Source organism: Paraburkholderia sp. RL17-347-BIC-D, assembly GCF_046027915.1.
Lineage (GTDB): Bacteria > Pseudomonadota > Gammaproteobacteria > Burkholderiales > Burkholderiaceae > Paraburkholderia.
The window spans coordinates 1-57,671 of record NZ_JARESS010000043.1; the positions used below are offsets into that span (position 1 = coordinate 1).

Annotated in this window: 49 protein-coding genes and 1 tRNA gene; 34 read left to right on the plus strand and 16 right to left on the minus strand. The window is 62.9% G+C overall.

Features of this window, described 5'->3' with window-relative positions; all coding sequences use genetic code 11:
* Positions 1 to 179 precede the first annotated feature (179 nt).
* Entirely contained in the window at positions 180 to 1,376 is a 1,197-nt protein-coding gene (locus tag P0D96_RS36425; protein WP_408180879.1) for a M20 aminoacylase family protein, read from the minus strand.
* 187 nt (positions 1,377 to 1,563) lie between these two features.
* On the opposite strand from P0D96_RS36425, the gene P0D96_RS36430 reads away from it, so the two are divergent.
* The gene (locus P0D96_RS36430; protein WP_408318519.1) at positions 1,564 to 3,642 is read left to right on the plus strand and encodes a molybdopterin-containing oxidoreductase family protein; all 2,079 of its coding nucleotides are present in this window, start codon (positions 1,564 to 1,566) and stop codon (positions 3,640 to 3,642) included.
* Positions 3,643 to 3,788: 146 nt separating this feature from the next.
* A complete protein-coding gene (locus tag P0D96_RS36435) occupies positions 3,789 to 5,462 on the plus strand; it encodes a long-chain fatty acid--CoA ligase (RefSeq protein WP_408318520.1) in 1,674 nt (557 codons plus the stop codon).
* A gap of 182 nt (positions 5,463 to 5,644) precedes the next feature.
* Here the strand turns inward: P0D96_RS36435 and P0D96_RS36440 are convergent, their stop codons facing one another.
* Positions 5,645 to 6,814 (minus strand): porin, encoded by a 1,170-nt coding sequence (locus P0D96_RS36440; RefSeq protein ID WP_132372906.1) that lies wholly within the window; start codon positions 6,812 to 6,814, stop codon positions 5,645 to 5,647.
* A gap of 303 nt (positions 6,815 to 7,117) precedes the next feature.
* Here P0D96_RS36440 and coq7 point away from each other — a divergent pair, with 303 nt between their 5' ends.
* The 18 genes from coq7 to lpxC all read left to right on the plus strand — a co-directional run bounded on the left by coq7 (position 7,118) and on the right by lpxC (position 27,525).
* Entirely contained in the window at positions 7,118 to 7,756 is a 639-nt protein-coding gene (gene coq7 / locus P0D96_RS36445; protein ID WP_132372908.1) for a 2-polyprenyl-3-methyl-6-methoxy-1,4-benzoquinone monooxygenase, read from the plus strand.
* Positions 7,757 to 8,165: 409 nt separating this feature from the next.
* On the plus strand, positions 8,166 to 8,594 hold the full coding sequence (gene mraZ, locus P0D96_RS36450; protein ID WP_012434430.1) for a division/cell wall cluster transcriptional repressor MraZ: 429 nt from the start codon (positions 8,166 to 8,168) through the stop codon (positions 8,592 to 8,594).
* A gap of 15 nt (positions 8,595 to 8,609) precedes the next feature.
* Positions 8,610 to 9,563: a 16S rRNA (cytosine(1402)-N(4))-methyltransferase RsmH gene (gene rsmH / locus P0D96_RS36455; RefSeq protein ID WP_408318522.1), complete on the plus strand. Its 954-nt coding sequence runs from the start codon at positions 8,610 to 8,612 to the stop codon at positions 9,561 to 9,563.
* A complete protein-coding gene (gene ftsL, locus P0D96_RS36460; protein ID WP_132372912.1) occupies positions 9,560 to 9,910 on the plus strand; it encodes a cell division protein FtsL in 351 nt (116 codons plus the stop codon). The genes rsmH and ftsL overlap by 4 nt, the downstream gene beginning before the upstream one ends.
* Positions 9,907 to 11,772: a peptidoglycan D,D-transpeptidase FtsI family protein gene (locus P0D96_RS36465; protein WP_408180845.1), complete on the plus strand. Its 1,866-nt coding sequence runs from the start codon at positions 9,907 to 9,909 to the stop codon at positions 11,770 to 11,772. The genes ftsL and P0D96_RS36465 overlap by 4 nt, the downstream gene beginning before the upstream one ends.
* Positions 11,769 to 13,316: a UDP-N-acetylmuramoyl-L-alanyl-D-glutamate--2,6-diaminopimelate ligase gene (locus P0D96_RS36470; RefSeq protein WP_408180846.1), complete on the plus strand. Its 1,548-nt coding sequence runs from the start codon at positions 11,769 to 11,771 to the stop codon at positions 13,314 to 13,316. Before P0D96_RS36465 ends, P0D96_RS36470 begins: the two co-directional genes overlap by 4 nt.
* Positions 13,313 to 14,725 carry a UDP-N-acetylmuramoyl-tripeptide--D-alanyl-D-alanine ligase gene (locus P0D96_RS36475; RefSeq protein WP_408290428.1) on the plus strand — a complete coding sequence of 471 codons (1,413 nt, stop codon included), beginning with the start codon at positions 13,313 to 13,315 and terminating at the stop codon, positions 14,723 to 14,725. Before P0D96_RS36470 ends, P0D96_RS36475 begins: the two co-directional genes overlap by 4 nt.
* Positions 14,726 to 14,742: 17 nt before the next feature.
* Complete coding sequence (mraY, locus tag P0D96_RS36480; RefSeq protein WP_106285161.1) at positions 14,743 to 15,912, plus strand: phospho-N-acetylmuramoyl-pentapeptide-transferase; 1,170 nt, start codon at positions 14,743 to 14,745, stop codon at positions 15,910 to 15,912.
* Between the two features lie 23 nt (positions 15,913 to 15,935).
* Positions 15,936 to 17,450: a UDP-N-acetylmuramoyl-L-alanine--D-glutamate ligase gene (gene murD, locus P0D96_RS36485; RefSeq protein ID WP_408318525.1), complete on the plus strand. Its 1,515-nt coding sequence runs from the start codon at positions 15,936 to 15,938 to the stop codon at positions 17,448 to 17,450.
* A complete protein-coding gene (ftsW, locus tag P0D96_RS36490; protein WP_132372922.1) occupies positions 17,447 to 18,721 on the plus strand; it encodes a putative lipid II flippase FtsW in 1,275 nt (424 codons plus the stop codon). The genes murD and ftsW overlap by 4 nt, the downstream gene beginning before the upstream one ends.
* Positions 18,718 to 19,836: an undecaprenyldiphospho-muramoylpentapeptide beta-N-acetylglucosaminyltransferase gene (gene murG, locus P0D96_RS36495; protein WP_408318527.1), complete on the plus strand. Its 1,119-nt coding sequence runs from the start codon at positions 18,718 to 18,720 to the stop codon at positions 19,834 to 19,836. The genes ftsW and murG overlap by 4 nt, the downstream gene beginning before the upstream one ends.
* On the plus strand, positions 19,833 to 21,236 hold the full coding sequence (gene murC, locus P0D96_RS36500; protein WP_408318529.1) for a UDP-N-acetylmuramate--L-alanine ligase: 1,404 nt from the start codon (positions 19,833 to 19,835) through the stop codon (positions 21,234 to 21,236). Before murG ends, murC begins: the two co-directional genes overlap by 4 nt.
* Positions 21,237 to 21,241: 5 nt before the next feature.
* Positions 21,242 to 22,183 (plus strand): D-alanine--D-alanine ligase, encoded by a 942-nt coding sequence (locus P0D96_RS36505; protein WP_408180850.1) that lies wholly within the window; start codon positions 21,242 to 21,244, stop codon positions 22,181 to 22,183.
* A gap of 24 nt (positions 22,184 to 22,207) precedes the next feature.
* On the plus strand, positions 22,208 to 22,960 hold the full coding sequence (locus P0D96_RS36510) for a cell division protein FtsQ/DivIB (protein WP_132372930.1): 753 nt from the start codon (positions 22,208 to 22,210) through the stop codon (positions 22,958 to 22,960).
* A 27-nt stretch (positions 22,961 to 22,987) separates the two neighbouring features.
* Entirely contained in the window at positions 22,988 to 24,220 is a 1,233-nt protein-coding gene (ftsA, locus tag P0D96_RS36515; RefSeq protein ID WP_007180311.1) for a cell division protein FtsA, read from the plus strand.
* A gap of 132 nt (positions 24,221 to 24,352) precedes the next feature.
* A complete protein-coding gene (ftsZ, locus tag P0D96_RS36520; RefSeq protein WP_132372932.1) occupies positions 24,353 to 25,549 on the plus strand; it encodes a cell division protein FtsZ in 1,197 nt (398 codons plus the stop codon).
* A gap of 266 nt (positions 25,550 to 25,815) precedes the next feature.
* Positions 25,816 to 26,319, plus strand: coding sequence for a peroxiredoxin (locus tag P0D96_RS36525; protein WP_012434415.1), 504 nt, complete (start codon positions 25,816 to 25,818; stop codon positions 26,317 to 26,319).
* 288 nt (positions 26,320 to 26,607) lie between these two features.
* Positions 26,608 to 27,525, plus strand: coding sequence for a UDP-3-O-acyl-N-acetylglucosamine deacetylase (lpxC, locus tag P0D96_RS36530; RefSeq protein WP_132372934.1), 918 nt, complete (start codon positions 26,608 to 26,610; stop codon positions 27,523 to 27,525).
* A 71-nt stretch (positions 27,526 to 27,596) separates the two neighbouring features.
* Here the strand turns inward: lpxC and P0D96_RS36535 are convergent, their stop codons facing one another.
* Entirely contained in the window at positions 27,597 to 28,082 is a 486-nt protein-coding gene (locus tag P0D96_RS36535) for a DciA family protein (RefSeq protein ID WP_132372936.1), read from the minus strand.
* A 290-nt stretch (positions 28,083 to 28,372) separates the two neighbouring features.
* Between P0D96_RS36535 and secA the strand changes: the two genes are divergently transcribed.
* From secA to P0D96_RS36555, 4 genes are all read left to right on the plus strand, one after another.
* A complete protein-coding gene (secA, locus tag P0D96_RS36540) occupies positions 28,373 to 31,183 on the plus strand; it encodes a preprotein translocase subunit SecA (protein WP_408318532.1) in 2,811 nt (936 codons plus the stop codon).
* 151 nt (positions 31,184 to 31,334) lie between these two features.
* Positions 31,335 to 32,576: a bifunctional glutamate N-acetyltransferase/amino-acid acetyltransferase ArgJ gene (gene argJ / locus P0D96_RS36545; RefSeq protein ID WP_408180853.1), complete on the plus strand. Its 1,242-nt coding sequence runs from the start codon at positions 31,335 to 31,337 to the stop codon at positions 32,574 to 32,576.
* 54 nt (positions 32,577 to 32,630) lie between these two features.
* Positions 32,631 to 33,500, plus strand: a complete 870-nt coding sequence (locus P0D96_RS36550; protein ID WP_408180854.1) for an ATP-binding protein — start codon at positions 32,631 to 32,633, stop codon at positions 33,498 to 33,500.
* An 8-nt stretch (positions 33,501 to 33,508) separates the two neighbouring features.
* Positions 33,509 to 33,931 (plus strand): NUDIX domain-containing protein, encoded by a 423-nt coding sequence (locus P0D96_RS36555; protein WP_132372946.1) that lies wholly within the window; start codon positions 33,509 to 33,511, stop codon positions 33,929 to 33,931.
* A gap of 75 nt (positions 33,932 to 34,006) precedes the next feature.
* Here P0D96_RS36555 and P0D96_RS36560 read toward each other — a convergent pair whose 3' ends face one another.
* The 9 genes from P0D96_RS36560 to P0D96_RS36600 all read right to left on the minus strand — a co-directional run bounded on the left by P0D96_RS36560 (position 34,007) and on the right by P0D96_RS36600 (position 42,186).
* Positions 34,007 to 34,204, minus strand: a complete 198-nt coding sequence (locus P0D96_RS36560; RefSeq protein ID WP_408180855.1) for a DNA gyrase inhibitor YacG — start codon at positions 34,202 to 34,204, stop codon at positions 34,007 to 34,009.
* 123 nt (positions 34,205 to 34,327) lie between these two features.
* Positions 34,328 to 35,083, minus strand: coding sequence for a cell division protein ZapD (gene zapD, locus P0D96_RS36565; RefSeq protein WP_106285174.1), 756 nt, complete (start codon positions 35,081 to 35,083; stop codon positions 34,328 to 34,330).
* A 194-nt stretch (positions 35,084 to 35,277) separates the two neighbouring features.
* Positions 35,278 to 35,886: a dephospho-CoA kinase gene (coaE, locus tag P0D96_RS36570; RefSeq protein WP_408290448.1), complete on the minus strand. Its 609-nt coding sequence runs from the start codon at positions 35,884 to 35,886 to the stop codon at positions 35,278 to 35,280.
* A 3-nt stretch (positions 35,887 to 35,889) separates the two neighbouring features.
* Complete coding sequence (locus P0D96_RS36575) at positions 35,890 to 36,831, minus strand: prepilin peptidase (RefSeq protein WP_408318534.1); 942 nt, start codon at positions 36,829 to 36,831, stop codon at positions 35,890 to 35,892.
* 27 nt (positions 36,832 to 36,858) lie between these two features.
* Complete coding sequence (locus P0D96_RS36580; RefSeq protein WP_408318536.1) at positions 36,859 to 38,088, minus strand: type II secretion system F family protein; 1,230 nt, start codon at positions 38,086 to 38,088, stop codon at positions 36,859 to 36,861.
* On the minus strand, positions 38,085 to 39,380 hold the full coding sequence (locus P0D96_RS36585; protein ID WP_408290454.1) for a GspE/PulE family protein: 1,296 nt from the start codon (positions 39,378 to 39,380) through the stop codon (positions 38,085 to 38,087). The genes P0D96_RS36580 and P0D96_RS36585 overlap by 4 nt, the downstream gene beginning before the upstream one ends.
* 174 nt (positions 39,381 to 39,554) lie before the next feature.
* The gene (locus P0D96_RS36590) at positions 39,555 to 40,853 is read right to left on the minus strand and encodes an HlyC/CorC family transporter (protein WP_408180860.1); all 1,299 of its coding nucleotides are present in this window, start codon (positions 40,851 to 40,853) and stop codon (positions 39,555 to 39,557) included.
* Between the two features lie 215 nt (positions 40,854 to 41,068).
* Positions 41,069 to 41,145, minus strand: a tRNA-Pro gene (locus P0D96_RS36595).
* Between the two features lie 48 nt (positions 41,146 to 41,193).
* On the minus strand, positions 41,194 to 42,186 hold the full coding sequence (locus tag P0D96_RS36600; RefSeq protein WP_132372958.1) for a polyprenyl synthetase family protein: 993 nt from the start codon (positions 42,184 to 42,186) through the stop codon (positions 41,194 to 41,196).
* 239 nt (positions 42,187 to 42,425) lie between these two features.
* Here P0D96_RS36600 and rplU point away from each other — a divergent pair, with 239 nt between their 5' ends.
* The 4 genes from rplU (at position 42,426) to proB (ending at position 45,568) form a co-directional block, all read left to right on the plus strand.
* A complete protein-coding gene (gene rplU / locus P0D96_RS36605; protein ID WP_007180329.1) occupies positions 42,426 to 42,737 on the plus strand; it encodes a 50S ribosomal protein L21 in 312 nt (103 codons plus the stop codon).
* Positions 42,738 to 42,762: 25 nt separating this feature from the next.
* Entirely contained in the window at positions 42,763 to 43,026 is a 264-nt protein-coding gene (gene rpmA, locus P0D96_RS36610) for a 50S ribosomal protein L27 (RefSeq protein ID WP_007180330.1), read from the plus strand.
* 233 nt (positions 43,027 to 43,259) lie between these two features.
* The gene (gene cgtA / locus P0D96_RS36615; RefSeq protein ID WP_408318538.1) at positions 43,260 to 44,381 is read left to right on the plus strand and encodes an Obg family GTPase CgtA; all 1,122 of its coding nucleotides are present in this window, start codon (positions 43,260 to 43,262) and stop codon (positions 44,379 to 44,381) included.
* Positions 44,382 to 44,449: 68 nt separating this feature from the next.
* Positions 44,450 to 45,568 (plus strand): glutamate 5-kinase, encoded by a 1,119-nt coding sequence (proB, locus tag P0D96_RS36620; protein WP_132372964.1) that lies wholly within the window; start codon positions 44,450 to 44,452, stop codon positions 45,566 to 45,568.
* 131 nt (positions 45,569 to 45,699) lie between these two features.
* Here proB and P0D96_RS36625 read toward each other — a convergent pair whose 3' ends face one another.
* Together P0D96_RS36625 and P0D96_RS36630 are read right to left on the minus strand one after the other, a co-directional pair.
* Complete coding sequence (locus P0D96_RS36625; RefSeq protein WP_408180862.1) at positions 45,700 to 46,257, minus strand: CNP1-like family protein; 558 nt, start codon at positions 46,255 to 46,257, stop codon at positions 45,700 to 45,702.
* A gap of 77 nt (positions 46,258 to 46,334) precedes the next feature.
* Entirely contained in the window at positions 46,335 to 47,075 is a 741-nt protein-coding gene (locus tag P0D96_RS36630; RefSeq protein WP_132372968.1) for an RNA pyrophosphohydrolase, read from the minus strand.
* Between the two features lie 314 nt (positions 47,076 to 47,389).
* On the opposite strand from P0D96_RS36630, the gene P0D96_RS36635 reads away from it, so the two are divergent.
* Together P0D96_RS36635 and P0D96_RS36640 are read left to right on the plus strand one after the other, a co-directional pair.
* Positions 47,390 to 49,126, plus strand: a complete 1,737-nt coding sequence (locus P0D96_RS36635; RefSeq protein WP_408318541.1) for a proline--tRNA ligase — start codon at positions 47,390 to 47,392, stop codon at positions 49,124 to 49,126.
* Between the two features lie 12 nt (positions 49,127 to 49,138).
* Positions 49,139 to 49,738, plus strand: a complete 600-nt coding sequence (locus P0D96_RS36640; RefSeq protein WP_132372972.1) for a MarC family protein — start codon at positions 49,139 to 49,141, stop codon at positions 49,736 to 49,738.
* Between the two features lie 111 nt (positions 49,739 to 49,849).
* On the opposite strand, the gene P0D96_RS36645 is transcribed toward P0D96_RS36640, so the two are convergent.
* On the minus strand, positions 49,850 to 50,401 hold the full coding sequence (locus P0D96_RS36645) for a hypoxanthine-guanine phosphoribosyltransferase (RefSeq protein ID WP_007180337.1): 552 nt from the start codon (positions 50,399 to 50,401) through the stop codon (positions 49,850 to 49,852).
* A gap of 141 nt (positions 50,402 to 50,542) precedes the next feature.
* A complete protein-coding gene (gene ffh, locus P0D96_RS36650) occupies positions 50,543 to 51,910 on the minus strand; it encodes a signal recognition particle protein (protein ID WP_132372974.1) in 1,368 nt (455 codons plus the stop codon).
* A gap of 81 nt (positions 51,911 to 51,991) precedes the next feature.
* Here ffh and P0D96_RS36655 point away from each other — a divergent pair, with 81 nt between their 5' ends.
* The 4 genes from P0D96_RS36655 to P0D96_RS36670 all read left to right on the plus strand — a co-directional run bounded on the left by P0D96_RS36655 (position 51,992) and on the right by P0D96_RS36670 (position 57,377).
* Positions 51,992 to 52,921 carry a cytochrome C assembly family protein gene (locus P0D96_RS36655; protein WP_132372976.1) on the plus strand — a complete coding sequence of 310 codons (930 nt, stop codon included), beginning with the start codon at positions 51,992 to 51,994 and terminating at the stop codon, positions 52,919 to 52,921.
* 9 nt (positions 52,922 to 52,930) lie between these two features.
* A complete protein-coding gene (locus P0D96_RS36660; RefSeq protein WP_408318543.1) occupies positions 52,931 to 53,245 on the plus strand; it encodes a PP0621 family protein in 315 nt (104 codons plus the stop codon).
* A complete protein-coding gene (gene ampD, locus P0D96_RS36665; protein ID WP_408180866.1) occupies positions 53,242 to 53,838 on the plus strand; it encodes a 1,6-anhydro-N-acetylmuramyl-L-alanine amidase AmpD in 597 nt (198 codons plus the stop codon). The genes P0D96_RS36660 and ampD overlap by 4 nt, the downstream gene beginning before the upstream one ends.
* Before the next feature lie 542 nt (positions 53,839 to 54,380).
* On the plus strand, positions 54,381 to 57,377 hold the full coding sequence (locus tag P0D96_RS36670; protein WP_408318546.1) for a ribonucleoside-diphosphate reductase subunit alpha: 2,997 nt from the start codon (positions 54,381 to 54,383) through the stop codon (positions 57,375 to 57,377).
* Positions 57,378 to 57,671 lie beyond the last annotated feature (294 nt).

A 57,671-nucleotide genomic window follows, 5' to 3' on the forward strand; every position in this document is an offset into this window, starting at 1 on the left:
GGCGACGGAAAAACGCCCGAAGAACGAACGGGAAAACCGCCCTCAATCCCCCATCCGCAGCGCGTCCGCGTTCGCGCTCGAGCGAGCGTGCAAGCGCCAAGAAACGTCACTCATCCCTAACGCGACGAAACAACAGGGGCGATGAACCAATCACCGCCGCCAGCCTCCTCGGACGAACTCTATTTGTCTTGCGCGAGAAACCGCTGAGCCAGCCGTACCCAGTACGTCGAGCCGATCGGCAGCAACTCGTCGTTGAAGTCATAGCTCGCGTTATGCAGCATGCACGGACCTGCGCCATGGCCTGAATCACGGTGCCCGCCGTCGCCATTACCCAAAAACGCGTAGCAGCCCGGTTTGGCAAGCAACATGAAAGAGAAGTCCTCTGCACCCATCGTCGGTTCAACCGCATCGTCGACATTTTCCGGACCGACGATTTCCTTCATCACTGTCGCCGCAAAGCGCGCCTCTTCGCTGCTGTTGATCGTCGGCGGGTAGTTTCGGTGGAATTGAATATCGACCGAGCAATCGTAGGCTTCGGCCGTGCTCTCCGCGATTTTGCGCATGCGCGCTTCGATCAGATCAAGCGTATCGGTTGTAAACGTCCGCACCGTGCCGGCGATCCACGCGTTGTTCGGAACGACATTGACTGCGTCGCCGGCGTGAATCTGGGTGATCGACAACACTGCTGTGTCGAGCGGCTTCTTGTTCCGCGTGATGATGCTCTGCAGTCCGTTCGCAATCTGCACTGCAGTGAAGACGGGATCGCGGCCGTTGTGCGGTAGCGCAGCGTGCGAACCTACGCCCTTGATTTCAATGTGAAATTCGTTGCTCGACGCCATGATTGGCCCTTCAGTCACGCCGAACTGCCCCGCCGGCATGCCCGGCCAGTTATGGATGCCGAATACTGCATCGACCGGAAATTTCACGAACAAGCCGTCGTCGATCATGGCCTGCGCACCAGCGCCCCCTTCTTCGGCGGGCTGGAAAATGAACACGATCGTGCCATCAAATTCGCCGTGTTTGACCAGGTGCCGCGCGGCACCGAGAAGCATCGCCGTATGTCCGTCATGGCCGCACGCGTGCATCTTGCCGTCGTTTTTCGACCGATGGTCGAAGCTGTTCATCTCCTGTATCGGCAGCGCATCCATGTCGGCCCGCAGGCCAATCGAGCGTGAACCATTGCCGCGTTTCAATACGCCGACGACGCCGGTTTTGCCCAACCCTCGATGAGTTTCGATACCCCAGGACTCGAGGGTTCGTGCCACCAGATCGGCCGTCGCCGTTTCTTCGTAACGCAGTTCTGGGTGGGCGTGGATGGTTCGTCGAAGGGTCTGAATTTCGCCGTGAGCGGCTTGAATTTCGGGGATCAGTTTCATGATGTAGTGGTGACGCGTCTGTGCTTTGGCTTGCGTGGAATCGCTCGGGGCCCCATTGGCCCGGGCACGGTAATAACCGATTCTACGCCGAAGGCCTTTTTGGCGGCACCACGCAGGCCAAGCAGCAATTGCCGTAATAGAATCCCGCATTGCTCCACCGCTCACCGCCCCATTGAACGGATCGCCGATGAATGCTCCGACTGAACTCGCCCGCGCCGTATGCCCGCATGACTGCCCCGACACCTGCGCGATGCATGTGACGGTCGAGGCCGGGCGCGCGATCAAGGTCGTCGCTGATCCCGAGCATCCCCCGACGCAAGGCGCGCTGTGCACGAAGGTCAGCCGCTATGCGGAGCGTGTGCATCATCCACAAAGATTGACGACTCCGATGAAGCGCGTCGGCCGTAAAGGCGAGGGCCGTTTTGAGCCGATCAGCTGGGACGAGGCGTTCCAGTTCGCTGCCCGCCGGCTTTCGGAGATTGCGCGCCGCGCGCCGGAAGCGATCGTCCCCTACAGCTATGCCGGCACGATGGGTTTGATTCAGGGCGACAGCATTGCGCAGCGATTTTTTCACAAGCTCGGCGCATCGCAACTGGACCGTACGATCTGCGCGGCCGCGGGCGCCGCCGGGTTGAAGTACACCTATGGCGCGAACATTGGCATGCTCACCGAGTTTTTCGACGAGAGCGAAGTCATCCTCATCTGGGGCTCCAATCCCATCGCGTCGAACCTGCATTTCTGGACGCGTGCCCAACACGCCAAACGCCGCGGCGCACGGCTGATCGCGATCGATCCGTACCGCTCGCTGACCGCCGAAAAATGCCATCAGCATATTGCCCTGAAACCCGGCACCGACGGTGCCTTGGCGCTCGGCATGATGAATGTGTTGATCACGGAAAATCTGCTCGATCACGCATACATCGAGGCCCACACACTAGGTTTTGAAAAGCTGAAGGCCCGCGCGCTCAGCTATCCGCCGTCGCGTGTCGCCGAAATTTGCGGCGTTGATGAGCACGTTATCGTCGATCTTGCGCGACTTTACGGTGGCACGAAAAAGGCTGCGATCCGCATGAACTACGGCCTGCAACGGGTGCGTGGCGGCGGCAATGCCGTGCGTGCCATCGCTTGCCTGCCGTCGTTGACGGGTGCATGGCGCGAGAGAGCGGGTGGCGTGCTGCTGTCTTCGGGCAGTTGGGCCCCGGTCGACTCGCATGCGTTGCAGCGTCCGGACCTGATGCCCGGGTGGCCGTCGAAAGTAAGCCGTGTCATCAATATGAATGCGATCGGCGACGCGTTGCTGCACCAGGGCGACGCCACGTTCGGCCCTAAAGTCGAAGCGATCGTCGTTTATAACTCGAATCCCGTGGCTGTCGCGCCGGATTCCGAGCGAGTCGCCGCGGGTTTCGCGCGTGAAGATCTGTTCACCATCGTGCTAGAGCATTTCCAGACCGACACCGCCGACTACGCCGATCTGCTCCTGCCTGCGACGACCCAACTGGAACACCTCGACGTCCACAAGTCGTACGGTCATACGCACCTGATGGTCAACCTGCCGGCAATCGCACCCGTCGGCGACGCACTCCCGAACACAGAGATTTTTCGCGGATTTGCGCGCCATATGGGACTCGACGAACCGGCGCTGTTCGAGAGCGACGAGACCGTCGCGCAGGCCGCGTTCCGCTGGGAAGACAAGACGCTCGAAGGTGTGGACTGGCAGACGTTGAAGCAAAGTGGCTGGGCCCAGCTGAATCTGCCCGACGCGCCTTTCGCCGAAGGCGGTTTCCGAACGCCGTCCGGCAAATGCGAGTTCTACAGCGAGCGCCTCGCGCAGCAGGAACTCGACCCGCTCCCGGACTATCTGCCGCCTTACGAATCCGCCGACGGCGCACCGGAACTCGCCGCCCGCTACCCGCTTGCCATGATCTCGCCGCCGGCCCGCAACTTCCTGAACAGCACCTTCGTGAACATCGAAAGTCTGCGTTCGACGGAAGGGGAGCCGCATCTCGACATGCATCCGGCCGACGCACAAGTACGCGACATCGTCGACGGCGATCAGGTGCGCATCTTCAACGATCGCGGTTCGATGCAGGCACGCGTACGCGTCACCGATAAAGCACGCGAAGGGCTCGTCGTCGGCCTGTCGATCTGGTGGAAGAAGCTCGCGCCCGACGGCCGCAACGCCAATCAGCTCACCAGCCAGGCGCTCACCGACCTGGGCGGATCGGCAACTTTCTACGACTGCCTGGTCGAAGTCGAGCGCGTCTGAAACCCGCTCAAGCATCCCGCAACGCTCGTTTTTCACGGGTTCGAGGCTGCAGTCTAACCAAGCCGCTTTTCGCGAATAGCAACGGGGTGCCCATGCTACGATGCGTTTTTAGCACGACCATTCGAAAATAAAGGAGGAGACGCTGCATGGACAAAATCTGGCTGAAATCTTATCCGCCCGGCGTTCCCGCAGAGATCGACCCAAGCCGCTATTCGTCGGTGGGACAACTGCTCGAAGAAGCCTTCCGCGACCATCGCGCCAAACCGGCATTCGTCTGCATGGGCAAGGAGATCAGCTACGGCGAGCTCGACGCGCTTTCGCGCAAGCTCGCTGCGTGGTTTCAGTCCAAGGGCCTTGTCCGCGGCGCGCGCATCGCGATCATGATGCCGAACGTGCTGCAGTATCCGGTGGCGATTGCAGCCATTTTGCGCGCGGGCTATGTGGTAGTGAACGTGAACCCGCTTTACACCCCACGCGAGCTCGAGCATCAGCTCAAGGACAGCGGCGCGGAAGCGATCATTCTGCTCGAGAACTTTGCGGTCACGCTGCAGGCGATCGTACGCAACACCTCGATCAAGCATGTCGTCGTGGCCGCAATGGGCGACCTGATGGGGATCAAGGGCACGCTGGTGAATTTCGTCGTACGCAAGGTGAAGAAGATGGTGCCGGCCTGGAGTCTGCCGGGGCACGTCAAATTCAACACCGCGATCGCGGAAGGCGCGCGCCAGAATTTCAAGCCGGTCCAGCAAGGACCTGAAGACGTCGCTTTTTTGCAGTACACCGGTGGAACGACGGGCGTGGCCAAGGGCGCGACGCTGCTGCATCGGAACCTGATCGCCAATGTGCTGCAGTCGGAGATTTGGCTCGATCCGGTTCGCGCAAATCGCACGGATCTCGATCAGTTCGTCACCGTCGTCGCGTTGCCGCTGTATCACGTGTTCGCGCTGACCGTGTGCGGACTGCTGACAATCCGTACCGGCGGCCTCGGCGTGCTCATTCCGAATCCGCGTGACATTCCCGGCATGATCAAAGCGCTGGAAGGCTATCCGATCACGACGATTCCCGCCGTCAACACGCTGTACAACGCGTTGTTGAATAGCCCGGATTTCCACAAGCTCGATTTTTCGAAGCTGATCGCCGCGAACGGCGGTGGCATGGCGGTGCAGGAAGCCGTCGCCAAGCGCTGGTACGAGCAGACGCATACGCCGATCATCGAAGGATACGGGCTGTCGGAAACGTCGCCGTGCGTGACCTGTAATCCGGTCACCGTCACCGAATACAGCGGGACGATCGGCTTGCCGTTGCCGTCGACAGAAATCTCGATTCGTGACGACGAAGGCAACGAAGTGCCGCTCGGCCAGCCGGGCGAAATTTGCATCCGCGGCCCGCAGGTGATGGCGGGCTACTGGAACCGTCCCGACGAAACCGCGAAAGTGATGACGCCGGACGGCTTCTTCAAATCAGGCGATGTCGGCTTCATGAACGACGGCGGTTTCGTCAAGATCGTCGACCGTAAGAAGGACATGATTCTGGTGTCCGGTTTCAACGTCTATCCGAATGAAATCGAAGACGTGGTCGCCAAGCTGCCGGGCGTGTTCGAAGTCGCGGCGGTGGGCGTGCCGGACCAGCATTCGGGCGAAGCCGTAAAGCTGTTCGTCGTGAAGAAGGACCAGGCGCTCACCGATGCCGACATCTTCGCGTACTGCAAGCAGCAGCTGACCGGGTACAAGCGGCCGAAAATCGTCGAATTCCGCACTGAACTGCCGAAGAGCAACGTCGGCAAGATTCTGCGCCGCGAGTTGCGCGACGGGCGGGCATAGGCGGATCACACGCTGATCACGCACGAAGCCGTCACGAAGTAGCGAGTAAGCGAAAAAGGCCCAGCAGACGAAAGTCTGCCGGGCCTTTTCTTTTCGGCCACCGCGAAAACCCGCCGACAGCGCGCGCCATAAAAAAAGGCGCCCGAAGGCGCCTTTGAGGCAAACTGCTTTTTTACGACTTATTAGAACTTGTGGCGGATGCCGACGCGAGCCGTGAACTGGTTCTGGTTCGACGAACCGGTCAGGCCGTTGATGCCTGCCGTTGCGTCGACCACAGCGCCACCAGCGGTGACCGTGTCGCCCAGAGCGTGTTGGTACACACCCGTCACGTACACGTCGGTACGCTTGGACAGGAAGTAGTCCACGCCAATCGCGCCTTGGTGGTACTGAGCGCGCGAATTGCCGTTGATTTCTGCGCCGCGCGTGTAGTCATACGCTGCGCCGACCAGCAACGCCGGGGTCAACTGATACTTGAAGTTGACTTCCGCGTTGTTGAACGTAGCCGACTGGCCCTTGAACGGCGATGCGAACGAAGCGCCGAGGTTGCCGAAGCGGATGTTCGAGTACGTCAGGCCAACCGTTGCTGCGCCGAACGTGTATGCGCCGCCTGCACCGATCACCTGGTACGTGTTAGCCGACGAGAAGCCAGCGTAGACCGGCGACGTCACAGCAGCAGCCGGTGCTGCAGCCGTGCCGCCGTTGTTGAACAGGCCACCCGAAGCTGCCGGGCTGCGTGCGTTCAAGTAACCAACGCCCAAGACGAGGGGACCGTTGTTGTAGCCAGCGCCCAACGACCAGATCTGGTTCGACGTGACGTTGCCGGCGATGCCGCCGAAGCTGTACGTGCCGCCGAACGTCAGGCCGCCGTAGTTTGCGCTCGTGTACTTGACCGTGTTGTTGGTGCGGTACGCGTTGTTGAAGTTGTCGATGTCGCCCGGGTGAGCAGCGATGTAGCCGCCCCACTGGTCGCCTGCTTCCAGCGGACCGACGTAGTCGACGACGGAGTCGTACTGACGACCCAGCGTGACCGTACCGAACTGGCTCGACAGGCCGACGTAAGCTTGACGACCGAACATCAGGCCGCCTTGACCCAGCTTGCCGTTGTTCACGTCAAAGCCGTTTTCCAACACGAAGATTGCCTTCAGACCGCCGCCCAGATCTTCCGTGCCGCGCAGGCCGAAACGCGAACCTTGCAGAACGCCGCTGGACAGGTTGTACAGGTGCTTGCCACCCGAGTTGGTGTTGATGTTGAAGCCTTCGTCAATGATACCGTACAGGGTCACGCTGCTCTGAGCATGTGCGACGCCTGCGAATGCGCCCAGTGCTGCGAGAGCGAGAAGCGACTTTTTCATCGAATGATCTCCAAGGATTACGAATCTTTTGTACAAGGCGGAATATTTATCTAGCGTTGAGGCCTTGCTTGTCCAACTTCGCGAGAAGTTGCACGTAATGTAACAAAAGGCATACATGGCACAAAGAAAAAGGAGCGGGGCGGGAACGCTCCTGTTTCGTTTACGCAACATGGTCTAGAATCGGAGATTGGCCGCTCGAGTCATGCGGTTTGAAGGTTTCCGTGAAGCCGGATTTGCGCCGCAAAGCCTTGTTGAGCGGCCTTGGCGGATCGGTGAGGCGGCTGTCGAATGAGGGAGTGCTGAATGTTTCTGGACGAGTTGATTAGCGAGTTTGATCGGGGTTTACGCTCAATGACCGGCGTGTCGCGGATGAGTCGTCCGTTGCCGGTTCCGCAAGAATCTACGGTGACGGAACCGGCGCCCGAACTCTCACCGGCGGAGCGTGCGCACGCGGCTGGATTGATGCGCGTGAACCACGTCGGCGAGGTCTGCGCCCAGGCGCTCTATCAGGCTCAGAAACTCGCAACCAAATCGCCTTCCTTGCGGGCTGTGTTCAATCGCGCCGCGATCGAGGAAGAAGATCATCTCGCGTGGACTTCCAAACGTCTCGAAGCGCTCGACTCGCGTCCCAGTCTGTTGAATCCGCTCTGGTACACCGGCGCGCTCGCAATCGGCCTCGCGGCAGGGCGTATGGGCGACCGCGTCAGCCTCGGCTTTATGGCCGAAACCGAGCGCCAGGTGGAGCAGCATCTCGACAGTCATCTGGACGAGTTGCCGGCCGCCGACCACGAGTCGCGTGCGATCGTCGAACAGATGCGCGTGGACGAAGCAGAGCATGGCAAGGCGGCGATGGAGGCCGGCGGCCTCGAACTGCCGTTTCCCGCGCGCGCATTGATGCGCGCCGTGTCGAAAGTCATGACGCGCACCGCCTATTACATATAAGTTAAAGCCCGCCGTTCACGCACCTCTCGAAAGTGGGACGGCGCCTCGCGCGCCGTCCGCCCGAAGTACCCGGAAACGCCATCCCATACCTGCCGATCCCGCTTAACGATCTCTTTCATTCCGCGCCTTTCCCCCGCACTTTTCACGTAACACCTTCACAAGTTGCACTAGCTCATTCATTTATAACGGTTTTCCGTTTTATGCCTGACGTGAAGGAGTCGCGCTAAGTCCTTGTTCTAACAAACAAAATTCGCCGGAAAAGCACGCATCTCCCTTGACCCCTGTTTAGCGTTCCTCTAAAGTGGGAGACAGTGTGAGAAAGTGTATTTTTGTGTGATCTCACAAACGGTTTCGGGTAGATTTTCACGGATCGGGTAGCCGGCGCAAAAGCGCCGCAGGGGAGAGCGAAGTGTTCCAAGGGGCGTCGGCGCTGACGCTCGATGCGAAAGGGCGGATGTCTATTCCCTCTCGATATCGGGATGCGCTGCAGACACAGGCAGAGGGCCGGGTGACGATCACCAAGCACCCGGACGGCTGCCTGTTGCTCTTTCCGCGCCCCGAGTGGGAGATCTTTCGCGACAAGGTCGACAAGCTGCCTATGAACGCGACCTGGTGGAAGCGCATTTTTCTCGGCAACGCAATGGACGTTGAAATGGACGGTGCAGGGCGCGTGCTCGTGTCGCCGGAATTGCGCACGGCTGGTGGGCTGGAAAAAGAAGTGACCTTGCTCGGCATGGGTCGTCACTTCGAGTTGTGGGATGCACAAACATACGCCGCGAAGGAACAGGCGGCAATGGCCGAGGGCATGCCCGACGCGTTAAAAGATTTCACGTTCTGATCGCGGTTTACATATATGGCACCTGCGATGGGAAACGAATTGCAGCATCGCACGGTGCTGTTGGAAGAAGCGGTTCAAGCGCTGGTCACACGCGCGGACGGCGTGTATGTGGACGGCACGTTCGGGCGCGGCGGTCATAGCCGCCTGGTGCTGGAGAAGCTGGGTGAAGGCGGGCGTCTGATCGCTTTCGACAAAGATCCGCTCGCCATCGCCACGGCGCAGCAGATTGCCGATCCGCGCTTTGGCATCGTGCACGAGAGTTTTGCTTCACTGCGCACCGCGATTGCGGAGCGCGGCGTAGGACGGGTGTCGGGTGTTTTGCTGGATCTGGGCGTGTCGTCGCCGCAAGTCGACGATCCGGAGCGGGGCTTCAGCTTCCGCGCCGACGGCCCGCTCGACATGCGGATGGACCCGACGCGCGGCGAATCCGCGGCTGACTGGCTGGCGCGGGCCACGGTGCAGGAATTGACGGAGGTGATACGAGATTATGGGGAAGAACGGTTTGCTTTTCAGATTGCAAAGGCGCTTGTTGCTCGCCGGGCAGAGTCCGACCGTCTTGGGCCTCTCGTCAGCACGGGCGAGCTTGCCAAAATCGTGGCTAACGTCGTCAAAACCCGTGAGAAGGGCAAGGATCCGGCAACCCGCACCTTTCAAGCTATACGGATTCACATCAATCAAGAGCTTGCGGAGCTGCAAGTCGTTTTAGAAGCAGCGTTGTCGCTGTTGGAGCAAGGGGGGCGGCTGGTGGTCATCAGCTTTCATTCGCTCGAGGACCGGATCGTCAAGCGATTCATGCAGGCGCACGCGAGTACGCCTGCGGTGGATCGCCGTCTGCCGATTCGCGCCGTCGATCTGCCGAGCCCTCCGCTCAAAATCATCGGCCGCGTGTTCGCGAGCGACGCTGAAGTCGCCGCGAACCCGCGCGCCCGTTCTGCCGTGATGCGTGTGGCGGAGCGGATCGCACCATGAACCGCCTCAATATCTTCCTGCTGATCATCGTGATGGGCTGCGCCTTGTCTGTCGTCAACGCTACCAATCAGCAGCGTCAGATCTTCATCCAGTTGCAGCGCGCTCAATCGCAGGAGCGTCAGCTGCAGCAGGATTATTCGCAACTTCAATATCAGCAGAGTGCGCTGTCGAAAACGTCGCGCATCGAGAATATCGCCACTGATTCCCTGAAGATGCAATCGGTCACCACCGGCCGCACCCAGTACCTCACGCTCGATCCGGGCGCGGTGAAGGCCGAAGACGCACCGATTCCGACTTCCGGCCCGGCATCGGCGCCGGCGGCGACCCGTCGCGGAGGCGTGCGATGAAAAAATCGTCGGCTCGCAAGAGCGTAGCTTTCTCGGCCAATCCGATCCTGTCGGTGCGCCTGCCGATGTGGCGTTCGAAACTCGTCGTGTTCCTGCTGTTCATGGCGTTCGTCGCGCTCACCGCGCGCGCGTTCTGGATCCAGGGCCCGGGCAACGCGTTCTATCAGAAGCAGGGTGAAATCCGCTATCAGCGCCGGCTCGAACTGCCGGCCACGCGCGGCAAGATTCTCGACCGCAATGGTCTCGTGCTCGCCACGAGTCTGCCGGTGCGCGCGATCTGGGCGATTCCCGAATCGGTGCCGGACGACCTCGGCGCGGACAAGCTGACGTCGCTCGGCAAGCTGCTCGGCATGACCAACAAGGAACTGCGCGCCAAGCTCTCGGAAGACAAGAACTTCGTCTACGTGAAGCGCCAGGTGCCGGTGGACGTTGCCGCGAAAGTCACCGCGCTGGACATCCCCGGCATTTACGCGCGCGACGAGTACAAGCGCTTCTATCCGGAAGGCGAGATCACGGCTCACCTGATCGGCTTCACCAATGTGGAAGACGAAGGCCAGGAAGGCGTCGAACTCGGCGACCAGAAGCTGCTCGCCGGCATGTCGGGCAGCCGCCGCGTGATCAAGGACCGCATGGGCCACATCATCGAGGACGTGGACGAGCAGGTCGTGCCACACAACGGCCAGGACGTGGATCTCTCGATCGACAGCAAGATTCAGTACATCGCCTATACGAACCTGAAGGCGGCAGTCGAGAAATTCAAGGCGAAGGCCGGCGCGGCGATGGTAATCGACGTGCGCACCGGTGAAGTGCTGGCGCTCGTCAATTACCCGACGTACAACCCGAACGACCGTTCACACCTGACCGGCGACCAGTTGCGCAACCGCATCCTGACCGACACGTTCGAGCCCGGCTCGATCATGAAGCCGTTCACGGTCTCGCTCGCGCTCGATCTGCACCGCGTCACGCCGACTACACTGGTTGATACAGGCGGCGGCCGTTTCGTGCTTGACGGTGCGCCGATTACCGACGACAGCGCGTTCGGCGTGCTGACGGTGGGCGGCGTGATCCAGAAGTCGAGCAACATCGGCGCGACGAAGATCGCCATGCAGCTCAAGCCCGAAGAGATGTGGAACATGTACACCAGCATCGGTCTCGGCCAGGCGCCGAAGGTCGGTTTCCCGGGCGCGGCGGCGGGCCGTCTGCGTCCGTGGAAGAGCTGGCGCCGCATCGAACAGGCGACCATGTCGTATGGCTATGGCCTGTCGGTGTCGCTGTTCCAGTTGGGCCGCGCTTACACCGCGATCGCGCATGACGGCGAGATCATGCCGGTGTCGATTTTCCGCACGCCTGGCGATCAGCCGGCCACCGGTCCGCAGATCTTCGCGCCGACCACCGCTCGCCAGGTGCGCGCCATGCTCGAAACCGTCACGGCGCCGGGCGGCACGTCGCCGGATGCGGCAGTGCCCGGCTATCGCGTCGGCGGCAAGAGCGGTACGGCATACAAGCACGGCGCACACGGCTACGACCACTCCAAATATCGCGCTTCGTTCGTCGGCATGGCGCCGATGCCGAACCCGCGCATCGTCGTGGCCGTCTCAGTCGATGAACCGACGGCGGGCAGCCACTTCGGCGGTCAGGTGTCGGGCCCGGTGTTTTCGAGCATCGTCGGCGATACGTTGCGCTCGTTGAATGTGCCGCCGGACATGCCGGTCAAGCAAATGGTGGTGTCCGACGATTCGGCCCCGGCCGCGCCGACCGCGCCGGCTACGCCTGCCACGGTCAAGAAGCTTTCCACCAGCGCCGGCGCGAAGAAGATGACGATTTCCGCGAACGCGAAAAGCCACCCGGGAGTCGTGCGATGAGCATGTTGCGGCAGAAGCATCCCGCGCAGCGGCAGATCGCCGACGCCCTCGCCTGGTTGCACGCGCGCGTGCAACCAGGCGCGCATCTGCACGCCGACACGCGCTCGCTCGCGGCCGGCGACGCGTTTTTCGCCTATGCGGTGGACGGCGCTGACAACCGCCCGTTCATTGACGGCGCGATCGAACGCGGCGCCGCCGCCGTGCTGGTTCAGCCTGAAGGCTTCAGCGGCGCGATCGATCCGTCGAACACGCTGGCCGTGCCGGCGTTGAACGAGCTCGCGGGTTCGATCGCGAGCGGCTGGTACAACGATCCGAGCGACGGCATGCTGACGGTCGGCATCACCGGCACGAACGGCAAGACCTCGTGCAGCCAGTGGATCTCGGCGGCGCTGACGGCGCTCGGCACGCGCTGCGCGATCATCGGCACGCTCGGCACCGGTTTGCCGGGCCACCTCGTGCACACCGGCTTCACCACGCCCGACGCACCGCAACTGCAACGCAGTCTCGCGCACTTGCGCGACGCGGGCGCGCAGGCGGTGGCGATGGAAGTGTCGTCGCACGCGCTGCATCAGGGGCGCGTGAACGGCACGGCGTTCGACATCGCCGTGTTCACGAATCTCACGCAGGACCATCTCGACTATCACCACACGTTCGAAGCCTACGAAGCCGCCAAGGCGCGTCTCTTCGCCTGGCCGGAACTACGCGCGGCCGTGATCAACCGCGACGATGCGGCGGGCCGTCGTTTGCTCGCCAGCACGCAAGGCCATGCACGCACGATCGCTTATGGGCTAGACGACACGCTGCAAGACGCGCCGCAAGCCGACGCGTTGCTGCTCGCCTCGAATGTGCGCGCAACGGCAACGGGCACCGCTTTCCATTTGAGCACTTCCGACTGGGGCGATGGCGACGTCGAAGTGCAAACGCTCGGCGCCTTCAACGTGAGCAATCTGCTCGGCGTGCTGGGCGCATTGCTCGCCGCCGACGTGCCGTTCGACGCCGCACTGGCCGAACTGGCGAAGCTTGAGTCGGTGAACGGCCGCATGCAGCGTCTGGGCGGCCGCTTGCAGAACGACGAGCCGCTCGTCGTGATCGATTACGCGCACACGCCGGACGCACTGGAAAAGACACTCGAAGCGCTGCGCCCGATGGCAACCGCGCGCGGCGGCGAACTGATCTGCATGTTCGGCTGCGGCGGCGACCGCGACGCGACCAAGCGTCCGCTGATGGGCGCGATCGCCGAGAAGATCGCCGACGGCGTCGTGGTGACCAGCGACAACCCGCGCAGCGAAGATCCGCAATCGATCATCGAGCAGATCGCGGCGGGCATGAAAGACGCGTCGAAAGCGCGCCGTATCGAGGACCGCGCGAGCGCGATCCTGCAAGCGATCCGCAGCGCCGCGCGCGAAGACGTCATCGTGCTGGCCGGCAAGGGGCACGAAGCAACACAGGAAATCATGGGCAAGAAACGCGCTTTCTCCGATCAGGATCACGCTCGCCTCGCGCTGGCCGCGCGCGCGACGCAAGCACGCGGAGGTGGCGAATGAGCATGTTCTCGCTGCGTGAAGCCGCCGCTTTGATCACGGGCGCAACCGTGCTGGGTGACGACGACGTCACGTTCGATCGCGTTTCCACCGACAGCCGCAGCGCCGGACCGGGCGATCTGTTCGTCGCGATCAAGGGCGACCGGTTCGACGCGCACGACTTTCTGCCGGACGTCGCCGCGCGCAACGTGAGCGCCGTGCTGGTCTCGCGCACGCCGCAAGACTGGAATGTTCCCGCGCTGAAAGTCACCGACACGCGCGTGGGTCTGGGCGCGCTCGCACGCGGTTGGCGTCGCAAGTTCAGCATGCCGCTCGTCGCCGTGACGGGCAGCAACGGCAAGACCACGGTCAAGGAAATGATCGCGTCGATCTTCGCCGCCGCGGTCGGCGCCGACGCGCGTCTGGCCACCGCGGGCAACTTCAACAACGACATCGGCTTGCCGCTCACGTTGTTCCGTTTGCACGCCGCGCACCAATTGGCGGTAGTCGAACTCGGCATGAACCATCCGGGCGAAACCTCGGAGCTCGCGAAAATCGCCGAGCCGACGGTCGCGGTGGTGAACAACGCGCAGCGCGAGCATCAGGAATTCATGGCGACGGTCGAAGCCGTCGCGCTCGAACACGCCAGCGTGATTCACGCGCTGTCGCCGGAAGGCGTCGCCGTATTCCCCGCCGACGACGCCTACGCGAGCATCTGGCGCGTAGCCGCCACCGGCAGCCGCATCATGGACTTCGCGCTGAACTCCGCCGAGCGCACGACCGAAGCCGCGGTAAAAGGCACGTTCGACGGCAACGTCTTGAGCATCGACGCGCCTGAAGGGCAAGTCGAAGTCACGCTGAAAGTGCTCGGCGACCACAATGCGCACAACGCGCTGGCCGCAACATCGGCCGCTTTGGCCGCAGGCGTTTCGCTCGACGCGATCAAGCGCGGTCTCGAATCGTTCGGCGCCGTGAAAGGCCGCTTGCAGGTGAAGCAGGCCGTGCTCGGCACGCTCGCCGGCGCCACTGTGATCGACGACACCTACAACGCCAACCCCGATTCGATGCGCGCCGCGATCGACGTGCTCGCCTCACGCGCCGCGCCGCGCGTGCTGGTGATGGGCGACATGGGCGAAGTCGGCGACAACGGTCCGGCGTTTCACCGCGAAATCGGCGCTTACGCCAAGGAACGCGGTATCGACGCGCTGTACGCCATGGGCGACGCTTCGCGCGACGCCTGCACCGCGTACGGCGCCAACGCGCATCACGTCGCCGATATCGGCACGCTGGTCGCGCAATTGCAGCAGGCCGGTTTCGGTCCTGCCGCAACGCTTCTCGTGAAAGGCTCGCGCTTCATGCAGATGGAGCGCGTGGTGGACGCCGTAACGAGTCCACAACCCAACGCTGCGGGCAGTAAGCCCGCCGCACATTGAAATAGAAGGACCGAAGCATGCTACTGGCGCTGGCGCAATGGCTGCAGAATGACGCAAGCTTCTTGCGCGTGTTCAGTTATCTGACTTTCCGTGCGGTGATGGCGACCATCACCGCGCTGCTGATCGGGCTCGTCTGTGGCCCGGCGGTGATTCGCAAGCTGACCTCCATGAAGGTCGGTCAGGCAGTTCGTAAAGACGGCCCGCAGACTCACCTCGTCAAATCCGGCACGCCGACCATGGGCGGCGTGCTGATTCTGCTCGGCATTGCCGTGGCCACGCTGTTGTGGGCCGATCTGACCAATCGCTTCATCTGGATCGTGATGCTCGTCACGTTCGGTTTCGGTGTGATCGGCTGGGTCGACGATTACCGCAAGGTGGTCTACAAGGATCCGCGCGGCATGTCGTCGCGCGAAAAGTATTTCTGGCAGTCGGTGATCGGTCTGTTCGCAGCCGTGTATCTCGCGTTCAGCGTGTCCGAAGCGAGCAATGTGCGCGTGTTCGACCTGTTCATGGCGTGGGTGCGCAGCGGCCTCTCGATGGGCCTGCCGGCGCGCGCCGACCTGATGCTGCCGTTCGTCAAATCGATCAGCTATCCGCTCGGCGTGTGGGGCTTCATCGTGCTGACGTATCTGGTGATCGTCGGCGCGAGCAACGCGGTCAACCTCACCGACGGCCTCGACGGTCTCGTGATCATGCCGGTCGTGCTGGTCGGCGCGTCGCTGGGTGTGTTCGCGTATGTGATGGGCAGCTCGGTCTACTCGAAGTATTTGTTGTTTCCGCATATCGCAGGCGCGGGCGAATTGCTGATCTTCTGTTCGGCGATGGGCGGGGCAGGGCTCGCGTTCCTCTGGTTCAACACGCACCCGGCGCAGATGTTCATGGGCGACGTCGGCGCGCTCGCGCTCGGCGGCGCGCTCGGCACGGTGGCGGTGATCGTGCGCCAGGAAATCGTGCTCTTCATCATGGGCGGCATTTTCGTCGCGGAGACGCTCTCCGTGATGTTGCAAGTGACGTGGTTCAAATTCACCAAGCGCCGTTTCGGCGAAGGGCGGCGTCTCTTCAAGATGGCGCCGCTGCATCACCATTTCGAATTGTCGGGGTGGAAGGAAACGCAGGTGGTCGTGCGCTTCTGGATCATCACGTTGATGTTGTGTCTCTTTGGTTTGTCCACGCTCAAGTTGCGTTAAGCAGGTATTAGGGGAAGCAGGCGATGTTCGGCGAGAAGTTTCGGGATCGGCAAAAGCCGATGGTGCTCGTGCTGGGACTGGGTGAATCCGGTCTCGCCATGGCGCGCTGGTGCGCGCGGCACGGCTGTCGGCTGCGTGTGGCCGATACGCGTGAAGTGCCGCCGAACCTGCCCGCGCTGGAAGCGCACGGCATCGACGCCGCATTCGTCGGTGGCCCGTTTTCGACGGCGCTGCTCGAAGGCGTAGAACTCGTCGCCATCAGCCCCGGTTTGTCGCCGCTGGCTGCTGACCTGTTGCCGCTGATCTCGGCGGCGCGCGAACAGGGCATCCCCGTGTGGGGCGAACTCGAACTCTTCTCGCAGGCGTTGAAGACGCTCGGCGAAAGCGGCTACGCGCCGAAGGTGATCGCGATTACCGGCACCAACGGCAAGACCACGACCACGAGCCTGACCGGCCTGCTGTGCGAACGCGCCGGCAAGAAGGTCGCGGTGGCCGGCAACATCAGCCCGGCGCTGCTCGACAAACTCTCGGAAGCGATCGACAACACCGCATTGCCCGACGTGTGGGTGCTGGAGCTGTCGAGCTTCCAGTTGGAAACCGCGCATACGTTTACGCCGGATGCGGCAGTCGTGCTGAACATCACCCAGGATCACCTGGACTGGCACGGTGGTCTCGACGCGTACTCCACCGCGAAGGGCCGCATCTTTGGTGCACAGACCGTGCGCGTGCTGAATCGCGATGACTCGCGCGTCATGAAGCTCGCGCCCGCGGAAGACAACGAAGCCGAGATGGTCACATTCGGCGTCACCGAGCCGAAGAACGACGGCGACTACGGTCTGCTGCGCGACAACGGCATGATCTGGCTCGTAGAGGCGCACGATCGCGACGCGAGCGACGAGCCGGTGCCGAAGCGCCGTCGCAAGAACGAAGTGGTGACGCCGCCGAACATCGCGCTAAAACGCCTGATGCCCGCGGACGCCTTGCGTATTCGCGGTCTGCACAACGCCGCCAATGCGCTCGCCGCTTATGCACTCGCGCGCGCGATCGGTCTGCCGGGCGCGCCGCTTCTGCACGGCCTGCGCGAATATCACGGCGAGCCGCATCGCGTGGAATTAATCGCGTCGATCGACGGTATCGACTATGTGGACGACAGCAAGGGCACCAATGTCGGCGCGACGGTGGCCGCGCTCGACGGCCTTGCGCAGCGCATCGTGCTGATCGCCGGCGGCGACGGCAAGGGGCAGGATTTCGAACCGCTCGCCGCGCCGGTCATGCGCTGGTGTCGCGCCGTGATGCTGATCGGCCGCGACGCGCCGCAGATCCGCGCCGCGCTGGAAGACACCGGCATCGCCATGACGGATCACGCGACGCTCGAAGAAGCGACGCGCGCCGCAACCGCGCTCGCGGAGCCGGGCGACGCCGTGTTGTTGTCGCCGGCTTGCGCGAGCTTCGACATGTTCAAGGGTTACGCGCACCGCGCCGCGGTATTCCGCAGCACGGTAGAAGACATTGCCGCCGAACGGGGGACGATGATATGAGCTGGTCGGAACGTTTCGGTTCGCGTCAGGCTGCCGCCGGCGACGCGGGTGGTTCGGGCGGTGCGGCTCGCGTCGGCCGCACGGGCGGCAGTGGGCTCGCAAGCGCCGTCAACGGCGTGCGTCCGCTGCGCTCGCGCATGCTCGACTACGATCACTCGCTGCTGTGGGTGGTCGTCGCGCTGCTCGGTCTCGGCGTCGTGATGGTGTATTCGGCGTCGATCGCCATGCCCGATTCGCCGAAGTACGCGTCCTATCGCGACTACGCGTTTCTCGTGCGCCAGATCATCTTCGTGGTGATGGGCTCGGTGATCGGCGTCGTGTCGTTCCGCATTCCGATCGCGACGTGGGACAAGTACGCGCCGAAGCTGTTTCTAATTTCGCTGGTCGCGCTGGTGATCGTGCTGATTCCGCACGTCGGCAAGGGCGTGAACGGCGCGCGCCGCTGGATTCCGCTCGGCATCACGAACATGCAGCCGTCGGAAATCATGAAGCTCGCCGTGACGATTTACGCGGCGAACTACACGGTGCGCAAGCAGGAATACATGCACAGCTTCGCCAAAGGCTTTTTGCCGATGGCGGTGGCGGTGGGTCTCGTCGGCGCGTTGCTGCTGCTCGAACCGGACATGGGCGCGTTCATGGTGATCGCGGCGATCGCGATGGGCGTGCTGTTTCTCGGCGGCGTGAACGGCAAGCTGTTCGGCGGCCTGGTGGCAACCGCGGTCGGCACGTTCAGTTTGCTGGTGTGGGCGTCGCCGTGGCGTCGTGAACGGATTTTCGCGTACCTCGATCCGTGGGACGACCGTTACGCGCAGGGCAAGGCTTATCAATTGACGCACTCGCTGATCGCGTTCGGCCGCGGCGAGTGGTTCGGCGTGGGTCTCGGCGGCAGCGTCGAGAAGCTCAACTATCTGCCGGAAGCGCATACCGACTTCATCCTCGCGGTGATCGGCGAGGAACTCGGTTTTATCGGCGTGCTGGTGGTGATCCTGATGTTCTACTGGATCGTGCGCCGCTCGTTCGAGATCGGCCGTCAGGCGCTCGCACTCGATCGCACGTTCGCGGGCCTGGTCGCGAAGGGCGTCGGCATCTGGTTCGGCGCGCAGACCTTCATCAACATGGGCGTGAACCTCGGCTTGCTGCCGACCAAGGGTCTCACGCTGCCGCTCGTCAGTTATGGCGGCTCGGGCATTGTGCTGAACTGCGTCGCGGTTGCAGTGTTGATGCGCGTCGATTACGAGAACCGGGTGTTGATGCGCGGAGGGAAAGTATGACCGCTCTGCCGCAACGCACGCTGATGGTGATGGCCGGAGGCACCGGGGGACACGTGTTCCCTGGGCTCGCGGTCGCTCATCTGATGCAGGCGTGGGGCTGGAAGGTCGTATGGCTCGGCAATCCCGCGGGCATGGAAGCGACGCTGGTGCCGAAGCACGGCATCCCGATGGAATACGTGCGCTTCGGCGGACTGCGCGGCAAGGGCATGAAAACCAAGCTGATGCTGCCGCTGAATCTGCTGCGCGCCTGCACGCAAAGCCTCTCCGTCCTGCGTCGCGTGAAGCCGGATGTGGTGCTCGGCATGGGCGGCTACATCACGTTTCCGGCCGGCTTGATGACCGCATTGAGCGGCCGTCCGCTGGTGCTGCATGAACAGAATTCGATTGCCGGTCTAGCGAACAAGGTGCTCGCGAAAGTTGCCAAGCGTGTGCTGGTTGCGTTCCCGAATGCATTGCCGCACGGCGAATGGACGGGAAATCCGATTCGTGAGGAACTTGCGCGCGCAATTGCACCCAAAACACGCTACGCGCAACGCAGCGGTCCGTTGAATGTGCTGGTCGTGGGCGGCAGTCTGGGCGCGACGGCATTGAATGAAGTCGTGCCGCGCGCGGTGGCCTTGCTCGCGCCGAACGAACGGCCGCGCATCGTGCATCAGGCGGGCGCGAAGCACATCGAGGCGCTGCGCGAGAACTACGCTGCAGCCGGTTTGCAAGCGGGCGCCGGCGTCGAACTCGTACCGTTCATCGACGACATGACGAGCGCCTACGCGAACGCGGACCTGGTGATTTGCCGGTCCGGCGCGATGACGGTGTCCGAGATTTCAGCAGTAGGCGTGGCGGCGTTCTTCGTGCCGTTCCCGTATGCAGTAGACGATCACCAAACCACTAATGCAGCGTTCCTCGCCGACAACGGCGCGGCGCTGGTCGTGCAGCAACGCGATCTGTCGGCGGAAACCCTCGCTGACTGGTTGCGCAGCCAGACGCGAGAAACCCTCGCGGAGATGGCGGAGCGTTCGCGCTCGCTCGCGAAACCCGACGCCACGGAACAGGTCGCGCAGATTTGCGCGACCGTGGCGGGTTCGATTTCGGGCGCGAGCCCAGAAGGAAAGCAATGAAACACATCGTCAAACACATTCACTTTGTCGGCATCGGTGGTGTCGGCATGAGCGGCATCGCGGAGGTGCTGGTCAACCTCGGCTATCAGGTGAGCGGCTCGGATCTCACGAGCAACGCGATCACGGATCGCCTCGCCGCACTCGGCGCGCGGATCGCGATCGGTCACGCGGCGGAGAACATCGAAGGCGCGAACGCGGTGGTCGTCTCCACGGCGGTGCGCAGCGACAACCCGGAAGTGCTGGCCGCGCGTCATCGCCGCATTCCGATCGTGCCGCGCGCAGTGATGCTCGCGGAACTGATGCGCCTGAAGCAGGGCATCGCAATTGCCGGCACGCACGGCAAGACCACGACCACCTCGTTGGTGGCGAGCGTGCTCGCGGCGGGCGGTCTCGATCCGACCTTCGTGATCGGCGGCCGGCTGATCAGCGCGGGCGCGAATGCGCGGCTCGGCACGGGCGACTTCATCGTCGCGGAAGCCGACGAGTCGGATGCGTCGTTCCTGAATCTGTTCCCGGTGATCGAAGTCATCACGAACATCGACGCCGATCACATGGACACCTACGGCCATGACTTCGCGCGGCTCAAGCAGGCGTTCATCGAATTCACGCACCGTCTGCCGTTTTACGGTATCGCGGTGCTGTGCGTCGACGATCCGAACGTGAAGGAAATTCTGCCGTTCGTGTCGAAGCCGATCATCCGCTACGGCTTCGCGCCGGATGCGCAGGTGCGCGCGGTCAACGTACAGGCGCGCGACGGCAAGATGCATTTCACCGCCATGCGCGAAGACGCGGCGCCGATCGACATCGTTTTGAACCTGCCGGGCGAGCACAACGTGCAGAACGCTTTGGCCGCAATTGCAATTGCGACTGAACTTGAAGTGAAAGATGCCGATATCCAGCGAGCGCTGGCGGATTTCAACGGCGTGGGCCGACGCTTCCAGCGCTACGGCGAAGTGCCTGTCGTAAGCGAAGGTAAAGCGAGCGGCGCCTACACACTGGTCGACGACTACGGTCATCACCCGGTCGAAATGGCGGCCACGGTGGCGGCGGCGCGCGGCGCATTTCCGGGCCGGCGTCTGGTGCTGGCGTTCCAGCCGCACCGCTTCACGCGTACGCGTGATTGCTTCGAGGATTTTGTGAAAGTGCTGTCGACCGTCGACGCGCTCGTGCTGACCGAAGTCTATTCGGCCGGTGAAGCGCCGATCGTCGCCGCGGACGGCCGCGCCTTGGCGCGTGCGCTGCGTGTGGCGGGCAAGGTCGAGCCGGTGTTTGTCGATACGGTGGATGAAGTGCCGGACGCGCTCTCAGCAGTGGTGCGCGACGGCGATGTGGTGATCACGATGGGCGCGGGTTCGATCGGCGGTGTGCCGGGTCGCCTCGCGCAGGAAACGAAGGTGTGAGCGAAATGAGCAGTATCGACCCGAAACAATTCGGCAAAGTGGCAGTGCTACTCGGTGGGGACTCCGCCGAGCGCGAGGTATCGCTCAACTCCGGCCGCCTGGTGCTGCAAGGTCTGCGCGACGCCGGCGTGGACGCGCATCCGTTCGATCCGGCCGAGCGTCCGCTCGCCGCATTGAAGGAAGAAGGCTTTGTGCGCGCGTTCAACGCGCTGCATGGCGGCTATGGCGAGAACGGCCAGATCCAGGGCGCGCTCGACTTTTACGGCATCAAGTACACGGGTAGCGGCGTGCTCGGCTCGGCGCTCGGTCTCGACAAGTTCCGCACCAAGCTCGTGTGGCAGCAACTCGGCATTCCGACGCCGCCGTTCGAAGCCGTGCTGCGCGGCGACGACTACGCAGCGCGTTCGAAAGACATTGTCGCGAAGCTCGGCTTGCCAATCTTCGTGAAGCCGGCGAGCGAAGGTTCGAGCGTCGCGGTGATCAAGGTGAAGAGCGCCGACGCACTGCCCGCCGCGCTGATCGAAGCGGTCAAGTACGACAAGATCGTGGTGGTCGAAAAGAGCATTGAAGGCGGCGGCGAATACACCGCGTGCATCGCCGGCAATCTCGACTTGCCGGTGATTCGCATCGTGCCGGCCGGCGAGTTTTACGACTATCACGCGAAGTACATCGCGAACGACACGCAGTACCTGATCCCGTGCGGTCTGGCGGCGGACGAGGAAGCGCGCCTGAAAGTGCTGGCGCGCCGTGCCTTCGACGTGCTCGGCTGCACCGACTGGGGCCGTGCGGATTTCATGCTCGACGCCGACGGCAACCCGTATTTCCTCGAAGTGAACACGGCGCCTGGCATGACCGATCACTCGCTGCCGCCGAAAGCGGCGCGCGCGGTGGGCATCAGCTATCAGGAACTGGTTGTCGGCGTATTGGCGCTGACGCTGCAGGACTAACCGGGGCGACCCGAAAGCAACACCATGTGGAACAACGTTCGCCAGCTCAATTTCGCCGCCAACGCATTGCATGCGTTGCTGGTGCTCGTGCTGCTGGCGGCGGGCGGTTACTGGCTGATCCAGCGCCCGAATTTCGCGTTGCGCGAAATCCAGATCGACGGCGATACCGAGCACATCAATTCGCCGACGGTGCGCGCGGGTGTCGTGGGGCGCTTGAAGGGCAACTTTTTCACGGTGGATCTCGACGTGGCGCGTCAGGCGTTCGAGCAGATGCCGTGGGTGCGTCATGCGAGCGTGCGGCGCGTCTGGCCGAATGCACTGGCTGTCACGCTGGAAGAGTACAAGCCGCTGGGAACGTGGGGCAGCGATCAGTTGGTGAGCGTCGACGGCGAGCTGTTCACGGCGAACCAGGGCGAGCTCGAAGAAGACTTGCCCGCGTTCGATGGTCCGGACGGTACGGCAAAAGAGGTGGTCGCGCGTTATCACGACTTCCAGAAATGGTTTGCGCCGTTGGGCGCGACGCCTGAAGAAGTGACGCTGTCGCCACGCTACGCGTGGACGGTGAAGCTCTCGAACGGCACGCAGGTGGAACTTGGGCGCGAACGCAATCAGGACACGCTGCTCGACCGGAGCAAGCGTCTGAGCGCGGCGTGGAACGCGGTGACGCAACGTTGGGGAAAGGATATCGAGTATGCGGACTTGCGCTATCCGAACGGTTTCGCGATTCGCGCGGCAGGGATGCGCTTTATCACCGAACCCGACAAGGGCAAGAAGTAAACGGACATCACACGCAATGAGCACGCTATGAGTAAAGACTATAAAGATCTGCTGGTCGCCCTCGACATTGGGACGTCGAAGGTCGTGGCCATCGTCGCCGAGTTGAAGGGCGAAGGTCACTACGAGGTGATCGGCCTCGGCCAGAGCGAATCGAAGGGGCTCAAGAAAGGCGTGGTGGTGAATATCGAAGCCACCGTGCAGTCCATACAGCGCGCGCTCGAAGAAGCCGAACTGATGGCCGACTGCAAGATCACAAACGTATTTACCGGCATTGCCGGCAGTCATATCCGCAGCTTCAACTCGAGCGGCATGGTGGCGATCAAGGAGAAGGAAGTCACGCAGACGGATGTGGCTCGTGTGATCGAAACGGCGAAGGCGATCAACATCCCGACCGATCAGCAGGTGCTGCACATCCTGACGCAGGAATTCATCATCGACGGTCAGGAAGATGTGCGCGAGCCGATCGGCATGAGCGGCATTCGTCTCGAAGTGAAGGTGCATATCGTCACCGGCGCGGTGAGCGCGGCGCAGAACATCGTCAAGTGCGTGCGCCGCTGTGGGCTCGAAGTGAACGATCTGATCTTGCAACCGCTGGCGTCGTCGCTGGCGGTGCTGACGGAAGATGAAAAAGAACTCGGCGTGGTGCTGGTCGATATCGGCGGCGGCACGACGGACATTGCGATTTTCAGCGAAGGCGCGATCCGTCATACGGCGGTGATTCCGATCGCCGGCGACCAGATCACGAGCGACATAGCGATGGCGCTGCGTACGCCGACGCCGGATGCGGAAGACATCAAGGTGGATTACGGCATCGCCAAGCAGGCGCTCGCCGATCCGGACGAGATGATCGAAGTGCCGGGTCTCGGTGAGCGCGGTCCGCGCACGCTGTCGCGCCAGGCGCTGGCGGCAGTGGTCGAGCCGCGTGTCGAAGAACTGTTTTCGCTCGTGCAGCAGGTGGTGCGCGAGTCGGGTTACGAGGAACTGCTGAGCTCCGGCGTGGTGCTGACCGGCGGCGCGTCGATGATGCTCGGCATGGTCGAACTGGGTGAGGACATCTTCCTGAAGCCGGTGCGCATCGGCGTGCCGGAATACGCGGGCGGTCTCGCTGACGTGGTGCGCAATCCGCGCTACTCGACGGCGATGGGCCTGCTCGTCGAAGGACGCTCGCAGCGCATGCGCGGCCGCAAGGTCGCGGTGCAGTCGGGGTCGATGGGACAGGTGTTCACGCGCATGAAGGACTGGTTCCTCGGCAACTTCTAACGCATTCGCTGCACAGAACGGTTTTTAGAAATACGCGCCGGTGCCGGCGGCCGGCGCGCGACAGGAGGTTGCCCGATCTCCTGCCGAATAACGGCCGAGTGGCTGTAAATTTTTTATCTTGACGGAGGCATCATGGATTTCCAAATGCTGGAAACCGAAACGAACGGCACCATCATCAAGGTGGTCGGAGTAGGTGGCGCTGGCGGCAATGCTGTCCAGCACATGATCAACAAAGGCGTGCAAGGCGTCGACTTCATCGTGATGAACACGGACGCGCAGGCTTTGTCGCGTTCGCGCGCCACCGCGGTGATCCAGCTCGGCAACACGGGTCTGGGCGCGGGCGCCAAGCCGGAAATGGGCCGCGCCGCAGCGGAAGAAGCCCGTGAGCGCATCGCCGACGCATTGCGCGGCGCGCACATGGTCTTCATCACGGCCGGCATGGGCGGCGGCACGGGCACGGGCGCAGCACCCGTGGTCGCGCAGATCGCCAAGGAAATGGGTATCTTGACCGTTGGCGTCGTCAGCAAGCCGTTCGAATTCGAAGGCGGCAAGCGCATGCGCGTCGCGGAAGCCGGTTCGCAGCAACTGGAGGATCACGTCGACTCGCTGATCGTCGTCCTGAACGACAAGCTGTTCGAGGTGATGGGCGATGACGCCGAGATGGACAAGTGCTTCCAGTGCGCAGACGACGTTCTGAACAACGCAGTTGCCGGCATCGCGGAAATCATCAACGTCGACGGTCTGGTGAACGTCGACTTCGAAGACGTGAAGACGGTGATGGGCGAGCAAGGCAAGGCGATGATGGGCACGGCGACGGTTGCCGGCGTCGATCGCGCACGCCTCGCTGCTGAGCAGGCTGTCGCCAGCCCGCTGCTGGAAGGTGTGGATCTGTCGGGTGCGCGTGGCGTGCTGGTCAACATCACGTCGAGCCGTTCGCTGCGTCTGTCGGAAACGCGCGAAGTGATGAACACCATCAAGAGCTATGCTGCGGAAGACGCGACCGTGATCTTCGGCGCGGTGTACGACGATGCGATGGGCGACGCGCTGCGCGTGACGGTCGTGGCAACGGGCCTGGGCCGTGCGGCGAAGAAGCAGCAATCGGCACCGATGACGCTGCTGCGCACCGGCACCGACAACCAGCCGATCAATGCACACGCTGCCTACACACCGCAGTCGTCGCACGCCAGCACCGCCGACTACGGCGCGCTGGACACGCCGGCAGTGTGGCGCACGTCGCGCGATACGGCCGCTTCGCATGTGCAGGCGCTGCAGGAAAAGGGCGTCGACACGTACGACATTCCGGCATTCCTGCGCAAGCAGGCGGACTGAGCGCACGAGCAGGCTTTCGTTGCGGCGCTGCGAGTTGGACAGCAGTGCAGCGCTGGCGGACGAATGCACGAGCGTGGCGGGTGAACGGCAAACAAGTCGCGTATCTTTGAGGATTCGCGGCAAGGACGACTGCCCTCTTCGGATTCGCGAAGCGGAGTGGGCGACTGTCGCCGGGCGGCGGAGCATAGTGTGAGGCTCACGCCGGATTTTTCACTGCGACACGACGACGTGCGAGCGTGCTTCGCATCGATGCAAAGGACTTGAGCATGATTCAAGCAGGTGACAAGCTGCCCGACGCGACGCTCTTCGAGTTGATCGAAGACGAGCGGGCGGGCTGCACGATCGGGCCTAACAGCTTCGACGTGCGCGAACAGACAGCGGGCAAGCGTGTGGTGATCTTCGGATTGCCGGGCGCGTTCACGCCCACCTGTTCGGCCAAACATGTACCGGGTTATGTCGAACACGCCGAGCAGTTGCGCGCTCTTGGCATCGACGAGATCTGGTGCGTGTCCGTCAACGACGCGTTCGTAATGGGCGCGTGGGGACGCGATCAGCACGCCTCGGGCAAGGTGCGCATGATGGCGGACGGCAGTGCGGCTTTCACGCGAGCGCTCGGTCTCGAGCAGGATTTGTCGGCGCGCGGCATGGGAATCCGTTCCCAGCGCTACGCGATGGTGGTCGACGACGGCGTGGTCAAGACGTTGAACGTCGAGGCTGCCGGCAAATTCGAAGTCAGCGATGCAGGGAGTATTCTCGCTACGTTGAGCTAGGCACGTGGGCGTCGTGGCCTTCGCCACAGGCACGCGCGGTTGGCGCGTTGTGCCGGGGCAACGGTCGATAAGACGCTTTTGTGACAGGCCGTTACGCGGGCCGATGACCGGAAACGCCTCCGTTCCGGGGCATCGGCCCGTCACGCTTTCCTGACGGGCGCCCAGGGGTAATGCAGCGAAACAGATTGATACGTTCCGCGAAAAGACGCTCCTTAGGGTATTGGAGTATAATTCGTGCTATGGAATAAAAAGTCCCGATTGGGATTTTCAATCGAATAGAAGATCACCATGTTGAAGCAGCGCACTATCAAGCAAATCGTCAAGACAGTCGGCATTGGCCTGCACTCCGGCCGTAAAGTCGAACTGACCCTCCGTCCGGCCGGGCCGGACACGGGCATCGTGTTTTCGCGCGTGGATCTGGCCACGCCGGTGGACATTCCTGCGTCGGCGATGGCGATTGGCGATACGCGTCTGGCTTCCGTGTTGCAGAAGGACGGCGCGCGCGTCTCGACCATCGAGCATCTGATGTCCGCCTGCGCCGGTCTCGGCATCGACAACCTGTACGTCGACGTCACCGCCGAAGAAATCCCGATCATGGACGGCAGCGCGGGTTCGTTCGTGTTTCTGATTCAATCGGCAGGTATCGAAGAGCAGAACGCGGCGAAGAAATTCATCAAGGTCACCAAGCCGGTCGAAATTCGTGACGGCGATAAATTCGCGCGTCTCGACCCGTATTTCGGTTTCAAGCTCAAATTTACGATCGATTTCCGTCACCCGGCCGTGGATAAAACCGGTCAGGCGCTGGAAGTGGATTTTGCCAATACGTCGTACGTGCGTGAAATCGCGCGTGCCCGCACCTTCGGTTTCGCGCATGAAGTGGAAATGATGCGCGAACTCGGTCTGGCGCGTGGCGGCAGCATGGACAACGCGATCGTGCTCGACGAGTACCGCATCCTGAATAACGACGGCCTGCGCTACGACGACGAGTTCGTGAAGCACAAGATGCTCGACGCGATCGGCGACCTGTATGTGATCGGCCACCCGTTGCTGGCGTCGTACAACGCGTACAAGTCGGGCCACGGCCTGAACAACGCGCTGCTGCGTGAACTGCTGGCGCACGAAGATTCGTACGAAATCGTCACCTTCGACGACACGCAGAAGGCACCGCGCGGTTTCGCCTACGAGACCCAGACGGCTTTTGCCTGACGCCTTCGGGTGAATTTTCCGAAGCAATCGTACGAAAAGTAAGCGGCCCAGTCGGGCCGCTTTTCTTTTGCCTAGCGATTTCTCCGATGCCGGGCCGCCATTTTCGCCAGCGCTTCCTGTAAGGGCGACGGCGCCAGCGATTCGCTCAGCGCGTGGAGCGCGTCGGCGCCGGCCGGCGTCATGCGCGCCTGTTTGACCGGCGGCGGTTCCTTGACAGCCTGCGGCCGCACGCGAATCCGCAGCGCATTGACCGGCCAGCCGCGCTGTTGCAGATCCGACAGCAGCCGCGGTTCCAGATGCCGCAGCCGTGCCGCCAGCGCGTTATGGCCGGCGAACAGGGCCAACACGCCTTCCTTGATAAAGCTGGGCTCGACGCTCGTCGCCAGATAGTCCGGCAGCAGCGCCCGCAGATCCTTCTCCAACGCCGCAATCTGCTCGACGCCCGCGCGCAGGGCCGCGAACGCGTCCGTGCGGTTGAGCACCTCGGCGACCGGCTGCGGGCGGCGCGCCTTGAACTGCTGGGGCGGCGGCCTTGAAAAGGAAGGAATACGGCTCATGTTCGATGGTAACGGCGTGTCCGCACCCTATGCGCGTTCACGCCGCGATTGTACCGCGCGGGATGCACGCGGACCTGCCTCAATGCGGACTGTCAGAGCTCGCTGCGGCGGGCTTCGGATGCCCCGCAGCCGTCTCGCTGCCGACATCAGCGTGGGCGGGGGCGCGTGCTAAAATGCGCGATTCGAATTCACTCTTGGACTAAGCCGCCGAGGCCCTTCCGACCCCGGAGCGCACGTGCACGAACTGCACGCCGCGACCCAGCCGAAGCCGCGACGCAGACACCGATCCGATGACCACCGGTTTTCTACAGAAGATTTTTGGCAGCCGCAACCAGCGGTTAGTCAAGCAATATCAAAAGACCGTCACGGCGATCAATGCGCTCGAGCCGCAGATCGAGCAATTGACGGACGATCAACTGCGCGCCAAAACGGGTGAATTCCGCCAGCGCGTCGCGAGCGGTGAATCGCTCGACAAGCTCCTGCCGGAAGCCTTCGCGGTATGCCGCGAGGCCAGCAAGCGGGTGCTGAAAATGCGCCACTTCGACGTGCAGCTGATCGGCGGCATGGTTCTGCACTACGGCAAGATCGGCGAAATGCGCACTGGCGAGGGCAAGACGCTCGTCGCCACGCTGCCGGTGTACCTGAACGCGCTGTCGGGGCGCGGCGTGCACGTGGTCACGGTCAACGACTACCTCGCCCAGCGCGACGCCGAATGGATGGCGCGGCTGTACAACTTCCTCGGTCTGTCGGTCGGCATCAACCTGTCGCAGATGGATCACGGCGCGAAGCAGGAAGCCTACGCGGCTGACATCACGTATGGCACCAACAACGAATTCGGCTTCGACTACCTGCGCGACAACATGGTCTACGAGACCGACGCACGCGTGCAGCGAGCCCTGAATTTCGCGGTGGTCGACGAGGTCGACTCGATCCTGATCGACGAAGCCCGTACGCCGCTGATCATCTCCGGCCAGGCCGAAGACCATACCGAACTCTACGTGCGCATGAATGCGCTGCCGCCGCTGCTCGAGCGCCAGATCGGCGAAGAGAAAGCGGACGGCACCGGCGTCGAAAAGCCGGGCGACTACACGCTGGACGAGAAAGGCCGCCAGGTGTTCCTGACGGAATCGGGCCACGAAAAGGCCGAGCGCCTGCTCGCCGAGTGGGGCCTGATCGGCGAGGGCGAAAGCCTGTACGCGCCGCAGAACATTACGCTGATGCACCACGTGTACGCCGCGTTGCGCGCACACACGCTGTTCTTCAAGGACCAGCATTACGTGGTGCAGAACGGCGAAGTGGTGATCGTCGACGAATTCACCGGCCGCCTGATGGCGGGGCGCCGCTGGTCGGACGGCCTGCACCAGGCCGTCGAGGCGAAGGAACACGTCAAGATCCAGAGCGAGAATCAGACGCTCGCGTCGATCACGTTCCAGAACTACTTCCGCATGTACGCGAAGCTGTCCGGCATGACCGGCACGGCGGATACGGAAGCGTACGAATTCAACGAGATCTACGGTCTCGAAACGGTCGTGATCCCGACCAACCGTCCGCCCAAGCGGATCGACAAGCAGGATCAGATCTACAAGACCGCCAAGGAACGCTACGACGCGGTGATCCGCGACATCCGCGATTGCTACGAGCGCGGTCAGCCGGTGCTGGTCGGTACGACGTCGATCGAAAACTCCGAGTTGCTGTCGCATCTGCTGAAGCAAACCGGTTTGCCGCACGAAGTGCTGAACGCCAAGCAGCACGCGCGTGAAGCCGAGATCGTCGCCGAAGCCGGCCGTCCGAAGCGCATCACGATCGCCACCAACATGGCCGGTCGCGGTACCGACATCGTGCTCGGCGGCAACGCGGAAAAGCAGGCGTCGTTCATCGATTTGGACGAAACGCTCGCCGACGACGACAAGCAGCGCCGCATCCAGAAGTTGCACGACGAATGGCAAGCGCTGCACGATCAGGTGAAGGCCGCGGGTGGTCTGCACATCATCGGCACCGAGCGCCACGAATCGCGCCGGATCGACAACCAGTTGCGCGGCCGTGCCGGTCGTCAGGGCGACCCGGGTTCGTCGCGCTTCTATTTGTCGCTGGAAGATCCGCTGCTGCGCATTTTCGCCGGCGATCGCGTGCGCGCAATCATGGACCGCCTGAAGATGCCGGAAGGCGAAGCGATCGAGGCGGGCATCGTCTCGCGCTCGATCGAATCGGCGCAGCGCAAGGTGGAAGCGCGCAACTTCGACGTTCGCAAGCAATTGCTCGAATACGACGATGTGTCGAACGATCAGCGCAAGGTGATCTACCAGCAGCGCAATGAATTGCTCGAAGCGAACGACATCACGGAAACCATCGGCGCGATGCGCCAGAGCGTGATTGCGGACATCGTTCACCAGTTCGTGCCGGCTGGCAGCATTGAAGAGCAGTGGGACGTGCCTGAGGTGGAAGAAGTGCTGCGCAACGAATGGCAGCTCGACCTCGCGATCCAGGAAATGATCAACGAGTCGAACTCGATCAGCGCGGACGAGATCCTCGAAGCGGTCGAAGCCGCCGCGGACGAAGCCTACGAGGCCAAGGTCGAACTGGTCGGCCGCGAATCGTTCAGCGCGTTCGAACGCTCGATCATGCTGCAAACGCTGGATCGTAGCTGGCGTGAACATCTGGCCGCGCTCGATCACCTGCGCCAGGGCATCCATCTGCGCGGCTATGCGCAGAAGAATCCGAAGCAGGAATACAAGCGCGAGGCGTTCGAACTGTTCGCCGCCATGCTCGACGCTGTGAAGCTCGAAGTCACCCGCGTGGTGATGAACGTGCAGATCCAGTCGCCGGAACAGCTGGAACAGGCCGCCGAACAGCTCGAAGAGCAGGGTGGCCACCTCGAAAACGTCGAGTTCCGCCACGCCGAATTCGCCGAAGCCGCAGCCGCGGCGCCTGTTGCCGCGGAAGCGGCCACCGCCGCCATGATCGGCGATGCAATGAGCCACGGCTCGTCGCATACGGCTGCAGCGAACATGAGCGCGGACAATGTGCCGAAGGTCGGCCGTAACGACCCGTGCCCGTGCGGCAGCGGCAAGAAGTACAAGCAGTGCCACGGCAAGATCGTGTAATGCCGGAGGCGGCGCGCTGCGAGGCGCGCCGCGTCGTTTTACGCGGTACTTTGCCTTGATTTCGCGGTGATCCGGCAGCACGCCCGGGCCATCAGTTTCCGTTTCCCCCGATGCCGGCGCCTGCCGGCATTTTCTTCGACAGGTCGCGACCATGGCTGTCAATTTCCCCTCGATCGATCCCGCTCAACTCCACCCCGTCGCCGGCGTTTCGCTCGGCTGGGCGGAGGCGAATATCCGCAAGCCGAACCGCAAGGACGTGCTCGTCATTTCCGTGGGCGAAGGCGCCACGGTGGGCGGCGTGTTCACACAGAACCGTTTTTGTGCGGCGCCCGTCACGGTGTGCCGTGAGAATCTGGAGCGTGTGCGCGCCGGCGGCAAGCCGATTCGCGCGCTGGTGATCAACACCGGCAACGCGAACGCGGGCACGGGCGAGCCAGGCCTCGTGGCGGCGCGTGAAACCTGTGCCGAACTCGCACGTCTCGCGGATGTCACGCCGGAGCAGGTGCTGCCGTTTTCGACGGGCGTGATTCTCGAGCCGCTGCCGGTCGATCGCCTGAAGGCGGGTTTGCCGGCCGCGCTGGCGAACCGCAAGGAAGCGAACTGGTACGACGCCGCGCAGGCGATCATGACCACGGACACGCTGCCCAAGGCCACGTCGCGTCAGGTCACGATCGACGGCCATACGGTCACGCTGACCGGCATCAGCAAGGGCGCGGGCATGATCAAGCCGAACATGGCGACCATGCTCGGCTTCCTCGCGTTCGATGCCGCCGTCGCCCAGCCGGTGCTCGACGCACTGGTCAAGCACGTGGCGGACCGCTCGTTCAATTGCATCACGATCGATGGCGATACGTCGACCAACGATTCATTCATCCTGATCGCGTCGGGCAAATCGAGCCTGCCGGCGATCACGTCCACCGACTCGCCCGCTTATGCAGCGCTGCGCGACGCGGTGACCGAAGTCGCGCAGACCCTCGCGCAGTTGATCGTGCGCGACGGCGAAGGCGCGACCAAATTCATGACCGTGCAGGTGGAAGGCGGCTCTAGCGTCGGCGAATGCCGCCAGATCGCCTATGCGATCGGCCACTCGCCGCTCGTGAAGACGGCCTTCTATGCATCGGACCCGAATCTCGGCCGCATTCTGGCGGCCATCGGCTATGCCGGCGTGGACGATCTCGACGTCGGCAAGATCGATCTGTATCTGGACGACGTGCTGGTTGCGACTGCCGGCGGCCGCAATCCGGCCTACCGTGAAGAAGACGGCCAGCGCGTCATGAAAAAGAGCGAGATCGGCATTCGCGTCGTACTCGGCCGCGGCGATGCGCAAGCCACGATCTGGACTTGCGATCTGTCGCACGACTACGTGAGCATCAACGCCGACTATCGTTCGTAACCAGGTTTCTCATAGGGGTTTTAAAGCGGCCTGCGGGCCGCTTACTCACCAGCCATGGACAAACTCGAACAGTTTCTGACCCGGGCCGAAGCCGTGCTCGTCCGCCTCGAAGCGATGCTTCCGCCCGCCACGCCAAATATCGACTGGTCGGCGGCGGTCGCCTTCCGCTGGCGCAAGCGCCAGGGGCGCGGCTACCTGCAGCCGGTGCCAGCCATCTCGACGATCACGCTCGACGATCTGCAAAACATCGAACGCCAGAAAGGTCTGATCGAGCAGAACACGCGTCAATTCGTGCACAAGCAGCCGGCCAACAACGTGCTGCTGACGGGCGCACGCGGCACCGGCAAGTCGTCGCTGATCAAGGCATGCCTGAACGCGTACGCGAAAGACGGCCTGCGTTTGATCGAAGTGGATAAGGACGATCTGCATGACCTGGGCGATATCGTCGACCTGATCGCGCAGCGGCCGGAGCGCTTCGTGGTGTTCTGCGACGACCTGTCGTTCGAAGACGGCGAATCGGGCTACAAGGCGCTGAAGGTCGCGCTCGACGGCTCGATCGCCGCGCAATCGGACAACGTGCTGATCTACGCGACGTCGAACCGCCGCCATCTGTTGCCCGAATACATGAGCGACAACGAGACGTACAAGCACACGTCCGATGGCGAGATTCATCCCGGCGAGCTGGTCGAAGAAAAGATCTCGCTGTCCGAGCGTTTCGGGCTGTGGGTCAGCTTCTATCCGTTCAAGCAGGATGACTACCTGTCGATCATCGCCCACTGGCTTCGGCATTTCGGCTGCGACGACGCCGAAGTCGAAGCGGCGCGCGGCGATGCGCTGGTGTGGGCGTTGGAGCGCGGCTCGCGTTCGGGACGTGTTGCGTGGCAGTTCGCGCGCGACTGGTCCGGCCGCAAAACCTCAGCGTGAGCCGCGGCATGAACGACGCCCAGAAGAATGCCGCCGGCCGCAAGGTGACGGAAGTTGCCGTCGGCGTGCTGGTTCAGCCCGATGGCCGCTATCTGCTGGCGCAGCGCCCGGCAGGCAAGCCGTACGAGGGGTATTGGGAGTTTCCGGGCGGCAAGCTGGAAGCGGGCGAGTCGGTCGAAGCCGCGCTCGCCCGTGAGTTGCACGAGGAACTGGGTATCGACGTCGAGGCAAGCCATCTCTGGCATACGCTCGAACACGATTACCCGCACGCCTACGTGCGGCTTTTTTTCTGCAAGGTGACTCAGTGGTCCGGCGAGCCGCACGGCCGCGAAGGCCAGGCTTTTGTCTGGCAGACGTTGCCTGCGGACGTCGAGCCGCTGTTGCCGGCGACCATTCCCGTGCTGGAATGGCTCGCAGCCGAGAAGGCCTGACAAAGGATTAGGGCGCGCGGTAGCAGGCGCTGTGCAAGCAGCGCCGGTCCGCGTGACCCGGACAACGGGCCGCGCTCAATGCGGCGTGTAGTCCCCGCTGGGCGTCTCGTCCGACGACGCTTCCTGCTCGCTCCCGCCGATCTTGTACTTCTCAGCGGCCCAGGCGCCGAGGTCGGTCTGCTTGCAGCGATCGGAGCAGAAGGGGCGGAAGCGGTTTTCAGGTGTCCAGCGGACGTCCTTTCCGCAAGTGGGGCATTTGACGACAGTAGGCATACGGTCAGGCAGTCAATCGCAAACGGAATAAGTAACGAATATAGGGGCATTTCTCGCCACTTTAAAGGCGTGCCCCGTCGGTTCAGATTTACCAGGTGAACGTGACAAGCTCGCGAGCGTGATTTACAGGCTGCAAAGCGTGAGCTGGAACGGGACGTCGACATCGACCGCACGCGGACGCAGATCGCCGTCCTGCACCGTGAAGCGCACCCACAGCATGTACTTGTTTGCACTTGCTTCGGGGATCACGCGCAATTCCGGTGCCACCCGTACTTGCATCAATTGATACGACCGGCCGGACAGCATTTGCTGATAGCTGCCCTGCATGGCCATGACCTTCGATGCCTGGCCGGATTCGCGCGCGAGCCGCAGGACGATGATGGCCGCATCGCGCAGCGGCAGCAGCGGCGTTACCCATTTGGCGATGTCCTGACGGCGCTGATCGGGATGAATCTGCTGCCAGGCATAGTAGGACGGCAAATCGAACTTGCAGGTGCCGCCTGGAATGATCGCGCGGCTGCGGATGCTGGCGAGCCACTCGTTGTCTGCAAGATGCTGGCCGGTCTTGCCCTGCATCTGCGAAAGGCCCGCGAGAGTTTGCTCGATCTCGCCGAGTACGGCCTCGAGCGCATTCTGTTCGATTCCCGGATTGCCGCGAAACGGCGCCAGCGTTTGCCGTTGACGCTCGAGTTCTTTCATCAGATCCGACTTCAGATCCGCGCGGCCCGCAACCTCTGAGATTTCGAACAACGTTGTCAGTGCGACGTGATGTTCCCTGGCGTCTTCCTGAGTCAGAAAGAACGTGAAGCGCTCGAACAGATCTTCGAGGCGCAATAGCGTCCGGATTCGCTCGTTGAAGGGATACTCGTAAAGGATCAAGCGGGCTCGCCTCGGGCGTGGTCGGTGACGGGAATGCAGAACATTCTAATGCCGTGAGACTACCCTAGCAATCACGCACTTTTTCAGCACGCATTCGCAACTTTTTTCACGTGTTTCGGGCGGTTTTCAACGCACTTTTGGCATGCGCATCGCCGCGAAGTTCAACCGGGATTTCCCGAGGTGTCACGTCGGCGTCATGCGCCGGCGAGCGCCAGATACATGCGATGCTGCGCGTCGACTTGGGCTTTTAGCGCGTCGAGCGGCGCGTTGTCGTTGTTGTTGTCGATGACGTCGTCGGCCGCGGCGAGGCGCGCTTCGCGCGTCGCCTGACGGGCGATGATCGCCAACACCTGTTCGCGGCTGAAATTGTTGCGGCTCATCACGCGCGAGATCTGCGTTTCGACGCTGCAGTCAACCGTCAGCACGCGATTCACGCGCGTCTTCCACTTGCCGGATTCAACTAGCAGCGGCACCACCACGATCACATAAGGCCCCTGAGCCTCGCGTTGCTCGCGTTCGGTTTCTGCGCGAATCAACGGATGCGTGATGCCTTCGAGGCGTTTGCGCGCGCTGTCCTCGCTGAATACGAGCGAGCGCATGCGCGTGCGGTCGAGCGAGCCGTCAGGGGCGACGAACGCCTCGCCGAATTCCGCGGCGATCTGCGGCATGGCGATGCCGTGCGGCGCGGTGATGCGGTGCGCGATCAGGTCGGTGTCGACGAGCGGCACGCCGTGCGCCGCAAACAGGTCGGCGACAGTCGATTTGCCGCTGCCGATGCCGCCGGTCAATCCCACAGCAAACATGCTTCAGCCTCCCAGAGCCAGATAAAGCGGTGTGCCGAGAAACAGCGTCAATGCACCGCCTGCCGCGAGAAACGGCCCGAAGGGCAGCGGCTCTTCGAAGCGCATACGGCCACGCCATGTTGCCAGCAGGCCGACGACCGCGCCGGCCACCGCCGCGATCAGCACGATCTGCGGCAGCGCCGCCCAGCCGAGCCACGCGCCGAGCGCCGCCAGCAGTTTGAAATCACCATAACCCATGCCTTCGACGCCGCGTACGAGGAGAAATACCCAATGCACGACCCACAGCACCAGATAGCCGAAGATCGCGCCGAGCACCGCGTCGTGCAGGTTCGTGAACATGCCGTTGAAGTTGACGATGATGCCCGCCCACAGCAACGGCAGCGTCATCGAGTCAGGCAACAGATGCGTGTCGATGTCGATCGCGCTCATGGCGAGCAGCGCGGCGCATAGGCCGAAGGCGGCGAGCGCCGTGAGAGTCGGGCCGAACAACGCGAGCGAACCGGCCGCGAACGCCGCGCTGGCGATTTCGAGCAGCGGATAGCGCAGGCTCACAGGCGCCTTGCATGCGGAGCAGCGGCCGCGCAGTAGCACGTAGCTCAGCACCGGGAGATTTTCCCATGCGCTCAACGTATGGCCGCAGTGAGGACACGCGCTGCGCGGCACCCACAGGTTGTAGCGCGCCGGCAGGCCGTCTTCTTCCAGCGGTTCGTCGGTGGTCTCGCTGACCTCCGCGCGCCATGCGCGCTCGAGCATGATCGGCAGCCGATGCACGACCACGTTCAGGAAGCTGCCGATCACGAGGCCGAACACAATGGCGAACGTCATTTGCACGGCGGCGGGCAAGCTGCCGAACGCCTGGCCGAGACCGGTCGCGAAATGGCCGGGCAGCAAGCCCGACAGCAGGCTGGAAGAAGTGTCTGGCACGAGTGGAAGAGTAGCCCGCATAGATTAAGGATGGATTCGGCTGCGATCCTACACCACGTTGCCGAGTTGAATAATGGGAAGATACATCGCGATCACGAGGCCGCCGACCAGCGCGCCAAGCACGATGATGACGAGCGGCTCGCACAGGCTCGACAGCGTGCCGATCTTTTCGTCTACCTGACGATCAGCGAGCGATGCCACGTCGATCAGCATAGTGTCGAGTGCTCCGGACTCCTCGGCAACTGCGATCGGCTGCACGACCTCGGGCGGAAAGCAGTGTGCCGCGCGCATCGCTGCGGCGAGCCGCTCGCCCCGCCGCAGCCGCGCGGCGATTTCCGCGGTGGCGCGGTCGAAGAAGGCGTTACCGGTGGCGTGAGTCAGCGAATCGAACGCGTCAGCGAGCGGCGTGCCGGCTGATAACAAGGTGCCGAGCGCACGACTCCAGCGTGCCGCACACAACGTGCGCAGCAGCGGACCGGCGACCGGTATTGTCAGCGATATGCGCGCAAAGCGGATGCGCGCGGCTTCGGAACGTCGCAGTAGAAACGTCGCTGCCGAACCCGCTGCGAAGATCATGGCGAATGACGGTATGCTCCATCGCGCCACACCGGACGACAACGCCAGCACGAATTGAGTCGGTGCGGGCAGTCTGGCGCCGAAGCCGTCGAAGATTTGTTTGAAGGTCGGCACGACCCACACGAGCAATGCCGCGGTGATCGCCATCGCCAGCACGAGGATCGCGACGGGATAGGTCAGTGCCGCGCGCACTTTGGCGCGCTGCGCGGCGGCGCGCTCGCGGTCATCGGCGATGCGGGCGAGGACGGCCGAGAGTGCGCCGGCCGCCTCGCCGACTTCGACAAGCTGGCAGTACAGTGCGTTGAATTGCGCGGGATGCCGCTGCAGTGCCGCGGAAAAACGCAGGCCGCCGGTGATGTCGCGCGCGAGAGCGCCAACGATCCGCGGCATACCCTGGCGGCGTGAAGCCTGCGCTTGCGCGAGCAGGTCCAGCGCGGGCGCGAGCGGCAGGCCGGCTCGCAGCAGGCTGGCGAGTTGCCGGGTGAATAACGTGATGTCCGCGGCGCGTGCGGTCGGACGCGGTGCCGGTCCGTGCGCTGTGAGTTCGATGATGAACAGATTGTCGCGCTTGAGCAGTGAGCGTGCGATGGCCGCATCCGGTGCGATGAGCGCGCCGTTTTTTCGCACACCGTCGGCATCGACGCCGCGCCATTTGAAACGCATGTCGGAGGCCAGAGGCCGTTGGGTCGTGGCCGTGTTCATGCGACCTCGGTGGCGGCGAGTGCTTCGGCGAGACTGGTGGTGCCGTCGCGCACGCGACTCAAAGCCGCGTTGCGCAAGGTGCCCACCTGTTCGGTTTGCGCGAGCCGCGCGAGTTCATGTGTGCCGGCGCTTGCGACGATCAGCTCGCGCATCGCGTCGGACACGGGCATTACCTGATGAACGCCGACGCGGCCCCGGTAACCGATGCCATGACACGCTGCGCATCCGGCCGCGGCGTAAGGCTGCCAGCCGTCGAGTTGATGCTCGCTGAATCCCGCCGCTCGAAGCGCCGCGACCGACTGCGGCGCCGGCACGCGGCACGCGACGCACAGCCGCCGCACCAGCCGTTGTGCGGTCACCATCCGCAACGCGGCCGCGAGGTTATACGGCTCGACGCCGATATCGATCAGGCGCGCGACGGCTGCCGGCGCGTCGTTCGTATGCAGGGTCGACAGGACGAGGTGGCCGGTTTGCGCGGCTTTCACGGCGACGTCGGCGGTTTCTTCGTCACGGATTTCGCCGACCATGATCACGTCGGGGTCCTGACGAAGAAATGCGCGTAACGCGACCGCGAAGGTGAGTCCGGCTTTCTCGCGCACGCTGACCTGATTGATGCCCGCCAACTGGATCTCCGCGGGGTCTTCCACCGAACAGAGATTGCGCGCCTCGCCGTTGAGGAGATTCAGGAAACAGTACAGCGATAGCGTCTTGCCGCTCCCGGTGGGTCCGGTGACGAGCACGAGGCCGTGCGGCGCGCGAATCGCGGCATCCACCGTATCGCGTTGATGCGGATCGAGGCCGAGCGAGTCGAGTGAGAGATCGGCGGGCAGCGCGTCGAGTCTGCGCAGCACGAGCTTTTCGCCGAATAACGTAGGCAGCGAGTTGACGCGGTAGTCCTCGACTCGGCCGGGCGAACTGGAAATGCGCAGCCGACCGTCTTGCGGCACGCGACGCTCGGCGATATCCATGCGAGCGAGCACCTTCACGCGAGTGATGAATGCGTCCCGCAGATGCGCGGGCGGCTGTGGGATTTCGTGCAGTACGCCGTCGATTCGCAAGCGCACGCGCCAGCCGTGTTCCGCCGGCTCGATGTGAAGGTCCGACGCGTTGCGGCGGGTCGCTTCCTGCAATGTATCGGTCAGCAGACGCACGGCGGGAGCGTTGTCGGGATCGGTGAGACTTGCTGCGTTAACGTCGCGGGCGAATGCCTTCGGCTTCGCTTTGACAGCGCTTTCGTGGGCGTTTGCGATGGGACGCGGCGACGCTGCCGCGGGTTGAAAAGAAGCTTGCATGAGGGACCGGTGATGAGCCGCCTGTAGAACACGACGGCTTCATCTTCCGGTACGGCGGCGGGCGCCGCTATTCAGCCATTCGGCTAATGGCGCGCGCTGCGCCTGTGTGCGATGCTGCTGCGTGTCGTGCCTGACTGTGGTGTTCGGCCGCGTCGCGCAGTTGCTTCGACTAGCCTAGCCGCGCAATACCTTGCTGGCTTTCGCGCGCGTCGGCGGTCGGAACAGCTTGACGGTGCGAATCGCCTGGTCGTCGCTGCGCATCACTTCGAGTTTGACTTCGCCGATCTGCACACACACGTCGCCGTCGGGAATGTCTTCGAGAATTTCGAGGATCAGGCCGTTAAGCGTTTTCGGCCCATCGGTGGGTAGCGTGAGATGCAGCCAGCGGTTCAGTTCGCGCAGCGGCATGCTGCCGGCCACGATGCATTCGCCGTTTTCGTTCCAGCCGCCGCGCGAATTGGCGCCACGCGGAATCGACGTGGTGAATTCGCCGATCAGTTCCTCGATGATGTCTTCCGGCGTGACGAGCCCCTGCAACTCGCCGTATTCGTTGACGACCAGCGCCGTGCGGTGACGGCTCTCCTGGAAGAATTGCAGTTGCTGGAACACGGGCGTGCCGCTCGGCACGAAATACGGCTCGGCCAGCAACTCGCGCAGCGTCTCGCGTTCGAGTTCCTGGTTGTGCAGCGCGGCCAGCGTCTTGCGTACGTGGAGCACGCCGAGCACCCGGTCGATGTCACCTTGATAGACGATCAGCTTGTTGTGATAGCAGGTTTCGAGTTGATGCAGGATCTGTTCGAACGGCGCGTCGAAGTCGAGCGCCTCGATGCGGCGGCGCGGGATCATCACGTCGTCGACGGAAATGTTTTCGAGGTCGAACAGGTTCAGCAGAATGCTGCGGTGTTTGGTCGGCATGAAGCTGCCGGACTCGAGCACGATGGTGCGCAGTTCTTCTGTCGACAGGCGCTGATCGTGCGCGCCTTTCGTATTGATGTGCAGCACGCGCAAGATGCCGTTCGCGAACAGATTGACGAACCAGACGAGCGGTTTGGCGACGCGCATCATGGGCGCGATCAGCAGGCTGGCGGGCAGCGCGATCTTTTCCGGGAACGTCGCGCCAACGATCTTCGGCGTGATTTCCGCAAATACGATGATCAGAAACGCGACGATACCGGTCGCGATCGACAGCACCAGGTTGTTACGTCCGAACGTGTGCAGCGCGATCGAGGTGGTGAGCACCGGAATGATCGTGTTGAACAGGTTGTTGCCGATCAGCACGACGCTCAGCAGTTGATCGGTATGCGCCAGCAGACCCTGCGTGGTCTTCGCGCCGAGCGCGTTCTGGTTGGCAAGATGTTTCAGGCGATGGCGGTTGATCGCCATCATCGCCGTTTCGGAAATCGAAAAAAAGCTCGAGCAGACAAGCAGCAGGAAGACGGCGCCAATCTGCGCCCATAAGGGAAGTTGTTCCACGCGTCGTGAAGGATAGGGGAAAGGATGAAGAGAATATAGCAGAGGGGCTTGCGTGCGCCGTTCGGCCTGGCGGCAAAAAACAGGCTGAGTGGGAGCAGCGGCGCAGGGCGCGTATGGGGAACAACACTCGGCGAACACGCCGTACGTGACCCAAAAACAAAAAACCGCCGAGCAAGCTGGGCGGTTTTTCGAGCCTTGCACTAACAAGGCAAATTTGGTCGGGGTGAGAGGATTCGAACCTCCGGCCTCTACGTCCCGAACGTAGCGCTCTACCAGGCTAAGCTACACCCCGATTTGTACTGCAGACTCGATTCAGACTAAGCCGGTGTTTCAGTCCCGTTCAAGACTGTCTTGCCGTCGAGTAAGAACATAATTCTAGCAGGCTCTCTTTAAAAATGGAATCGGGAAATGAAGAAATTGCGGCTGCAGCGGCCTGTGCTTCCTGTTTCGCGCATTCGAGCGTGTGATCCAGCGCGCCGGACCGCGTGATCGCCTCGAAAATGGTGTCGAAACGATCTGTGCCGCCTTGTTCGATTGCTTCCCGCGCGAGCGTCGCCTGCTCAGGCGTGCCGCGTTCGATCAGATAGATCAGCGGGAGCGTGGGCTTGCCTTCGCGAAGATCGTCGCCGGCGTTCTTGCCCATGGATTCGGCCGTGCCCGTGTAGTCGAGCCAGTCGTCCATGATCTGGAACGCAGTGCCGATGCGCCGGCCGAACTCCGCCGCGGCGGCTTCGGTTTTCGCGTCCGAGCCGGCCAGCACCGCGCCCAGCTGGGCCGCGGCCTCGAACAGCTTGGCGGTCTTGTAGCGGATCACCCGCATGTAGCGGGCTTCGTCCACGTCGGCGTCGTGCATGTTGAGCAATTGCAGCACTTCGCCTTCGGAGATGATGTTGGTTGCCTCCGACAAAATCTCCATCACGCGCATCTTGCCCACGCCGACCATCATCTGAAACGAGCGCGAGTACAGGAAATCGCCCACCAGCACGCTCGCGGCGTTGCCGAACAGCGCGTTGGCGGTCTGCCGGCCGCGCCGCAGATCGGATTCGTCGACCACGTCGTCGTGCAGCAGCGTGGCCGTATGGATGAATTCGACGACCGCGGCCAGTTCATGCCGGTGCCCCGTGGTTTCGCCCAGCGCGCCGGCCACCAGCAGCAGCAGCGCGGGCCGCAGCCGTTTGCCGCCGGCGCTGATGATGTACTCGGAAATCTGGTTGATCAGCATCACGTCGGACGCGAGACGGTGCCGTATGACGCGATTGACCTGCTGCATGTCTTCGGCGATCGGAGCAAGCAGGCTGGCGGCGTTGGAGGAGGGGGTGGCAGTCGACGACATGATGGCTGATTTGGGTAGTGCCGCGAATTATAAGGCGAATCGCGACAGTTCCGGGTCGCAGGCTGCGGCGCGGCGCGTTCCGGGCGGCGGCAGAACCGCGCGCCGGGGCTGTGTGGCAAGGCGCCGGGCGCTGCGCGCGGCGCCTCTCAATGAGTTTTGACCGAGCAGCTAACTCTATGTATAATCACGGGTTTCCGCGCGCGGTGCGTGGGAAAAATGAACACAGAGTGAGGTTCTCAATGTACGCGGTCATAAAAACCGGTGGCAAGCAGTATAAAGTTGCCGTCGGCGAAAAACTTAAAGTAGAACAGATACCGGCAGACATTGACGCTGAAATCACGCTCGACCAGGTTCTCGCAGTGGGCGAAGGCGAATCGATTAAGTTCGGTACGCCGCTGGTCAGTGGGGCTTCCGTCAAGGCTACCGTCGTGTCGCAAGGTCGTCACGCAAAAGTGACCATCTTCAAGATGCGTCGCCGGAAGCACTACCAGAAGCATGGCGGCCACCGCCAGAACTATACCGAATTGCGCATCGACGCGATCAACGCGTAAGCGCGCCGGTTAAGGAGCAAATCAAATGGCACACAAAAAGGCAGGCGGATCATCCCGCAACGGCCGCGACTCTGAATCGAAGCGCCTCGGCGTGAAGGTTTATGGCGGCCAGGCTATCAACGCTGGCGGCATCATCGTTCGCCAACGCGGCACGCGTATGCACCCGGGCGAAAACGTCGGTATCGGCAAGGATCATACCTTGTTCGCGCTGACGGACGGCCACGTCAATTTCTCGACGAAGGGCGCAGCGAAGAAGCACATGGTCAACGTCGTCCCGGCAGCAGTCTGAGTTTACTCAGGCACGGGCTTCAGGACCGGAAAAAGGCCCCGCGAAGTTAGCGGGGCTTTTTTTATTCCGGCGGTTTTCGCCGGACGAATGGGCGTGAATGTTCCGCTCGCGCCGGCACGCCTATGCCGTTCAGTCGATTGATCAGCGCGCGGCGGGCGCGGCAAAATAGCATCATCCAGTAGCATCAAATCTAGCAGCACCATCTGGCAGTACACCACGGGACGGAGTTACGCATGAAGTTCATTGACGAAGCGAGGATTGAAGTCATCGCCGGCGACGGAGGGGATGGCAGCGCGTCGATGCGCCGCGAGAAATTCGTTCCGTTCGGCGGCCCGGATGGCGGCGACGGCGGCCGGGGCGGCAGCGTGATCGCGGTCGCGGACCGCAACATCAACACGCTGATCGACTACCGCTACGCGAAGAAACACCTGGCGCGCAACGGCGAAAACGGCCGCGGCGCGGACTGCTACGGCAAGGGCGGCGACGACATCACGTTGCGCATGCCGGTCGGCACCACCATCACCGACATGGAGACCGGCGAGTTGATCGCCGATCTGACCGAGCACAACCAGAGCGTGCAGATCGCTCAGGGCGGCGCGGGCGGACTCGGTAACCTGCATTTCAAGTCCAGTACGAACCGCGCGCCGCGTCAGAAGACCGACGGCAAGCCGGGCGAGCGCCGCATGGTGCGCCTCGAACTGAAGGTGCTGGCGGACGTCGGTCTGCTCGGCATGCCGAACGCCGGCAAGTCGACTTTCATCGCGTCGGTGTCGAACGCGAAGCCGAAGATCGCCGACTATCCGTTCACGACGCTCGCGCCGAATCTCGGCGTGGTGCGCGTCGGGCCGAGCCGCAGCTTCGTGATCGCGGACATTCCGGGCCTGATCGAAGGCGCGGCGGAAGGCGCGGGCCTCGGCCATCAGTTCCTGCGGCATTTGCAGCGCACGGGCTTGTTGCTGCATATCGTCGACCTCGCACCGTTCGACGACGCGGTCGATCCGGTCGCGGAAGCCAAGGCGATCGTCAACGAATTGCGCAAGTACGACGAGCTGCTTTATGAAAAGCCACGCTGGCTCGTGCTGAACAAGCTGGACATGGTGCCCGAAGACGAGCGCGAAGCGCGCGTCTCGGCATTCCTCGAAGGCTTCGGCTGGGACGGTCCGGTGTTCGAAATCTCGGCGCTGACCGGTCAGGGCTGTGAAAACCTTTGCTACGCTGTGTTCGACCACATCGCCGCGCATTCGGACGCGCGGCGCGCGGCCGAGGCTGAAGATCTCGCCGCGGACGTGCGTTTCCGCGAAAAGCCGGAAGCTCCGGCCGCCGCGGACGACGCCGGCATCGACCCGCAGGCATAAAAGCTCGAGCGCCGGCGCCCAAACGGGCTGCCGGCATGCATCACGCGTCATCTTGGAGATTGCGCACAATGCGTTCCGTCATCGCAGATTCACGGCGATTAGTAGTGAAAGTCGGTTCGAGCCTCGTCACGAATGACGGGCGCGGCCTCGATCATGCTGCTATCGGCCGCTGGGCCGCGCAGATTGCCGCCTTGCGCGCGCAAGGCAAGGAAGTGGTGCTCGTCAGCTCGGGCGCCATTGCCGAGGGAATGCAACGGCTCGGCTGGACCAAACGGCCACGTGAGATCGACGAACTGCAAGCGGCCGCGGCCGTCGGCCAGATGGGGCTCGCGCAGGTCTACGAAAGCCGCTTTGCCGAGCATTCCATCCAGACCGCGCAGATTCTGCTGACCCACGCCGACCTGGCGGACCGCGAACGCTATCTGAACGCGCGCTCCACGCTGCTCACGCTTCTGCGCCTGGGCGTCGTGCCGATCATCAACGAGAACGACACGGTCGTCACCGACGAAATCAAATTCGGCGACAACGACACGCTGGGCGCGCTCGTCGCAAACCTGATCGAAGGCGATGCGCTCGTCATTCTCACCGATCAGCAAGGGCTTTTTACCGCCGACCCGCGCAAGGATCCGGCTGCCACGCTGGTCCAGCAGGCCGATGCCGGCGCGCCGGAGCTCGAAGCCATGGCGGGCGGCGCCGGTTCGAGTCTGGGTCGCGGCGGCATGCTGACCAAGATTCTCGCCGCCAAGCGCGCGGCGCACAGCGGCGCGAATACGGTGATCGCAAGCGGGCGCGAAGCGGATGTGTTGTCGCGGCTGGCGTCGGGCGAGGCGATCGGCACGCAGTTGATCGCGCGCACGGCGCGGATGGCGGCGCGCAAGCAATGGATGGCGGATCATCTGCAAGTGCGTGGCCACGTGGTGATCGACGACGGCGCAGTCGAAAAGCTGACCGATGGCGGCAAGAGCTTGCTGCCTATCGGTATTGTCGGCGTGCAGGGCGCATTTGCGCGCGGTGAAGTGATTGCTTGTCTTAGCGCCGCGGGGCGCGAAGTGGCGCGCGGCCTCACGAACTACAGCAGCGCCGAAACCAAGCTGATCCAGCGGCGCCCGAGTGGCGAAATCGAATCGGTGCTCGGCTATATGCTGGAGCCGGAGTTGATTCACCGCGACAACCTGGTGCTGATCTGAGTCACTGACCGGCGCTGGCGCACGGGCACGGTGCGGGCATACAAAAAAAGCCGTTCCAGCGAAAGCTGGACCGGCTTTTTCAAGTCTGCAACGCAACGCGCCCCCATTCAAAACGCGCCCACCAAAGCGCCTCAGTGGATCAACGAACTCGCGGTGCGTTTGTACCGAATATTCTCCAGAATCGAAGCCGCGTTGCCCATGGGCATCTTGTTCGCGCACAGATAATCCTGATACAGCGCCGCCTGATAGGCGTTCAGGGCGCCGTTCTCGATGCGCGTGAAGTTGTTCGCGACCGTCGTGTCCCAGCCGTCGTGATCAGAATTCAGGCTCGCGTACTGGCGCCATTCATACGTGTCGCAGCGAATCCCTTCGTAGATTACGTTACGAGCGCCGCTCGGGCTTGCCACGACGACCGTAAAGCGAACCACTCCGTCCGTACCGACGGTTAGCGAATTCCGGTCGACCGCGAACTGCAGCGGCGTATTGCCGGAGACTTCGAAAGGCAGGAGATTCGAGTCTTGCGGCAGCGGCGGCAAAGCGTCCACCTTGTTCTCCACCCAATTGCTCTGCCGGTCCAGCAGGTACGTAAACGCGCTGTCGTCTTTATTGGTAGGTTTGCTGGCGCTCGAACAGCCAGCCAGCAGGGCGCCGGTGGCGACGCACGCCACGACGAGAGCAAGTGCTTTCAATATGATTTCCTCGAAACACTGACGCGGCTCGACGAGCCGCGTCAGAGAGAGGCGGCGTGGACAGCCGCACAGAGTTGTTAATTGCGCACGCCCGGGCGGAACAGCGAGCCGGCCGTTTCGCGTTCCGATTCGTCTTCGTGCTCCGGCGCGGCGCCTACTTCTGCCGTTGACCCGGAGCCCGGACCGCAATCGGACACGATCGTTGCGTGAACCGATGTTTCGATGCTGACGGTGGTCACAGAAGTCACCGTCATTACCGTGGAATCCGGCGGACTTTCCATTGACGACGCTATCCGGGGATAACGCGGCCCATGGTGCCCGCCAGGTTTTTCCGCACGCGGCGCAGCCCGGCGCATGAAACGGGATAGCTCCGTCAGCGCCAACTGATATACATCCCGCTTGAACTCGATCACACAGTCGAGCGGCACCCAGTACTCGTTCCAGCGCCACGCATCGAACTCAGGGTGGTCGGTGGCGCGCAAGCAGATGTCGCAGTCGCGTCCAACCATCCGGAGCAAAAACCAGATTTGTTTCTGGCCGCGGTAATGACCGCGTACTTCGCGCTTGATGAACTTGTCAGGCACCTCGTAACGCAACCAGTCGCGCGTGCGACCAATCACCTTGACGTGCTCAGGAAGCAGCCCGGTTTCTTCGTGTAACTCCCGATACATCGCTTGCACGGGGGTCTCTCCGTACTTGATGCCCCCTTGCGGAAACTGCCAGGAATGTTCACGGAGCCGTTTGCCCCAAAACACCTCGTTGTGCGCGTTCAAGAGGATGATGCCGACGTTCGGGCGAAAGCCTTCACGATCCAGCATACAACCACCTTCGAATCCTTTAAAATTGCTTTGATTATAAACAGATAACGGGCCTGACGCACCGATTCGCACCAGATTGGAACGATTCGCCGCCAAAGGCCCGCGTTTGCGGTAGCCTGTCAGTCTTTCCGTGCCTTATCCCTTGTGCAAAGGCTTTGCGCGGCGGCTTCGGCGCCGCGGTCGGCTGCGATGTGCCGGTGTCAGTGGCATTGGCAGGTGAGCCGTGCCGGCTCAGAGCCGGATCTGTGTCGATTTCCCCACCGTTTTCACCTTTCGGGCGGTCCCTCCGGAGCCGCCGCTTTTGGATAATCTGAATGAAAGCTTCCCGTTTCTTTATCGGTACCCTCAAAGAAGCTCCCGCCGACGCAGAGATCGTCAGCCACAAGCTCATGGTGCGCGCCGGCATGATCCGGCGTGTTGCCGGCGGTATCTATAACTACCTGCCGGTCGGCCTGCGTTCGATCCGCAAGGTGGAAGCCATCGTGCGCGAAGAAATGAACCGGGCAGGCGCGATTGAGCTGTTGATGCCGGCGGTGCAGCCGGCCGAGCTGTGGCAGGAGTCGGGCCGCTGGGAGAAGTACGGCCCCGAACTGCTGCGCTTCAAGGATCGCAAGCAGTCCGATTTCGTGATCGGACCGACCCACGAAGAAGTGGTGACGGACATCGCGCGCAATCAGATCAAGAGCTATCGCCAGTTGCCGGTGAACTTCTACCAGATTCAGACCAAGTTCCGCGACGAGATCCGCCCGCGTTTCGGCGTGATGCGCGGCCGCGAGTTCATCATGAAAGACGCGTACTCGTTCGACAAGGACATGGACGGCCTGCGCGAGTCGTATCGCAAGATGTACGACGCGTACGTGCGCATCTTCACTCGCCTCGGTCTGGACTTCCGCGCGGTGGCGGCGGACAACGGTTCGATCGGCGGCAGCGGTTCGCACGAATTCCACGTGATCGCCGAGACGGGTGAAGACGCGATCGCCTATTGCCCGACCTCCGAGTTCGCCGCGAACGTCGAAGCGGCCGAAGCGCTGCCGCTTTACGCGGAACGCGCGGCGCCGGCCGAAGAGATGAAGAAGACGCCCACGCCGGGCAAGGCGAAGTGCGAAGCGGTGGCCGAGCTGTTGAACATTCCGCTCGAGCGCACGATCAAGTCGATCATCCTCGCGACCGAAAACGAAGGCGCCGAGCCGACCATCTGGCTGCTGATGCTGCGCGGCGACCACGATCTGAACGAGATCAAGGCGAGCAAGCTGCCGGGTCTGGCCGACTTCCGCATGGCGACCGAGGCTGAAATCATCGAAACCTTCGGTACGCCGCCGGGTTACCTCGGCCCGATCGACACGAAGAAGCCGATCAAGGTCGTCGCGGATCGCACGGTCGCGAACATGAGCGACTTCGTTGTGGGCTCGAACGAGATGGACTACCACACCACCGGTGTGAACTGGGGCCGCGATCTGCCGGAACCGGTCGTCGCCGACATTCGCAATGTGAAGAAGGGCGATCCGTCGCCGGACGGCAAGGGCGTGATCGACATCTGCCGCGGTATCGAAGTGGGTCACGTGTTCCAGCTCGGCACCAAGTATTCCGAAGCGATGAACGCGACCTGCCTCGACGAAACCGGCAAGCCGCGGCCGATGGAAATGGGCTGCTATGGTATCGGCGTGACGCGTATCCTGGGCGCCGCGATCGAACAGAATTTCGACGACAAGGGCATCATCTGGCCGGAATCGATTGCGCCGTTCGAAGTCGTGCTGTGCCCGATGGGCTATGACCGCAGCGAAGCCGTGCGCGCAGAAGCCGACAAGCTGTACGCGACACTGGTCGAAGCGGGCGTCGACGTGATCCTCGACGATCGCGGTGAACGCCCCGGCGTGATGTTCGCCGACTGGGAGCTGATCGGCGTGCCGCATCGCTTGGTGATCGGCGACCGTGGCCTCAAGGAAGGCAAGCTCGAATACCAGGGCCGCCGCGACGCTGAAGCGACGCTGCTGCCGGTCGAAGACGCCGCGCAAACGGTGATCGGGAAAGTTCGCGCAGCGTTGGCGCGCTAGGCGGAGCGCACGGTGGAGTACACCTTCGCCTCCGCGACCATCCTGCTGATTCTGATCACCGATCCGCTCGGCAACATCCCGCTCTTCGTCAGTTGTCTGCGCGGTGTGTCGCCGAAGCGGCGCACGATCGTCATTCTCCGTGAGGTGGCGATCGCCTTCATGATCCTGCTGACCTTCATGGTGGTCGGCGACGGTTTTCTGCGCATGATGAGTCTCACCGACCAGTCGTTGCGTATCGGCGGCGGGATCGTGCTGTTCCTCATCGCGCTCAGAATGGTGTTTCCGCATCCGGACGGCCCGTTGGGCGGCGACACGCGCGGCGGCGAACCGCTGATCGTGCCGCTCGCCATACCGGCACTGGCGGGTCCGTCGGCGTTGGCCACCGTGATGCTGCTGACTTCGCAGGCGCCCGGCAAGATGTTCGAGTGGATCGGCGCGCTGACCGTCACGATGATCGTCTGCGCGATCGTGCTGATGCTGGCGGAGCGCATCCAGGCGTGGCTCGGCGAGCGCGCCATGATGGCCTTCGAACGGCTGATGGGCCTCGTGCTGGTGGCGATTTCGGTGGAGATGATGCTTGGCGGTATCCGGTCGTTCGTGCATCAACTGTGATGCAGGAGCCGCCGGAGCGCTCAGCCCCGCACAGTACAGCGCAAAAAAGCGGCCCGTGGGCCGCTTTTTCTATATCGATTCACCGCCCGCAGACGGCCGCCTCTAAGAAGATCAGGCGCCTTCAGTCAGCGCGCGAATCGTGGGCAGGTTACGCCAGTAACCCTTTGCATCCATGCCGCAACCGAACACATAGCGGTCCGGCACTTCGAAGCCGCAATAATCCGGACGCAGCGGCTTGGCCTTCGGAATGATCTTCTCGCACAGCACCGCGCTCAGGAAGCGCTTCGCGCCCATCGCGAGAATGCGGTCGCGGATCGCGGCCATCGTCTCGCCTTCGTCGAGAATGTCGTCGAGCACCAGCACGACGCGATCCTTCACCGACTCCGCCGGCGCCACGCGCCATTGCATCTCGTTGCCGCCCTTGGTGGTGTTGCGGTAGCGGGTCAGGTGGATGTAGTCGAACTCGAGCGGGAAATCGAGGTGCGGCAACAGCATGCCGGTGAACACCGCCGCGCCGCCCATGACCGACAGCACGAGCGGGAAGTCCTCGCTCATCTCGTCGCGGATGGCGGCCGCCATGCCGCTGATCGACGCGTTGACGTCGTCGGCCGAAACGATTTCTTCGGAGTGGCTAAAAATGTGGAGAGCTTCTTCGCGGTTCATGACGTCTGACGGGCGGTAACTGTATACATAGTGTGGGTGAGATCGGCGGCGCGCGGTACAGAATAAACCCGCACGAATCCGGAGTCAGCCGCGCGTTCCGTGGTCCAGGTCGGAACGCGCGCGCCGCCGTCTTGCTAAAGCTTAGCGCATGCCGGGCAACATACCCTTCATGCCGCGCATCATCTTCTGCAGATTGCCGCCCTTGAGCTTTTTCATCATGGTGCGCATCTGGTCGTACTGATTCAGCATGCGGTTGACCTCCTGCACCTGCACGCCCGCGCCCGCGGCGATGCGGCGCTTGCGCGTGGCCTTGATGAGGTCGGGCTTGGCACGCTCCAGCGGCGTCATGGAATTGATGATGCCTTCCATGCGGCGCATCTGCTTTTCGGCCTGGCTCATGTCAGCGCCGGCGGCGGCCTGCTGGAATTGCGCGGGCAGTTTGTCCATCAGCGACGACAGGCCGCCCATGCCCTTCATTTGCGTCAACTGTGCGCGGAAATCGTTCAGATCGAAGTCGCCGCCTTTCTTGACCTTGTCGGCGAGCTTCTGAGCGGCTTGAACGTCCACGCCGCGTTGCGCTTCTTCGACGAGGGCGAGAATGTCGCCCATGCCGAGAATCCGGTTCGCCATGCGATCCGGGTAGAAGACTTCGAGGCCGTCGAGCTTTTCCGCGACGCCGACGAACTTGATCGGCTTGCCCGTGACGTGACGCACGGAGAGCGCCGCGCCACCACGCGAGTCGCCGTCGAGCTTGGTGAGGACCACGCCGGTGAGCGGCAGCGCGTCGCTAAAGGCCTTGGCGGTGTTCACCGCGTCCTGGCCGAGCATCGCGTCGACGACGAACAGCGTTTCCGCCGGCTTCAGCGTGTTATGCAGCGCGGTGATTTCCTGCATCATCGCTTCGTCGATACCGAGACGGCCGGCGGTGTCGACCAGCAGCACGTCGTGATAGTGGCGCTTGGCCCAATCCACGGCGGCGCGCGCGATGTCGACCGGCTTCTGATCCGGCTCCGACGGGAAGAAATCCGCGCCGACCTGCTCGGTCACCGTCTTCAACTGCGCGATAGCGGCGGGGCGGTAGACGTCGCACGAGACGGTCAGTACTTTCTTCTTGTACTTCTCGCGCAGCAGCTTGGCGAGCTTACCGACTGTGGTCGTCTTACCCGCGCCCTGCAGACCCGCCATCAGGATGACGGCCGGCGGCGTGACCGCGAGGTTCAGTTCGACCGCCTTGCCTTCGTAGTCGCCGCCGATGATCGCGGTCAGCTCGCGCTGCACCACGCCGACCAGCGCCTGACCCGGCGAGAGGCTGCTGATGACTTCCTCGCCGAGCGCCTTTTCCTTCACCTTGGCGATGAACTCGCGCACGACGGGCAGCGCCACGTCGGCCTCGAGCAGCGCAAGGCGCACCTCGCGCAGCATTTCCTGGGTGTTCGCCTCGGTGAGCCGGGCTTCGCCGCGCAGCGTCTTGACGACGCGCGCCATCCGTTGAGTCAGATTGTCGAGCATGGGGAGCGATGAACAGTGCGGCCCGGGCAGCGCGCGAAGCGGAAGACGTCGCGGAGTAGGGGCCTAGTGTAAACTTCGAATATGGATATTGTACTGTATGCCCTCACTGCGCTCCTCTACGGCGGTTTAGCCGTTGCCGGCTGGCGCTCGCACCGGCACGCCGCCATGCGTCCCATGCTCGAAAGCGTGCCGCCGGTGCCCGCCGCAGCGGCGCCCGTGTCGGCCCCATCGGCCGCTTCGGGTATGAGCGCGTCGGGCCGCGCGCTGCTGTTCGTGGCGCTGCTCGCCCACGGCGTGCTGCTGCATACCACCATCTTCCCGCAGAACGCGATGGTGTTCGGTTTCGCGTTCGCGCTGTCGGCCATGTTCTGGCTCGGCGCCGGCATCTACTGGATCGAGAGCTTTTTCTTTCCGCTCGACGGCTTGCGTCTGCTGGTCCTGCCGCTCGCCTGCGTCGCCTCGCTGTTGCCGCTTGCGTTCAACGGCGTGCGCGTGTTGCCGTATTCGGCCGCGCCGATGTTCAAGCTGCACTTCCTGATCGCCAACATCGCCTATGGTCTGTTTGCGATCGCGGCGCTGCACGCCATTCTGATGCTGCTGGTCGAGCGGCGTCTGCATGCCATGCGGGGCGGCATGGCGCAGCGGCACGCGGCTGCGGCGGGCAACGGCTGGCTGTCGAGCTGGCTCGATACGCTGCCGCCGCTCCTCACGCTGGAGAAGCTGCTGTTCCGTCTGATCGGCGCGGGTTTTGTCCTGCTGACGTTGACGCTGGTGTCGGGCATTCTGTTCAGCGAGCAACTGGTCGACCGCGCGTTGCGGCTCGATCACAAAACCGTGTTCGCGATTCTTTCCTGGGTGATGTTCGGTGCGCTGCTGACCGCGCGCAAGGTTTCCGGCTGGCGCGGCCGTGCGGCATTGCGCTGGGTGCTGGCGTCGTTCGTCGCGCTGTTGCTGGCGTACGTCGGCAGCCGTTTTGTTTTCGAGGTGCTGTTGCACCGTGCTGTAGTGTGAGCGTGTCCCATGCGACAAATATTTCTGCTGATCCTGTTGTTCATCGTCGGCCAGTGGCTGGTGAAGGCGCTGCGTCGTCATGACGCGCAGACGTCCCAACGCAGCGGCGCGAACGGCGCCGCGGGTGCCAAAGGCGCGAATGGTCCGAACGGCGGCGCGCGTGCTGCCGCGCCGGCACAACTCGCCGAGCCGATGATCCGTTGCGTCGAATGCGGCGTGCACGCGCCGAAGAGCGATTCCGTAGTCGTGGCGGGGCAGCCGTTCTGCAGCGCCGCGCACGCGCAGCGTCATGGCGCGCGACCCACGGGCCGCGACGCTCGATGAGCGTCGAGTTCACCGTCGATACCGACGGTTGGGTCGCCGCCGCACGCAAACTGCCATCGCCGAATTTCGAAGCGCGGCCCGACGGGGCCGTGCCGACCCTGATCGTGGTTCACAACATCAGCCTGCCGCCCAACGAATTCGGCGGCACCGCGATCGCCGACTTGTTCCTCAACACGCTCGATTGCGACGCTCACCCGTACTACGATTCGCACCTGCGCGGCGTGCGGGTGTCGGCGCATTTCGTGATTCATCGCGACGGCGCGCTCGAGCAGTTCGTGTCGTGCAACGAGCGCGCGTGGCACGCCGGGCCGTCGAATTTTTTTGGTCGCGAGCGCTGCAATGATTTCTCGATCGGCATCGAGCTGGAGGGGAGCGACACCACGCCTTTCGAAGCAGCTCAATACCGCACGCTCGGCGCCCTCGTGAGCGCGCTCAAGGCCCGCTATCCGGTCGCGGCGCTCGCCGGTCACTCGGACATCGCCCCCGGTCGCAAGACCGATCCGGGGCCGCATTTCGAGTGGTCGCGTCTGCAGCACGACACGTCGCTCGACGCTCAGTATTTCCCCTATCTCAAGTTTTCCAAAACGCCGTAACGACCCTTCGCGCAACTTCGCGTGATGCGAGGAGAACAAGGCGCCGCCTTGTTCTCCGGGGAGTCGGCTGCGCGCCGCGCCAAGCAAAAGTCAAGACTTCGAAAGCAAATAAAACGATTTGACCTGTCTCGATTCTCCACTATACTTGGTGCCACAAATCCAGTTTTGCACTATATCTTGTGTTGTGCTGTGCATAACCATGTGAATAACCAAGTGCACAACTGGGTGAATAAGTCAGCGGCGTCCGCTCTCCGAGCATGGCGCCGCAAGCATTTCAGGCAGCGAAAAAAATATTCCTGTGGCGCGGCCGGAGAGACCACCGGCGGCATTCAGAAGCATTCAGGAAAGGGGCTTGGCAAGTGATCGCGACACACACGATGAAGACCGTTATCAATTCGAACCAGGCTTCATCGCAGTCGCAGCCCGCCAACCGGCTCAGCCGGTCCCCTTCCTGCACCCCATCGCTTGCGCACGCGGCGGCGCAGCGTTCGTTTTAATCCGCGGATTTTCCCGCAACATTTCCAGGACCAGGAGCTTTGCACATGCAAACCACCGACAACGTGACGACCCGGTACGAGGGCTCACCGACTGGCCAGGCCTTTGGCCAGGCACAAGGCGCACAAGCGCTCGCGCCGCAAGCGACCTTCGCCGACTACAAGGTGATCCGCCGTAATGGCAGCGTCGTGTCGTTCGAACCGTCGAAAATCGCCATCGCCGTGACGAAGGCATTTCTGGCCGTGAACGGTGGTCAAGGCGCCGCCTCGGCGCGGGTGCGCGAACTGGTCGAGCAACTCACGCAGAACGTGGTGCGCGCCCTCGTGCGCAGCCGCCCGAACGGCGGCACGTTCCATATCGAAGACATTCAGGATCAGGTCGAACTCGCGCTGATGCGCGGCGGCGAGCACAACGTCGCCCGTGCGTACGTGCTGTATCGCGAGAAGCGCACGCAAGCCCGCGGTCATGACGACCAGATCGTGGCGAACACGCCGGGTCTGAACGTGACCGACAACGGCGTCACGCGTCCGCTGGATATGGCTGCTCTGCGCGGCATCATCGAACTCGCTTGCTCGAATCTCGGCGACGCCGTGAGCGCTGATCCGATCATCGCGGAGACGGTCAAGAATCTGTACGACGGCGTGCCGATGAGCCAGGTCTACGACTCGGCCATCCTGGCTGCCCGCACGATGATCGAAAAGGACCCGGCGTACAGCCAGGTCACCGCTCGCATTCTGCTGCACACGATCCGCCGCGAAATCCTCGAAGAGGAAGTCACGCAAACGGAAATGGGCGAGCGCTACGCCGAGTACTTCCCGCAGTTCATCAAGCGCGGCGTGCAAGCCGAGCTGCTCGACGACAAGCTGCTGCAGTTCGACCTGAAGCGCCTCGGCGCCGCGCTCGACAACAACCGTGACCTGCAATTCGGCTACCTCGGTCTGCAGACGCTGTACGACCGCTACTTCCTGCATCACGACGGTGTGCGCATCGAAATGCCGCAGGCATTCTTTATGCGTGTCGCGATGGGTCTGTCGCTGAACGAGATCGACCGTGAAGCGCGCGCGATCGAGTTTTACAACGTGCTGTCGAGCTTCGACTTCATGTCGTCCACGCCCACTTTGTTCAACTCGGGCACGCGCCGTTCGCAACTGTCGTCGTGCTACCTGACGACGGTGGACGACGACCTCGACGGCATCTACGAAGCGCTGAAGGAAAACGCGCTGCTGTCGAAGTTCGCCGGTGGCCTCGGCAACGACTGGACGCGCGTGCGTGCGCTCGGTTCGCACATCAAGGGCACCAATGGCAAGTCGCAAGGCGTCGTGCCGTTCCTGAAGGTCGTCAACGACACGGCGGTCGCCGTGAACCAGGGCGGCAAGCGCAAGGGCGCGGTGTGCGCGTACCTGGAATCGTGGCACCTGGACATCGAGGAATTCCTCGAGCTGCGCAAGAACACCGGCGACGACCGCCGCCGTACCCACGACATGAACACGGCGAACTGGATTCCCGACCTGTTCATGAAGCGCGTGATGGAAGGCGGCGACTGGACGCTGTTCTCGCCGTCCACCTGCCCGGACCTGCACGACAAGTTCGGCGCCGAGTTCGAAACGGCTTACACGGCTTACGAAGACAAGGTCGCGCGCGGCGAGATCAAGCTGTTCAAGAAGATTCCGGCGGCGCAGCTGTGGCGCAAGATGCTGGGCATGCTGTTCGAAACCGGCCACCCGTGGATCACGTTCAAGGATCCGTGCAATGTGCGCTCGCCGCAACAGCACGTCGGCGTCGTCCACTCGTCGAACCTGTGCACGGAAATCACGCTGAACACCAGCGACGCCGAAATCGCCGTCTGCAACCTGGGCTCCGTGAACCTCGTCGCTCACCTGAAGGAACAGGCCGACGGCACCCTGGTGCTCGACCACGACAAGTTGAAGCGCACCGTCAGCGTGGCCATGCGCATGCTCGACAACGTGATCGACATCAACTACTACGCGGTCGCCAAGGCGCGTAACTCGAACCTGAAGCACCGTCCGGTCGGCATGGGCATCATGGGCTTCCAGGACTGCCTGCACCTGCTGCGCACGCCCTACGCGTCGGAAGAAGCGGTCAAGTTCGCCGACACGTCGATGGAAGCGGTCTGCTACTACGCTTACTACGCGTCGACGGAACTGGCGCAGGAACGCGGCCGCTACTCGAGCTACCGCGGCTCGCTGTGGGATCGCGGCATCCTGCCGAAAGACTCGGTGAAGCTGCTGGAGCAAGCGCGCGGCGGTTACGTGGAAGTCGATTCGAGCGAGTCGATGGACTGGACCGAACTGCGTTCGCGCATCGCCACTTACGGCATGCGCAACTCGAACTGCGTCGCGATCGCGCCGACGGCGACGATCTCGAACATCATCGGCGTGTCGGCTTGTATCGAACCGACCTTCCAGAACCTGTATGTGAAGTCGAATCTGTCGGGCGAATTCACGGTGGTCAACGACTACCTGGTGCGCGACCTGAAGGCGCGCGGCCTGTGGGACGAAGTGATGGTCGCCGACCTGAAGTACTTCGACGGCACGCTCTCGCGCATCGACCGGATCCCGGCCGACCTGCGCGCGATCTACGCCACCGCGTTCGAAGTCGATCCGAAGTGGCTGGTCGAAGCGGCCTCGCGTCGTCAGAAGTGGATCGACCAGGCGCAGTCGCTGAACATTTACATGGGCGGCGCATCGGGTAAGAAGCTCGACGAGATCTACAAGCTCGCATGGGTGCGCGGCCTGAAGACGACCTACTACCTCCGCACGATGGCGGCGACCCACGTCGAGAAGTCGACGGTGGCGCACGGCGCGCTGAACGCGGTGAGCTCGGGCGGCGGCGAAGGTTCGGGCGGTGCTGCCGGCGGCGCGGCGGGTGGCTTCGGCGTGAGCGGCGGCGCGGCTTCGGGTGGCATTCAGGCAGCGGCGGCCGCTCCGGCAGTCGCGGTTGAAGCAGCGCCGGAAGCGGATGGTCCGGTGTGCATGATGCGTCCGGGCGATCCAGGCTTCGACGAGTGCGAGGCTTGCCAGTAAGTAGTTGGCAAGTGCGCGGCAGGCAGCAGGATCGCTGCTTGCTGACGGGTCGTAGGTAATGACCCGCATGCAGCGAGCAGCGAAGCGAAGGAAGTGAAGTAGAAGTGAAGTCGATGAGCGGCGCGGCGAGTGGAATACGAAGCGCGCCGTTCATCGCAACGCAGCGAAGCAGGGCAGGTCACTGAAGCCGTAACGCGGTCATCGTGACGCGGTCAATCAGCAGTCAGCAGTCGGCAGCACCAGACGAAGCGCGCGACACAGTGCGCGCAGCAAACGCTTCGATCGATGGGTCGA

Excerpts from the sequence above, each read along its gene's own strand:
- P0D96_RS36425 (WP_408180879.1), bottom strand. The coding sequence starts at position 1,376 with ATGAAACTGATCCCCGAAATTCAAGCCGCTCACGGCGAAATTCAGACC.
- P0D96_RS36430 (WP_408318519.1), top strand. The coding sequence starts at position 1,564 with ATGAATGCTCCGACTGAACTCGCCCGCGCCGTATGCCCGCATGACTGC.
- P0D96_RS36435 (WP_408318520.1), top strand. The coding sequence starts at position 3,789 with ATGGACAAAATCTGGCTGAAATCTTATCCGCCCGGCGTTCCCGCAGAG.
- P0D96_RS36440 (WP_132372906.1), bottom strand. The coding sequence starts at position 6,814 with ATGAAAAAGTCGCTTCTCGCTCTCGCAGCACTGGGCGCATTCGCAGGC.
- coq7 (WP_132372908.1), top strand. The coding sequence starts at position 7,118 with ATGTTTCTGGACGAGTTGATTAGCGAGTTTGATCGGGGTTTACGCTCA.
- rsmH (WP_408318522.1), top strand. The coding sequence starts at position 8,610 with ATGGCACCTGCGATGGGAAACGAATTGCAGCATCGCACGGTGCTGTTG.
- ftsL (WP_132372912.1), top strand. The coding sequence starts at position 9,560 with ATGAACCGCCTCAATATCTTCCTGCTGATCATCGTGATGGGCTGCGCC.
- P0D96_RS36465 (WP_408180845.1), top strand. The coding sequence starts at position 9,907 with ATGAAAAAATCGTCGGCTCGCAAGAGCGTAGCTTTCTCGGCCAATCCG.
- P0D96_RS36470 (WP_408180846.1), top strand. The coding sequence starts at position 11,769 with ATGAGCATGTTGCGGCAGAAGCATCCCGCGCAGCGGCAGATCGCCGAC.
- P0D96_RS36475 (WP_408290428.1), top strand. The coding sequence starts at position 13,313 with ATGAGCATGTTCTCGCTGCGTGAAGCCGCCGCTTTGATCACGGGCGCA.
- mraY (WP_106285161.1), top strand. The coding sequence starts at position 14,743 with ATGCTACTGGCGCTGGCGCAATGGCTGCAGAATGACGCAAGCTTCTTG.
- murD (WP_408318525.1), top strand. The coding sequence starts at position 15,936 with ATGTTCGGCGAGAAGTTTCGGGATCGGCAAAAGCCGATGGTGCTCGTG.
- ftsW (WP_132372922.1), top strand. The coding sequence starts at position 17,447 with ATGAGCTGGTCGGAACGTTTCGGTTCGCGTCAGGCTGCCGCCGGCGAC.
- murG (WP_408318527.1), top strand. The coding sequence starts at position 18,718 with ATGACCGCTCTGCCGCAACGCACGCTGATGGTGATGGCCGGAGGCACC.
- murC (WP_408318529.1), top strand. The coding sequence starts at position 19,833 with ATGAAACACATCGTCAAACACATTCACTTTGTCGGCATCGGTGGTGTC.
- P0D96_RS36505 (WP_408180850.1), top strand. The coding sequence starts at position 21,242 with ATGAGCAGTATCGACCCGAAACAATTCGGCAAAGTGGCAGTGCTACTC.
- P0D96_RS36510 (WP_132372930.1), top strand. The coding sequence starts at position 22,208 with ATGTGGAACAACGTTCGCCAGCTCAATTTCGCCGCCAACGCATTGCAT.
- ftsA (WP_007180311.1), top strand. The coding sequence starts at position 22,988 with ATGAGTAAAGACTATAAAGATCTGCTGGTCGCCCTCGACATTGGGACG.
- ftsZ (WP_132372932.1), top strand. The coding sequence starts at position 24,353 with ATGGATTTCCAAATGCTGGAAACCGAAACGAACGGCACCATCATCAAG.
- P0D96_RS36525 (WP_012434415.1), top strand. The coding sequence starts at position 25,816 with ATGATTCAAGCAGGTGACAAGCTGCCCGACGCGACGCTCTTCGAGTTG.
- lpxC (WP_132372934.1), top strand. The coding sequence starts at position 26,608 with ATGTTGAAGCAGCGCACTATCAAGCAAATCGTCAAGACAGTCGGCATT.
- P0D96_RS36535 (WP_132372936.1), bottom strand. The coding sequence starts at position 28,082 with ATGAGCCGTATTCCTTCCTTTTCAAGGCCGCCGCCCCAGCAGTTCAAG.
- secA (WP_408318532.1), top strand. The coding sequence starts at position 28,373 with ATGACCACCGGTTTTCTACAGAAGATTTTTGGCAGCCGCAACCAGCGG.
- argJ (WP_408180853.1), top strand. The coding sequence starts at position 31,335 with ATGGCTGTCAATTTCCCCTCGATCGATCCCGCTCAACTCCACCCCGTC.
- P0D96_RS36550 (WP_408180854.1), top strand. The coding sequence starts at position 32,631 with ATGGACAAACTCGAACAGTTTCTGACCCGGGCCGAAGCCGTGCTCGTC.
- P0D96_RS36555 (WP_132372946.1), top strand. The coding sequence starts at position 33,509 with ATGAACGACGCCCAGAAGAATGCCGCCGGCCGCAAGGTGACGGAAGTT.
- P0D96_RS36560 (WP_408180855.1), bottom strand. The coding sequence starts at position 34,204 with ATGCCTACTGTCGTCAAATGCCCCACTTGCGGAAAGGACGTCCGCTGG.
- coaE (WP_408290448.1), bottom strand. The coding sequence starts at position 35,886 with ATGTTTGCTGTGGGATTGACCGGCGGCATCGGCAGCGGCAAATCGACT.
- P0D96_RS36575 (WP_408318534.1), bottom strand. The coding sequence starts at position 36,831 with ATGCGGGCTACTCTTCCACTCGTGCCAGACACTTCTTCCAGCCTGCTG.
- P0D96_RS36580 (WP_408318536.1), bottom strand. The coding sequence starts at position 38,088 with ATGAACACGGCCACGACCCAACGGCCTCTGGCCTCCGACATGCGTTTC.
- P0D96_RS36585 (WP_408290454.1), bottom strand. The coding sequence starts at position 39,380 with ATGCAAGCTTCTTTTCAACCCGCGGCAGCGTCGCCGCGTCCCATCGCA.
- P0D96_RS36600 (WP_132372958.1), bottom strand. The coding sequence starts at position 42,186 with ATGTCGTCGACTGCCACCCCCTCCTCCAACGCCGCCAGCCTGCTTGCT.
- rplU (WP_007180329.1), top strand. The coding sequence starts at position 42,426 with ATGTACGCGGTCATAAAAACCGGTGGCAAGCAGTATAAAGTTGCCGTC.
- rpmA (WP_007180330.1), top strand. The coding sequence starts at position 42,763 with ATGGCACACAAAAAGGCAGGCGGATCATCCCGCAACGGCCGCGACTCT.
- cgtA (WP_408318538.1), top strand. The coding sequence starts at position 43,260 with ATGAAGTTCATTGACGAAGCGAGGATTGAAGTCATCGCCGGCGACGGA.
- proB (WP_132372964.1), top strand. The coding sequence starts at position 44,450 with ATGCGTTCCGTCATCGCAGATTCACGGCGATTAGTAGTGAAAGTCGGT.
- P0D96_RS36630 (WP_132372968.1), bottom strand. The coding sequence starts at position 47,075 with ATGCTGGATCGTGAAGGCTTTCGCCCGAACGTCGGCATCATCCTCTTG.
- P0D96_RS36635 (WP_408318541.1), top strand. The coding sequence starts at position 47,390 with ATGAAAGCTTCCCGTTTCTTTATCGGTACCCTCAAAGAAGCTCCCGCC.
- P0D96_RS36645 (WP_007180337.1), bottom strand. The coding sequence starts at position 50,401 with ATGAACCGCGAAGAAGCTCTCCACATTTTTAGCCACTCCGAAGAAATC.
- ffh (WP_132372974.1), bottom strand. The coding sequence starts at position 51,910 with ATGCTCGACAATCTGACTCAACGGATGGCGCGCGTCGTCAAGACGCTG.
- P0D96_RS36655 (WP_132372976.1), top strand. The coding sequence starts at position 51,992 with ATGGATATTGTACTGTATGCCCTCACTGCGCTCCTCTACGGCGGTTTA.
- P0D96_RS36660 (WP_408318543.1), top strand. The coding sequence starts at position 52,931 with ATGCGACAAATATTTCTGCTGATCCTGTTGTTCATCGTCGGCCAGTGG.
- ampD (WP_408180866.1), top strand. The coding sequence starts at position 53,242 with ATGAGCGTCGAGTTCACCGTCGATACCGACGGTTGGGTCGCCGCCGCA.
- P0D96_RS36670 (WP_408318546.1), top strand. The coding sequence starts at position 54,381 with ATGCAAACCACCGACAACGTGACGACCCGGTACGAGGGCTCACCGACT.